The organism is Amycolatopsis melonis (assembly GCF_040064235.1).
Taxonomy (GTDB): Bacteria; Actinomycetota; Actinomycetes; order Mycobacteriales; family Pseudonocardiaceae; genus Amycolatopsis; species Amycolatopsis melonis.
This window is the reverse complement of the sequence record NZ_JBDZYD010000004.1, coordinates 223393-279319: the sequence shown is the minus strand read 5'-3', so window position 1 is coordinate 279319 and position 55927 is coordinate 223393. Positions and strand designations below refer to the sequence as shown.

The 55927-nt window shown below is 72.9% G+C and carries 48 protein-coding genes and 1 tRNA gene (2 of these 49 running past the window's edge); 26 read left to right on the top strand and 23 right to left on the bottom strand.

Annotated features, from left to right (window positions below; translation table 11 throughout):
* Positions 1–1472 carry the 5' portion of a peptide-N4-asparagine amidase gene (locus tag ABJI51_RS12245; protein WP_348950839.1) on the bottom strand. Its footprint begins 190 nt before the window's first position, so 1472 of the gene's 1662 nt are visible here — the first part of the coding sequence; the start codon lies at positions 1470–1472; its stop codon lies beyond the left edge, outside the window.
* Between the two features lie 133 nt (positions 1473–1605).
* On the opposite strand from ABJI51_RS12245, the gene ABJI51_RS12240 reads away from it, so the two are divergent.
* A complete protein-coding gene (locus ABJI51_RS12240) occupies positions 1606–2601 on the top strand; it encodes a LacI family DNA-binding transcriptional regulator (protein WP_348950223.1) in 996 nt (331 codons plus the stop codon).
* Between the two features lie 43 nt (positions 2602–2644).
* Here the strand turns inward: ABJI51_RS12240 and ABJI51_RS12235 are convergent, their stop codons facing one another.
* Positions 2645–2890: an ATP synthase subunit c family protein gene (locus ABJI51_RS12235; RefSeq protein WP_348950222.1), complete on the bottom strand. Its 246-nt coding sequence runs from the start codon at positions 2888–2890 to the stop codon at positions 2645–2647.
* Between the two features lie 266 nt (positions 2891–3156).
* On the opposite strand from ABJI51_RS12235, the gene ABJI51_RS12230 reads away from it, so the two are divergent.
* Positions 3157–4362: an MFS transporter gene (locus ABJI51_RS12230; RefSeq protein ID WP_348950220.1), complete on the top strand. Its 1206-nt coding sequence runs from the start codon at positions 3157–3159 to the stop codon at positions 4360–4362.
* Between the two features lie 40 nt (positions 4363–4402).
* Here ABJI51_RS12230 and ABJI51_RS12225 read toward each other — a convergent pair whose 3' ends face one another.
* Genes ABJI51_RS12225 through ABJI51_RS12215 form a run of 3 tightly spaced genes read right to left on the bottom strand, consistent with a single transcriptional unit; the run spans position 4403 to position 9515 of the window.
* Positions 4403–5293 carry an ROK family protein gene (locus ABJI51_RS12225; protein ID WP_348950218.1) on the bottom strand — a complete coding sequence of 297 codons (891 nt, stop codon included), beginning with the start codon at positions 5291–5293 and terminating at the stop codon, positions 4403–4405.
* A complete protein-coding gene (locus ABJI51_RS12220; RefSeq protein ID WP_348950216.1) occupies positions 5290–8091 on the bottom strand; it encodes a glycosyl hydrolase 2 galactose-binding domain-containing protein in 2802 nt (933 codons plus the stop codon). Before ABJI51_RS12220 ends, ABJI51_RS12225 begins: the two co-directional genes overlap by 4 nt.
* A complete protein-coding gene (locus ABJI51_RS12215) occupies positions 8088–9515 on the bottom strand; it encodes an APC family permease (RefSeq protein ID WP_348950214.1) in 1428 nt (475 codons plus the stop codon). The genes ABJI51_RS12220 and ABJI51_RS12215 overlap by 4 nt, the downstream gene beginning before the upstream one ends.
* Positions 9516–9652: 137 nt before the next feature.
* Between ABJI51_RS12215 and ABJI51_RS12210 the strand changes: the two genes are divergently transcribed.
* Complete coding sequence (locus ABJI51_RS12210) at positions 9653–10810, top strand: ROK family transcriptional regulator (protein ID WP_348950837.1); 1158 nt, start codon at positions 9653–9655, stop codon at positions 10808–10810.
* 19 nt (positions 10811–10829) lie between these two features.
* On the opposite strand, the gene ABJI51_RS12205 is transcribed toward ABJI51_RS12210, so the two are convergent.
* Positions 10830–11060 (bottom strand): hypothetical protein, encoded by a 231-nt coding sequence (locus ABJI51_RS12205; protein ID WP_348950212.1) that lies wholly within the window; start codon positions 11058–11060, stop codon positions 10830–10832.
* 406 nt (positions 11061–11466) lie between these two features.
* Positions 11467–13728 carry an ATP-binding protein gene (locus ABJI51_RS12200; protein WP_348950211.1) on the bottom strand — a complete coding sequence of 754 codons (2262 nt, stop codon included), beginning with the start codon at positions 13726–13728 and terminating at the stop codon, positions 11467–11469.
* Positions 13729–13792: 64 nt separating this feature from the next.
* Between ABJI51_RS12200 and ABJI51_RS12195 the strand changes: the two genes are divergently transcribed.
* The 4 genes from ABJI51_RS12195 (at position 13793) to ABJI51_RS12180 (ending at position 17749) form a co-directional block, all read left to right on the top strand.
* Positions 13793–15277 carry an MFS transporter gene (locus ABJI51_RS12195; protein WP_348950209.1) on the top strand — a complete coding sequence of 495 codons (1485 nt, stop codon included), beginning with the start codon at positions 13793–13795 and terminating at the stop codon, positions 15275–15277.
* Positions 15278–15279: 2 nt separating this feature from the next.
* Entirely contained in the window at positions 15280–15837 is a 558-nt protein-coding gene (locus tag ABJI51_RS12190; protein WP_348950207.1) for a TetR/AcrR family transcriptional regulator, read from the top strand.
* 147 nt (positions 15838–15984) lie between these two features.
* The gene (locus ABJI51_RS12185; RefSeq protein ID WP_348950206.1) at positions 15985–16542 is read left to right on the top strand and encodes a snapalysin family zinc-dependent metalloprotease; all 558 of its coding nucleotides are present in this window, start codon (positions 15985–15987) and stop codon (positions 16540–16542) included.
* A 100-nt stretch (positions 16543–16642) separates the two neighbouring features.
* On the top strand, positions 16643–17749 hold the full coding sequence (locus tag ABJI51_RS12180; protein ID WP_348950204.1) for an alpha/beta hydrolase: 1107 nt from the start codon (positions 16643–16645) through the stop codon (positions 17747–17749).
* A 3-nt stretch (positions 17750–17752) separates the two neighbouring features.
* Here ABJI51_RS12180 and ABJI51_RS12175 read toward each other — a convergent pair whose 3' ends face one another.
* Positions 17753–19663 (bottom strand): RICIN domain-containing protein, encoded by a 1911-nt coding sequence (locus ABJI51_RS12175; protein WP_348950203.1) that lies wholly within the window; start codon positions 19661–19663, stop codon positions 17753–17755.
* 131 nt (positions 19664–19794) lie between these two features.
* On the opposite strand from ABJI51_RS12175, the gene ABJI51_RS12170 reads away from it, so the two are divergent.
* Genes ABJI51_RS12170 through ABJI51_RS12160 form a run of 3 tightly spaced genes read left to right on the top strand, consistent with a single transcriptional unit; the run spans position 19795 to position 21153 of the window.
* A complete protein-coding gene (locus ABJI51_RS12170) occupies positions 19795–19959 on the top strand; it encodes a CopG family transcriptional regulator (RefSeq protein ID WP_348950201.1) in 165 nt (54 codons plus the stop codon).
* Positions 19960–19961: 2 nt separating this feature from the next.
* The gene (locus tag ABJI51_RS12165; RefSeq protein WP_348950836.1) at positions 19962–20306 is read left to right on the top strand and encodes a VOC family protein; all 345 of its coding nucleotides are present in this window, start codon (positions 19962–19964) and stop codon (positions 20304–20306) included.
* 1 nt (position 20307) lies between these two features.
* On the top strand, positions 20308–21153 hold the full coding sequence (locus tag ABJI51_RS12160) for a class I SAM-dependent methyltransferase (protein WP_348950199.1): 846 nt from the start codon (positions 20308–20310) through the stop codon (positions 21151–21153).
* A 22-nt stretch (positions 21154–21175) separates the two neighbouring features.
* Here the strand turns inward: ABJI51_RS12160 and ABJI51_RS12155 are convergent, their stop codons facing one another.
* Positions 21176–21937, bottom strand: a complete 762-nt coding sequence (locus ABJI51_RS12155; protein ID WP_348950198.1) for an SDR family NAD(P)-dependent oxidoreductase — start codon at positions 21935–21937, stop codon at positions 21176–21178.
* A gap of 82 nt (positions 21938–22019) precedes the next feature.
* On the opposite strand from ABJI51_RS12155, the gene ABJI51_RS12150 reads away from it, so the two are divergent.
* The gene (locus ABJI51_RS12150; protein WP_348950196.1) at positions 22020–22556 is read left to right on the top strand and encodes a CGNR zinc finger domain-containing protein; all 537 of its coding nucleotides are present in this window, start codon (positions 22020–22022) and stop codon (positions 22554–22556) included.
* Positions 22557–22560: 4 nt separating this feature from the next.
* On the opposite strand, the gene ABJI51_RS12145 is transcribed toward ABJI51_RS12150, so the two are convergent.
* Positions 22561–23154 carry a TetR/AcrR family transcriptional regulator gene (locus ABJI51_RS12145; protein WP_348950194.1) on the bottom strand — a complete coding sequence of 198 codons (594 nt, stop codon included), beginning with the start codon at positions 23152–23154 and terminating at the stop codon, positions 22561–22563.
* Positions 23155–23208: 54 nt separating this feature from the next.
* Here ABJI51_RS12145 and ABJI51_RS12140 point away from each other — a divergent pair, with 54 nt between their 5' ends.
* The 4 genes from ABJI51_RS12140 to ABJI51_RS12125 all read left to right on the top strand — a co-directional run bounded on the left by ABJI51_RS12140 (position 23209) and on the right by ABJI51_RS12125 (position 27186).
* Positions 23209–23883: a class II aldolase/adducin family protein gene (locus ABJI51_RS12140; protein WP_348950192.1), complete on the top strand. Its 675-nt coding sequence runs from the start codon at positions 23209–23211 to the stop codon at positions 23881–23883.
* Positions 23880–24821 carry a carbohydrate kinase family protein gene (locus ABJI51_RS12135; RefSeq protein ID WP_348950190.1) on the top strand — a complete coding sequence of 314 codons (942 nt, stop codon included), beginning with the start codon at positions 23880–23882 and terminating at the stop codon, positions 24819–24821. The genes ABJI51_RS12140 and ABJI51_RS12135 overlap by 4 nt, the downstream gene beginning before the upstream one ends.
* Before the next feature lie 50 nt (positions 24822–24871).
* Positions 24872–24943, top strand: a tRNA-OTHER gene (locus tag ABJI51_RS12130).
* A gap of 26 nt (positions 24944–24969) precedes the next feature.
* The gene (locus ABJI51_RS12125; protein WP_348950188.1) at positions 24970–27186 is read left to right on the top strand and encodes a hypothetical protein; all 2217 of its coding nucleotides are present in this window, start codon (positions 24970–24972) and stop codon (positions 27184–27186) included.
* Positions 27187–27259: 73 nt separating this feature from the next.
* Here the strand turns inward: ABJI51_RS12125 and ABJI51_RS12120 are convergent, their stop codons facing one another.
* A complete protein-coding gene (locus ABJI51_RS12120) occupies positions 27260–28717 on the bottom strand; it encodes an FAD-dependent oxidoreductase (RefSeq protein ID WP_348950186.1) in 1458 nt (485 codons plus the stop codon).
* 6 nt (positions 28718–28723) lie between these two features.
* Positions 28724–29626: an AurF N-oxygenase family protein gene (locus ABJI51_RS12115; protein WP_348950184.1), complete on the bottom strand. Its 903-nt coding sequence runs from the start codon at positions 29624–29626 to the stop codon at positions 28724–28726.
* A gap of 106 nt (positions 29627–29732) precedes the next feature.
* Here ABJI51_RS12115 and ABJI51_RS12110 point away from each other — a divergent pair, with 106 nt between their 5' ends.
* Positions 29733–31229, top strand: a complete 1497-nt coding sequence (locus ABJI51_RS12110; protein ID WP_348950182.1) for an adenylate/guanylate cyclase domain-containing protein — start codon at positions 29733–29735, stop codon at positions 31227–31229.
* Between the two features lie 70 nt (positions 31230–31299).
* Here the strand turns inward: ABJI51_RS12110 and ABJI51_RS12105 are convergent, their stop codons facing one another.
* Together ABJI51_RS12105 and ABJI51_RS12100 are read right to left on the bottom strand one after the other, a co-directional pair.
* Positions 31300–32310: a zinc-dependent alcohol dehydrogenase gene (locus tag ABJI51_RS12105; RefSeq protein ID WP_348950180.1), complete on the bottom strand. Its 1011-nt coding sequence runs from the start codon at positions 32308–32310 to the stop codon at positions 31300–31302.
* A 24-nt stretch (positions 32311–32334) separates the two neighbouring features.
* Positions 32335–32931: a TetR/AcrR family transcriptional regulator gene (locus ABJI51_RS12100; RefSeq protein WP_348950178.1), complete on the bottom strand. Its 597-nt coding sequence runs from the start codon at positions 32929–32931 to the stop codon at positions 32335–32337.
* A 69-nt stretch (positions 32932–33000) separates the two neighbouring features.
* Here ABJI51_RS12100 and ABJI51_RS12095 point away from each other — a divergent pair, with 69 nt between their 5' ends.
* The 4 genes from ABJI51_RS12095 (at position 33001) to ABJI51_RS12080 (ending at position 38133) form a co-directional block, all read left to right on the top strand.
* Complete coding sequence (locus ABJI51_RS12095) at positions 33001–33795, top strand: MBL fold metallo-hydrolase (RefSeq protein ID WP_348950177.1); 795 nt, start codon at positions 33001–33003, stop codon at positions 33793–33795.
* 43 nt (positions 33796–33838) lie between these two features.
* Positions 33839–34444: a TetR/AcrR family transcriptional regulator gene (locus tag ABJI51_RS12090; RefSeq protein ID WP_348950175.1), complete on the top strand. Its 606-nt coding sequence runs from the start codon at positions 33839–33841 to the stop codon at positions 34442–34444.
* Positions 34441–36051, top strand: coding sequence for a CocE/NonD family hydrolase (locus ABJI51_RS12085; protein WP_348950173.1), 1611 nt, complete (start codon positions 34441–34443; stop codon positions 36049–36051). Before ABJI51_RS12090 ends, ABJI51_RS12085 begins: the two co-directional genes overlap by 4 nt.
* Positions 36052–36204: 153 nt before the next feature.
* Positions 36205–38133: a DNA/RNA non-specific endonuclease gene (locus ABJI51_RS12080; protein WP_348950171.1), complete on the top strand. Its 1929-nt coding sequence runs from the start codon at positions 36205–36207 to the stop codon at positions 38131–38133.
* A gap of 10 nt (positions 38134–38143) precedes the next feature.
* On the opposite strand, the gene ABJI51_RS12075 is transcribed toward ABJI51_RS12080, so the two are convergent.
* Positions 38144–42829, bottom strand: coding sequence for a CHAT domain-containing protein (locus ABJI51_RS12075; protein WP_348950169.1), 4686 nt, complete (start codon positions 42827–42829; stop codon positions 38144–38146).
* Between the two features lie 174 nt (positions 42830–43003).
* Here ABJI51_RS12075 and ABJI51_RS12070 point away from each other — a divergent pair, with 174 nt between their 5' ends.
* Together ABJI51_RS12070 and ABJI51_RS12065 are read left to right on the top strand one after the other, a co-directional pair.
* Positions 43004–43366, top strand: a complete 363-nt coding sequence (locus tag ABJI51_RS12070) for a hypothetical protein (RefSeq protein WP_348950166.1) — start codon at positions 43004–43006, stop codon at positions 43364–43366.
* Positions 43363–44247: a hypothetical protein gene (locus ABJI51_RS12065; RefSeq protein WP_348950164.1), complete on the top strand. Its 885-nt coding sequence runs from the start codon at positions 43363–43365 to the stop codon at positions 44245–44247. The genes ABJI51_RS12070 and ABJI51_RS12065 overlap by 4 nt, the downstream gene beginning before the upstream one ends.
* A 39-nt stretch (positions 44248–44286) precedes the next feature.
* Here ABJI51_RS12065 and ABJI51_RS12060 read toward each other — a convergent pair whose 3' ends face one another.
* On the bottom strand, positions 44287–44928 hold the full coding sequence (locus ABJI51_RS12060) for a GntR family transcriptional regulator (protein WP_348950163.1): 642 nt from the start codon (positions 44926–44928) through the stop codon (positions 44287–44289).
* A gap of 22 nt (positions 44929–44950) precedes the next feature.
* Between ABJI51_RS12060 and ABJI51_RS12055 the strand changes: the two genes are divergently transcribed.
* Positions 44951–45367: a VOC family protein gene (locus ABJI51_RS12055; RefSeq protein WP_348950161.1), complete on the top strand. Its 417-nt coding sequence runs from the start codon at positions 44951–44953 to the stop codon at positions 45365–45367.
* On the opposite strand, the gene ABJI51_RS12050 is transcribed toward ABJI51_RS12055, so the two are convergent.
* From ABJI51_RS12050 to ABJI51_RS12025, 6 genes are read right to left on the bottom strand one after another with little or no spacing between them, the layout of a single operon-like run.
* Positions 45347–46339 carry a TerC/Alx family metal homeostasis membrane protein gene (locus ABJI51_RS12050; RefSeq protein WP_348950159.1) on the bottom strand — a complete coding sequence of 331 codons (993 nt, stop codon included), beginning with the start codon at positions 46337–46339 and terminating at the stop codon, positions 45347–45349. The two genes, ABJI51_RS12055 and ABJI51_RS12050, sit on opposite strands and share 21 nt — an antisense overlap.
* 57 nt (positions 46340–46396) lie before the next feature.
* Positions 46397–47434: an acyl-CoA dehydrogenase family protein gene (locus ABJI51_RS12045; RefSeq protein WP_348950157.1), complete on the bottom strand. Its 1038-nt coding sequence runs from the start codon at positions 47432–47434 to the stop codon at positions 46397–46399.
* Positions 47431–48339 carry an acyl-CoA dehydrogenase family protein gene (locus ABJI51_RS12040; protein WP_348950155.1) on the bottom strand — a complete coding sequence of 303 codons (909 nt, stop codon included), beginning with the start codon at positions 48337–48339 and terminating at the stop codon, positions 47431–47433. Before ABJI51_RS12040 ends, ABJI51_RS12045 begins: the two co-directional genes overlap by 4 nt.
* Positions 48336–49466 (bottom strand): acyl-CoA dehydrogenase family protein, encoded by a 1131-nt coding sequence (locus ABJI51_RS12035; RefSeq protein WP_348950153.1) that lies wholly within the window; start codon positions 49464–49466, stop codon positions 48336–48338. The genes ABJI51_RS12040 and ABJI51_RS12035 overlap by 4 nt, the downstream gene beginning before the upstream one ends.
* Positions 49466–50311: an enoyl-CoA hydratase gene (locus tag ABJI51_RS12030; RefSeq protein WP_348950151.1), complete on the bottom strand. Its 846-nt coding sequence runs from the start codon at positions 50309–50311 to the stop codon at positions 49466–49468. The genes ABJI51_RS12035 and ABJI51_RS12030 overlap by 1 nt, the downstream gene beginning before the upstream one ends.
* A complete protein-coding gene (locus ABJI51_RS12025) occupies positions 50308–51840 on the bottom strand; it encodes a FadD3 family acyl-CoA ligase (protein WP_348950149.1) in 1533 nt (510 codons plus the stop codon). The genes ABJI51_RS12030 and ABJI51_RS12025 overlap by 4 nt, the downstream gene beginning before the upstream one ends.
* 82 nt (positions 51841–51922) lie before the next feature.
* Here ABJI51_RS12025 and ABJI51_RS12020 point away from each other — a divergent pair, with 82 nt between their 5' ends.
* The 3 genes from ABJI51_RS12020 to ABJI51_RS12010 are packed head-to-tail and all read left to right on the top strand — an operon-like array spanning position 51923 to position 54987.
* On the top strand, positions 51923–53068 hold the full coding sequence (locus ABJI51_RS12020) for an acyl-CoA dehydrogenase family protein (protein WP_348950148.1): 1146 nt from the start codon (positions 51923–51925) through the stop codon (positions 53066–53068).
* A complete protein-coding gene (locus tag ABJI51_RS12015) occupies positions 53065–53826 on the top strand; it encodes an SDR family oxidoreductase (protein ID WP_348950147.1) in 762 nt (253 codons plus the stop codon). The genes ABJI51_RS12020 and ABJI51_RS12015 overlap by 4 nt, the downstream gene beginning before the upstream one ends.
* A gap of 9 nt (positions 53827–53835) precedes the next feature.
* Positions 53836–54987 carry an acetyl-CoA C-acetyltransferase gene (locus ABJI51_RS12010; RefSeq protein WP_348950145.1) on the top strand — a complete coding sequence of 384 codons (1152 nt, stop codon included), beginning with the start codon at positions 53836–53838 and terminating at the stop codon, positions 54985–54987.
* Between the two features lie 4 nt (positions 54988–54991).
* Here the strand turns inward: ABJI51_RS12010 and fgd are convergent, their stop codons facing one another.
* On the bottom strand, positions 54992–55927 hold the 3' portion of the coding sequence (gene fgd / locus ABJI51_RS12005; RefSeq protein WP_348950143.1) for a glucose-6-phosphate dehydrogenase (coenzyme-F420). The gene runs 69 nt beyond the window's last position; the window shows 936 of its 1005 coding nt (coding positions 70–1005); the start codon falls outside the window, past its right edge — the gene reads right to left on this strand; it ends in the stop codon at positions 54992–54994.

Sequence of the window (55927 nt, the reverse complement as noted above, 5' to 3'; positions counted from 1 at the left end):
ACCGGCCACCACGCGTGCCCGGTGCCGGTGAGGTCGCCGACGATCCTGGTCATCTCCACCGCGCCGGAAATCCGGAGGTTCTGGTCGTCGGTGATGTTCGCCGTCGCGTCCGTGGTCAGCGGGTAGGACCACGTGTGCCGGGCGGCCGAGCGCACCTTTCCCTCCACAGTGGACACCGAAGTCTGCTGCCCGGAGTCGGACTGGACGACGTGCTGGGTGAAGCCGCCGCCGGTGACGTCGTCGGTGTTGCGGTAGTCGCGGGTGCGCTCGACCGTCGTGTACACGCGGCCGGCGGAGGTGTCCACATAGCCCGCCGTGACGTCGTGGCGCTGTGCCGTCACCGTCACGGTCACCCCGTCCGCGATGTCCTTCACCGTCGTCCGGCGCTCGGGGGCGGCCGCGACGTCGTGGCGGGTCAGCGCCCCGGACGTCTGCGCGGCGTTTTTGTCGGTGTAGAGCAGTAGGGTCGGCACGACCGTGAACTCCCCGCCGATGTCCGGGAAGGAGAAGGAGATGTCGTGACTCCCGCCGTCCACGAGACGGCCCGCGAACGGCGTGACGTCGTAGGTTTCGGCGTGCAGGCTGAAGGTGCCGATCGCCACGATCGGCCGCCACAGCTGCGGCACGATCCCGCCCGAGTAGATGTGCGGGAACGTGAACGCGCTGCCGGCGGGCGTCCCGTCGATCGCGAAGTTCGCCTCGCGGTAGGGCCCCTTCCCGCACAGCCCCGCCGCCGGGTACTTCGCCGCGACCTCGTCGGGGACGTCGTCGAACCACTGCTCGTCGCACGCGTGGCCTTCGAGGGTGACCTCCAGGTAGGCGCGGGTGATGTTGCGCGGCAGGTCCCGCGCGGTGAAGTGCACCGTGGGTGCCGCCGGGGTCGCGTCGGCGTGCCCAAACCCGGCGACGTGTGCCGCGGTCTCGGGCGCCGGGTGCCCGCGGTCGGCCTGGTAGTAGGTGAGCGTCACCGTCTGCTCGTAGACCCCGGTGTAGACCGGCGAGGTGTAGTTCTCGATGCCGCCGTGGAACGGCTGCGGCGTGCGCAGCAGCGCGGTGTACGGGGTGAGGTCCTTGTCGAAGTGGTAGGTGATCGGGCGGGTGCCCTGCCCGCTCGGCTCCTCGGTGGTGCCCCACCAGACCTCGGTGCCGCCGATCCGCAGGTCGCCGATCCGGTCGTACTGGCGGCCGCCGACGGTCACCGTCTGGTCCATGACGACCTTCGCCCACGGGCCGGGGCACGCCGCGGGCGGTGTGAGCGTGCCTTCGTAGTAGCGGGGGCTGCCGTCGGCGGCGTTGGAGCGGAAGGCGTCGGCGAGGGTGACCGTGCAGTGCGGCGTGTCCGGCCGCGTCACCGCGGGCGACGGCGTCACCGGGTTGTCGGTGCTGCCTTCCAGGACGGGCCCGGCCGAGGCGACCGCCCCGGAGAGCATCCACGTCAGCACGACGGACAGGACGATCGTGAAGATCCGCACCCGGACTCCTCCCAGCGGCAGGCTCACCGCCTGGAGCCTAGCGGTGCGATCATGCGACGAACGGCGGAAATCCGCCTCTGAAACGTTTCATTCCGCGTGGTAGGCTGACGCCCTTCCCGGGCGAGGGGGTGTGGTGGTCGGCATCAAGGACGTCGCCAAGGCGGCGGGCGTCTCGATCGGCACGGTGTCCAATGTGGTCAACCGGCCGCACGTGGTCGCGGCGGCGACCCGGACGCGGGTGCTGTCGGTGATCGAGGAGCTGGGCTACGTCCGCGACGAGTCGGCCCGGCAGCTGCGCGCCGGCCGCAGCCGGGTGCTGGGCCTGCTCGTGCTCGACCTCGGCAACCCGTTCTTCGTCGACGTCGCCCGCGGCGCCGAGCAGGCCGCGCACGCCGAAGGCCTCAACATCATCACCTGCAACAGCGGCCAGCGCTCCGACGTCGAGGCGTCCTACCTGGCGATGTTCGCCGAGCAGCGGGTCCGCGGGGTGCTGCTGAGCCCGGTCGCGACGTCCGGCGAAGCGCTGCGCGCGTTCCGGCGCAGCGGCACGCCGTACGTCCTCGTCGACCGGAAGGCGCCGGAGTCGGAGGCCAGCTCGGTGTCGGTGGACGACGTCGCGGGCGGCGCGCTCGCCGCGCGGCACCTGCTGGAGACCGGCCACCACCGGATCGCGTTCGTCAACGGCCCCGCGATCCTCGCCCAGTGCCGCGACCGCGAGCGGGGCGTGCGCACCGCGCTGGCCGGCTCGGCGGCGGAGCTGACGGTGCTGGAGGCGGGCGGCCTCGACGTCGCCTCCGGCCGGGACGCGGGCGCGCGCCTGCTGGGCACGAGCCCGCGGCCGACGGCGGTGTTCTGCGCCAACGACCTGCTGGCGCTGGGCGTGCTGCAGGCCATGGTCGGCGCGGGCGTGCGGGTGCCCGGCGAGATGGCGATCGTCGGCTACGACGACATCGAGTTCGCCGGCGCCGCGGCGGTCCCGCTCACCTCGGTCCGCCAGCCCGCCCGCCGTCTCGGCCGCACGGCGGCGGAGCTGCTGCTGGCGGAGACGGCCGACCCGGAGACCGGGCACCGGGCCGTGGTGTTCACCCCGGAACTGGTCGTCCGCGAGTCGACGCGGGCAGGCCGCTGACCCCGCCGGGCGGCAGGGTCAGCGGATTATCCACAAAGGACACTCACTTGGTCGACGCGATGAAGTAGATCACGATGCCGATCAGCGCGAGCACCTCCGTCAGCACGAAGGTCGAGTACCCGATCGTCTGCAGCCGTCCCCGCGCCTCCGGCTGACGGGCCGTGCCGTTGATGACGGCGGCGAAGATCAGGCCGACGCCGATTCCCGGGCCGATGGCGCCGAGCCCGTAGCCGATCGCGGCGAGGCCGGGATTGATGTTGGCAGTCTGGGCCAGAATCAGTTCGCTCATGGGTGTTCCCCTTTCACGTCGGTCCACGCGCACGCTCGCGTGGAGCAGCGGTTTTCGTGGTGAAACCAGGGAAAACAGACGTCTGCGAAGGAGGGAGAAGGGGTCTCGGCGGCGTATTCGGAAGGCTGGTCGAGAATTCCCGGGAACCGATTTGTCCGGCCAAGACAAGGATATCACGAAACCGGGCGGATCGCCCGTTTCTCCACAGTGGACACCGGCGCCGAAAACCGGTTGACACGCCGTGGGAGTCCGGCAGGCTGTCGATCATGACGAGCAGATGGGTGCGGCTGCAGGCCGTGGCGGTGTCCGGTTCGTCCGCCGAGGGGCTGATGCTCGCCGCGCTGCCGCTGCTCGCGGTGTCGATCACCACCGATCCGCGCGAGGTGTCGCTGGTCAACATCGCCGGGCAGGCGCCGTGGCTGCTGCTGTCGCTCTTCGCCGGCGTGCTGATCGACCGCGTCCGGCGGACCACCGTGCTGGCCTGGGCCTACGCGGTGCAGGCCGGAGCCGCCGTAGTCCTCGCCGTCGCCGCGGGCACCGGGCTGCTGAGCCTGCCGGTGCTGCTGGTCATCGCGTTCGTCGTCACCTCGGCGCAGGTGCTCGGGGACGGCGCGAGCGGCGCGCTCGTGCCCGAGCTGGTCGGGCCGGACCGCCTGGCGCACGCCAACGCGCGGCTGACGGTGATCGACCGCGGGGTCGTGCAGTTCGTCGTGCCGCCGGTCACCGGCTTGCTCATCGCAGTCGGCGCCGGGGCGCCCGCCGGGCTCGCCGCCGGCTGCGCGCTGCTGGCACTGCTGCTGACCCGCCGCATCCCGTCGGCGTCGGTCGTCGCCGCCACGACCCACCCGCTGCGTGACCTCTCCGGCGGGCTGCGGCACCTGGTGAAGACGCCGCTGCTGCGGTCGATCACCCTCAACGTCGCGCTCGGGTCGTTCGCCGCGAGCGCCGGCAACTCCATGTTCGTGCTGTACGCGACGCAGATCCTGCACGTCGGCCCGGTCGGCTACGGCCTGCTGCTGGCCTGCCTGGCCGTCGGCTGGGTGGTCTCGTCGTTCGGGGTGCAGAAGATCGTCGACCGGCTCGGGTACTCGTGGTCGATGCGGCTGGCGCAGAGCCTCGGCGTGCTGGCGCCGCTGCTGCTGGCCGTGCTGCCGCCGTGGCCGCCGCTGATCGGCGTGGTGCTGGTCTTCCTGACCTCGACGGTGCTGGTCTGGAACGTCTGCTCCCAGTCCAGCCGCCAGCGTTTCACCCCGGCCCCGCTCCTGGGCCGCGTGCTGACCAGCCACCGCGCGCTGGCCTGGGGCCTGACCCCGCTCGGCGCGCTGACCGGCGGCCTGGTCGCAACGCACTGGACCCTGCGCGGAGTCTGGGTGGTGGTCGCCGCGGTCCAGGCACTGAGCGCGGTCCTCGTCTGGTTCCAGCTCTCCCCCGCCGCGTTCCGGCGAGCCGAAGAGCTGGTCGGGACGCACTGAAGCGCCCCTTCCGCCGCCGGTCCGCGCTGCAGGCTCGCGGCTAACCGCCCAGGGCCAGTGCCACCGCGCCCAGCAGGGCCGCGTCCTGGTCGAAGCGGGCCGCCACCAGCTCGGGCGGGAACGGGACCGCATGGGCCAGGCGGTCCGCCAGTGCCGGGAGCAGCACGTCCGCCGAGCGGACCAGGCCGCCGCCGACCGCGATGCGTTGCGGGTCCAGGGCGATCGCCAGGTTGGCCACGTGCATCGACAGCTCGTCCAGCGCCGCCGTGACCAGCTCCTTGGCCTCGACGTTCTCCTTGGCCAGTGCGAACAGCTCGCCGGCGGTGACCGGGCGGCCGAGCAGTTCGCTCGCCCGGCCGCCCAGCCCACGCCCACCGACGGCTTCCTCGAGCGGCGCCGCTCCGCTCGCGAAACCCTCGGTGTCCTGCGGCGAGCGCAGGTTGTACCCGATCTCGCCGGCAGCTCCGTTGGCGCCGGTCAGCACCCGGCCGCCGACCAGCACCGCCGCCGCGATGCCGGTGCCCAGGGAGAGGAACACCGCCGGGTCGGCCCCGGCCAGCGCGCCCCACCGCCATTCGGCCAGCGCCGCGGCCTTCGCGTCCGTGCCGACCGCGATCGGCACGCCCCCGAACTCCGCGGCCACCAGCTCCCGCAGCCGCAGCTGCTCCCAGCCCGGCACGTTCGGCGCGAGCAGGATCTTCTCCGGCAGCACGATTCCCGGGCTGACGACGCCGACGCAGGACGGCACCGCGCCCTCGTCGGCCAGGAGGGACCTGGCCGCGGCGAGCGCGCGCACCACCACCTGCTCGGCCCCGGCGTGCGCGTCGGTGTCCAGCCGGCGCGTGGCCAGCAGGGTGCCGTCGCGATCGGCGAGCCCCAGCGCCACCTTCGTGCCGCCGAAGTCGATCCCGAGAATCCGCTCGTCGCTCACTCGCCGCTCCCCCGTGTCACGATCCGTCCCGTGTTGAACCCGTCGACGCTGATCACCGGCACCGCGCCGCACAGGTCCGCTGCCCGGTACCTGACGGTCAGCGTCTGCGACTGACCGGGCCACAGCGTGATGTCGTTGTCGTCCCAGATCGCGTTCGCGAGCTGGTTGTCACCCGGGCGTTCCCGCCCGTCCGGCGTGCCGCGGCGGACGTCGGCCCGCAGGAAGAACGCCGCACCCGGGGTCTTCGCCGTGTTCGTGACGGTCACCGTGGTGACCAGGTCACCGCCGCTCGCCCGCGTCGACGCCACCGCGGCGACCTGCGACCGCGGCAGGTGCCGCAGGGCCTGCAGGTCGGCGTACTGCGCCAGCGTCGCCTGCGGGTTGCCCAGGGTCCTGGCCCAGTCGACGACGTCCTTCTGCGTCGAAAGCCAGTAGACGTTCCGGTCGAGGACCTTCCCGCCCTGGGAGACCTGCAGTTCGACGAAGTAGACCTGCGCGGGCGCCGGCGCCTTCGTCTCGGCGGGCACCCGGGGCCGCAGCACGCCGGTCCGGACCTCCTGGCTGCGCAGGCTCAGCCCGGACACCGTCCGGTCGTCCAGGACCTTGCCCGCGGTGTCGAGGACGCGGGCCCGCACCGAGAGCCCGGCCTGCGCCGTGGCGCCGAGGTTGTCCAGTGTCACCGAACCGTCGTCGTAGCCGTAGATCGCGTGCAGCGGCTTGTTCGCCTTCTGCGCGCCGAAGTACGCGCCCGGCTGGTCGCCGTCGTCGTTGTAGAGCGACCACAGCAGCGTCGGCCAGCCCTTGTTCAGCTGCCAGTAGACGACGCCCGTTGCGGGACTGGCCTTGTCGGTCGAGTGGTGCAGGAACGCTTCGAACTGCGAGCGGGTGTTCTCGTAGTTCGCCAGCTGCGCGAGGTCCACATAGGACTCCAGCGACGTCCACTTCCCGTACCGGCGCGCGATCGACTGGTCGAGGGTGTAGAGCGTGCCGAACGCGTAGCCGCCGTGTCCCGGCTCGAAGTTGGCGTGGTACTGGTTGTACGCCGGGTCCTGCCACAGCTTCGCCTGCTCGGCGGGCGAGAGGAACCGCCTGATCGAGTCCAGCGTCGGCACGGTGTGCCCGGCGCTCTGCTCGCTGGCGAAGCCCCACGCGCCACCGGCGTTGGTCCGGCTGTCGTCGGAGGCGTCGAAGTGCGAGCTGTCGTACCAGTACGACGGCGGAACCCAGTCGTACGGGCCTTCCTTCTCCCCTGACGGCCCCAGTGCCGGCGTGCTTTTGTACTCGGCCGAGGCGATCACCGGGACCTGGAAGTCGGCTTCGGCGAAGGCCTTCAGGGTTTCGGACTCCTGGCGCGGCACCGGCTCGTTGTCGCTCCAGCCGTAGTTGAAGACGCTCGGGTGGTTGCGCTCCCGCTGCGCGATCGTGTACGCCGAGTCGTGCATGATCCGGTAGTCGCGTTCGGACAGCTTAGCGGCGTCCTCGGGCTGCCAGGCGTCACAGCACAGGAAGCCGCCGATCACCAGCAGCCCGGCGCGGTCGGCCTGGTCGTAGAAGTCCGGCGGCATGTCGTGGCCTTCGAGCCGGACGCCGGTCAGGCCCAGGTTCCTGATGAGCGCGAGCTGGTGTGCGGTGTCGGCCTTGTCGTAGCGCAGGAACAGGTCCGGTGCGAAGCCGCCGCCGCGGAAGACGAAGTCCCGGCCGTTGATCGTGAACTGCCGCGCGCCCTCCGGCAGCGCGGGCGACTTGCCGATCAGGCGGGAGGTGACCGTGCGGATGCCGAAGGTGCTCTTCGACGACGTCGACGCGACGCCGTCCTGCGAGACCGTGGTGGCCAGCGTGTACAGCGGCTGGCCGCCCATCGAGTACGGCCACCAGACCTGCGGTTTCGCGATCCGCACCGGCGCGAGGGCCACGGTCTGCCTGGTGTTCGCCGCGATCGTGACGCGCTGCCGCACGACGATCGGCGCGCCCGAAGGCGGGGTGATCGTGGCGGTGACGTCCCCCGTCTGCGGGGTGGCCGCGTTGTTGGTGACGTCGAGCTTCACCGTCAGCTTCGAGCTGGACAGGTCGGGCGCGTTGTCCTGGACGACGTGGGCGTTGTCGCCGGTGAGCGTGCCGGAGACCTGCAGTGTCGGCGGGAACTGGATGCCGGTGTTGTTGTCCGGCGGGATCTGGCCCCAGTCGACCTGGTCGAGGGTGTACATCTTCGTGGGGTCGTTGGGATAGACCTTGATCGCCAGGGTGTTGCGGCCCGGCTTCACCAGGTTCGACACGTCGAAGGTGTGCCCGGCGAACGCGCCGCTGACGACGTCCCGCGTGGCGACGAGCGTGCCGTTCACCCAGACGTCGCCCTCGCCGACGATGCCCGGGACGGTCAGCTTCGCGTGCTGCCCCGGCCGGATGTCCGGGGTGAAGTCGGTGCGGTACCACCACGGGTCGGCGAACGGCTGGGTGACGACCGGGCCGAGCTTGTCGACGTAGCCGAAGCACTTGCGCATGGTGTCGGAATAGAAGACGTCCGGGCACTGGCCGTTCTGGAGCAGCGCGGTGATCTCCGTGCCGGGCGCGCCCGCGTCGTCCGGCTTCACCCGCAGCCAGCCGCGGGTGGGATAGCCCGGCGTGGAGACCTTCTCGCCGCCGTCGGGGACGCGCGCGGTGGTGAGGACCTGCCAGCCCTGCAGGCCGATCGTGGCCGGACCGTGCGACGCGGCGGTGTCCTGCGCGGCGGCGGGCCCGGCGACGGTCAGCACGCCGGGAACGAGGAGAAGCGCGGCGAGGACCGCGACCCTGCGGGTCACGCCTGCGCCCCTTCCGGCTCGGCCGCGAAGGCTTCCTTGATCTCCTTGGGCCCGAACGGCCAGGTGCGCTCGGCCTTGGCGTAGCCGAGGTAGGCCAGGCCGCCGACGACGATCCAGCCGAGCGACAGCCCGATGGACAGCAGGTCGGCCGACACGTAGATGTAGATCCAGCCGACGAGGGCGAGGACGGTCGGCAGCGGGAAGAGCCACTGCCGGTACGGCCGCTTGAGGTTCGGCTGGCGGAAGCGGAGCACGAAGATCGCCGCGACCTGGGCCAGCGACTGGATGATGACCAGGGTCGCGACCGCCGCGTTGATCACCGTGGTCAGGGTGAACAGCGAGCCGATGATCGTGATGGCGCCCATGGTGAGCACGCCCGCGGTGGGCAGGTGCAGCTTCGGGTGCAGCTTGCCGAACACCGGCAGGAACACCTTGTCGCGCGCCGCTTCGAACGGCACGCGCGAGCCGCCGAGCAGCCCGGCGAAGACGGACCCGATCGCGGCGATGACGATCAGCACGGTGACGGCCTTGGCCGTGCCGGTGCCCCACACCTGCTCCAGCACCGACGACGCGACCGACTTCGCCTCCTTCAGCTGCTCCAGCGGGATCGAGCCGAGGACGCCGACCTGGAGCAGGAAGTACAGGCCCATGATGCCGAGGATGGAGAAGATGATCGACCGCGGCAGCGTGCGGCCCGGGGTCCGCACCTCGCCGCCGAGGTAGGCGCTGGTGTTGTAGCCGAGGTAGTCGTAGATGGCGATGATCAGGCCGGCGCCGAGGCCGCCCCAGAACGTGCCCTCGCCGGCGGAGCTGAACGCGCCCGGGGTGAAGGCGAACGCCTGCGCGGCGCTGAAGTGCGAGAACGCCGCGACGATGGTGGTGAGCACCGCGGCCAGCATGATCACGAACAGCACGGTCGTGAGCTTGGAGATCTGGCCGATCTTCCGGAACAGCGCCAGGATGATCACGAGCGTGATGGCGACGCCGATGAGCTTGCCCAGCGGGGTGGTGCCGTCGTCGCCGGTGACGCCGGGGATCAGGTAGCCGAGGTACTGCACGAGCCCGATGATGCCGGTGGACATGATCAGCGGGATGAACAGCACCGCGCTCCACACGAACAGGAACGGCATCAGCCGCCCGGTGCGGTACTGGAACGCTTCGCGCAGGTAGAGGTAGGTGCCGCCGGCGCCCGGCATCGCGGCGCCGAGCTCGGCCCAGATGAGCCCGTCGGCCAGCGCGACGATCGCCCCGATGATCCAGCCGAGCATCGCCTGCGGCCCGCCCATGGTGGCGACCATGGCCGGGATCGTGACGAACGGGCCGATGCCGCACATCTGGGTCATGTTGATCGCGGTGGCCTGCAGCGGGCCGATCTTGCGCTCAAGGGCGGGCTGCGGTTCCCCGGACCGAGTGGGTGAACTCACGACGTGCCTCCGACTAGTAGTTAGTAAAGTTTCTTAACATAGAACGGGCGGGGTCGAAAGGGTTCCGCCGGTAAAGTTGCGGCAACGCAGGAGGATTCGTGGGGCAAATCGGGCCGCAGGTCGGGACCCCGGCGCACATGCGGGCACTGAACCAGCGCGTCGTCCTCGACCGCCTGCGGACCCACGGCGAGGCGACCCGGCCGCAGCTGGCCGTCGACACGGGGTTGTCGAAACCCACGGTGGGACAGGCACTCCTGGATCTCGAGCAGCACGGATTGGTCCGGACCACCGGGCGGAGCCTGCCCGGCCCCGGCCGCGCCGCCGTCGTCTACCGGGCCGCGCCGGACGCCGGGCACGTGGCAGGCGTCGACATCGGACGGCGCGCGATCCGCATTGCCGTGGCCGATCTCGAAGGCAGCATCGTCGCCCGGCTCGACGAACCGAACCGGTGCCGGTCGGCGAGCGCGCTCGTGCGGACGGTGAGCGAATCCGTCGAACGCGCGGTGGCCGCCGCCGGGTTGCAGCCGCACGACGTCGTGGCGACGGTCGTCGGCACGCCGGGTGTCCCCGATCCGGCAAGCGGCACGGTGTTCCGCGCGCCCAACCTGCCCGGCTGGGAACGACGCGGGCTGCTGCACGAACTCGTCGCCGCGCTGGCCGCCGGCGGCTCGGACGTGGTGGTGGAGAACGACGCGAACCTGTGCGCGGTCGGCGAGCACGCCCTCGGCGCGGCGCTCGGCGTCGACGTGCTGGTGTGCCTGACGGTCGGCACCGGCATCGGGATGGGCCTGCTGGTGGACGGCAAGCTGTTCCGCGGCGCGCACGGCGCGGCGGGCGAGATCGCCGACCTGCCGTACGGTCCCGAACCCGCGGGCGCGGGTGCCCGCCGTCCCGGCCCGGTGGAGACGGCGGCGGCGGGCCAGGCGGTCCTCGCCGCGGCCCGGGCACGGGGGCTGACGAAAGCGCGTTCGGCGAAGGAGGTGTTCCGCCTGGCCCGCGCGGGCGACGAGCGCGCCCGGGAGGTGGTCGAGCAGGAGGCGGAGAAGCTGGCGTACGTGGTGTCGGCGGTGACCGCGGTCCTGGACCCGCGCCTGATCGTGCTGGGCGGCGGCATCGGCGGCAACACCGACCTGCTGGCCGCCCCGATGCAGCGCGCGCTGGCCGCGACGATCCCGGTGGTGCCGCGGATCGTGGCCGGTCAGCTGGGCGAGGACGCGGTACTGGCGGGAGCCATCGCGACGGCCCTGGACACGGCGCGCGAGCTGGTCTTCGACCGCCGCGGCCACCGGCCCTGACCCCGGGCTGCAGGCGCGGTCAGTCGGAGGGCCCGCGCAGGGTCAGCACCACCCGCAGCACGTACTCGACGGCCATCGGGAAGGGCGCACCACGCAGCTCGTCGCGGTCGGCGAGGTTGCGGGAGGCGAACTCCAGCTCCCGCTCGGGACCACCCCGGCGGACGAGGAGGGCGGCGATCTCCTCGAAGTCGAGGTCCGGATGGTCGAGCCGCGTCAGGGCGAACTCGACGATCAGTTCCTCGGCCGTCACGTCGTCTCCTTCCGCTGCCTCCAGCCTACCCGCGGGCAGGCGGACGCAGCGGTCAGCGACGGGCACGCGCCGCCGCGCTGTCATGAACGACTCGTTCATGTCCCCAGACGACATGAACGACTCTTTCATGTCGTTTCGGAGGCGACCCGCGGGCAGGCGGGCGCAGCGGTCAGCGACGGGCACGCACCGCCCACGAAGGCGCACCGCACTGCGGACGCCAGGTGCCGACATGCACCCACTGACGGCCCCACGCGTGGGACATCAGGACCGTCGGGCGGTGGCACCGGGGACAGACCTGCGGCGCCGAATCGATGGACACGGTCTTCTCCTTCCCCACTCCGGACGGACGTGGGGAAAGGATCGCCCGGACGCCGTCCGGGGAGCACCGGGGAAACTACCCGACCGGCTACGCGGACCGCCCCGGCTGCCCGGCCAGCCACGACGCCACCTGGAGCCGGGAGGTGAGGCCGAGCTTCACCAGGATGTTCTCGACGTGCCCCTCCACCGTCCGGCCGCTGAGGACCAGCGCGGCGGCGATCTCCTTGTTGCTCTTGCCCTGGGCCACCAGCTCGGCGATCTCCCGCTGCCGCCGCGTCAGCCCGCCGGGCTCGGCCGCCGGTGCGGGCCTGCTACCCGCCGGCTTCTCCCGCAGTGCGTACCGGACGACGTCGTCGAGGCCGCTGCCGGCCGCCTCGCCGAAAGCCGCGTCGAACGCCTCGGATCCGAGTGCCTCGCGCGCGGCCGTGGCGCACTGCTCGTCGAAAGCCTGGTAGGGGCTCGTCTCGCCGACGCGCGCGCCACTGAGGCGCCAGACCGCGGCGGCGCCGCCGAGCAGCCGGGCCGCCCGCTCGTGCGCGCCGCCGGAGGACTCGCACCACGCCAGCGCTTCGAGGAGGAACGCGAGCAGCGTGCGGTCGGTCAGCCGCAGGGCGATCGCCTCCTGCAGCAGGTCCGCCGCCGCCTGGTGGCGGCCCGCCCGCCAGCGGTGGATCGCGACCGCCCACAACGCGTACCCCCGCGACCAGCGTGCCTCGTGCCGTTCGGTCAGGGCCAGCGCCTCCTCCGCGGCTTCGGCACCGGCGGGATCGCCGAGGAAGAAGCGCACGGCGGCCAGCAGGATCAGCGTGTCGAACACCAGCAGCGCGTCCCCGGCCGTGCGGTAGCCGGCCAGCGCCCGCTCCAGCAGCCCGGCGCCGCCTGCCAGGTCGCCGGCGAAGAACGTCGCCATGCCCGCGCATTCGGCGTGGCCTGCCCGGAGCCGGTCGTCGCCGAGTTCGTCGGCCAGCTCGGCCAGTTCGGCCAGCAGCGCCGCGTGGGGTGCGCCGGTCTGGATCGCGAGGAACGCCATCGCGTACACCGCGCGGGCGCGGACCAGCGAGCGCTCGCCGCACAGGTCGAGCCCGCGCCGCAGGTACCGGCACCCCTCCGGCACGAGACCGCCGCCGTACCAGAAGTTCCACAGCGAAGCCGCGATGTCCAGCGCCTCGCTCGCCCGTTCCGGCGCGGACAGGCAGTACTCCAGCACGGCCCGCAGGTTCGAGTGCTCCCGCCGGAGCCTGCCGACCCACTCCACCTGCCGCGGGCCGAACCCCTCGGCCCGGTACCGCCGGGCGAGGTCCCGGTAGTAGGCGACCTGCCGGGCCCGCACGCCGTCCTCCGCGGCCAGCTTGGCGGCACCGTACTCGCGGACGACCTCCAGCATGCGGTACCACGCGTGCCGCCCGAAGGTGCCGTTCTGCCTGCTGAGCACCGACTTGTCCACCAGGCCCGCGACGACGTCGAGCGCGCTGTCCCCGGCGGTCTCGCACACGTGCTCGGCGGCGTCGAGGTCGAACCCGCCGGGGAACACCGACGCCTGCGCCCACAGCCGTTGTTCCGCGGGCGAGCACAGCTCGAAGCTCCAGCCGACGGCGGCTTCGAGGGTCCGCCGCCCCGGCCGCGACGTGAGCAGGCCGAGCCGGTCGTCGAGCCGCTCGAGCAGCTGGTCGGGCGAGAGCACGCGGAGGCGGACGGCGGCCAGCTCGATGGCGAGCGGGATGCCCTCCAGCCGTCGGCAGATCCGGGTCACCGCGGTCCGGTTGCCCGGGGTGAGCGCGAACCCGGGCGAGACGGCGGCCGCGCGTTCGGTGAACAGCGTGACCGCCTCGGCCGGGCCCGCGCCGGTGTCCTCCGCCGGCACGGCCAGCGGCTCGACGGGCAGGAGGTGCTCGCCCTCGACGTGCAGCGTGTGCCGGCTGGTGGCGAGGATCCGCAGCCCGGCGGAGGCGGCGAGCAGTTTCGCGGCGAGCGTCGCGCACTCCTCCGCCACGTGCTCGCAGTTGTCCAGCACCAGCAGCAGCTGCCTGTCCTCGAGGTATTCGGCGAGCCCGGCCGCCTGGTCCCCGGTGCCGCGCAGGCCGAGCGCCGCCGCCACGGTGTGCGGCACCAGCTGCGGGTCGCCGACGTCGGCCAGCTCGGCCAGCCAGACGCCGTCCGGGAACGCCCGGCGCACGTCGGCGGCCACCCGCAGCGCCAGCCGGGTCTTGCCGACCCCGGCGGCGCCGGTCAGCGTCACCAGCCTGGCCGCGGACAGCAGGCGTTTCGCCTCCGCCAGCTCGTGCCGCCTGCCGACGAAGCTGGTCAGCTCGGCCGGCAGGTTGCCGGCACTCCGGCGCGGACGGGCAGCCATACGGAGCAGTGTAGATCGAGAAGCCGTTCGCTTACTGTACCGTCCAGACGGTATAGTAACGGGCATGACCACCTTGCCGATCTCTCCGCCCCTGACCCGGCGGCGCCGCTGGGCGGCGCTGAGCGTGCTGGTCGGCGCCGTGCTCCTGCTCGCCGTCGACGGCACCGTGCTGTACCTCGCCGTGCCGTCGCTCACCCGCGAGCTGGCGCCGTCGGCCACCGAGATCCTCTGGATCGGCGACATCTACTCCCTTGCACTGGCCGGGCTGCTCGTCACGGCCGGGAACCTGGCCGACCGCTTCGGCCGCAAGAAGGTGCTGCTCCTCGGCACGGCCGCGTTCGGGCTCGCCTCCGCACTCGCCGCCTTCTCCCCCACCGCGGGCGTGCTCGTCGTCGCCCGGCTGCTGCTCGGCGTCGCGGGCGCGACGATCATGCCGTCGACGCTGTCGCTGATCCGCACGCTGTTCCCCGACCCGCGCGAGCGCACCCGCGCCGTCGCGATCTGGTCGGCCGGGTCCGGCGGCGGCATCGCGCTCGGGCCGCTGGTCGGCGGGACGCTGCTGGAGCACTACTGGTGGGGCTCGGTGTTCCTGATCAACGTGCCGATCGTCGTCGTGTTCCTCGCCGCGGGCGCGTGGCTGCTGCCGGAGTCGCGCGATCCGCGTCCCGGCCGGTTCGACCTGCTCTCGGCCGGGCTGTCGTTCGCCGCGATCGTCCCGCTGGTCTACGCGGTCAAGCACGCCGTCGGCGCGGGCCTCGACGCGCAGGTGGCCGTCGCCGCCGTCGTCGGCGTGACCGCCGGTGTCCTCTTCGTGCGCCGCCAGCGGCGGGCGGCGAGCCCGCTGATCGACGTGACGCTGTTCCGCAACAAGGCCTTCAGCGGAGCCGTGCTGGCGAGCTTCGTCGCCGTGTTCGCGCTGATGGGCCTGCTGTTCTTCTTTTCCCAGTACCTGCAGCTGGTCCGCGGGTTCTCGCCGTTGCAGGCCGGGCTGGCCGAGATGCCCGCGACACTGGCGTCGATCGCCGTCGTGGCCGCGGTCGGCATGGTCGTGCGCACACTCGGCCAGGGCCGGGCCGTCGCGGCGGGCCTCGCCGTCGCCGCAGCGGGCCTGGCACTGGTCGCGCTCGCCGAAGAGGCACCGCAGTACGGGTGGCTGGGCCTGACGCTCGTGCCGGTCGGGCTCGGGGTCGGGCTGGCGCTCACGCTGACCGTCGACTCGGTGCTGTCGGCCGTCCCGCGGGACAAGGCGGGCTCGGCGTCGGCGATTTCCGAGACCGCCTACGAACTCGGGGCGGCGCTGGGGATCGCGCTCCTCGGCTCGGTGGTGACCGTGCTCTACCGCGCTTTCCTGCCCGGCGGCCCGGTTCCGGCCGAGGTCCGCGACTCGCTGGCCGCCGCCGACGGCGTGCTCGACCCGGAATCCGCGCTCGCCCAGGCGGCGCGCGAGGCGTTCACCGGCGCCATGCAGGCGACCTCGCTCGTCGCGGCCGCCGTGACCGCCGTCGCCGCGGTGCTCGCCTGGCGTACCATTCCGTCCGGAAAGGACTGAGCATGCCTCGCAAAGCCGGGCGCGGCCCGGAGGAAACGCGCCGGGCGCTGCTCGACGCGGCCGCGACCGCCATCCGCACCCGCGGCATCTCGGCGTCCCTCGACGACATCGCCCGCGAAGCCGGCGTGTCGAAAGGCGGCCTGCTGTACCACTTCCCGGCCAAGGACGCGCTGGTGCGCGCGCTGGCCCAGGACCTCCTCGACGGCTTCCGCGCGGAGGTGCAGGCGGCGCTGGACCCCGCCGACACCGCGCCGGGCAGGCTGACGCGCGCGTACGTCCGCGCGTCCCTGGACACCTCCCAGGACGAGGTCGCGATCCGGGAGAACATCGCGCTGATCGCCCAGCTGATCTCGATCCCGGAGATCGCGGCGCTGGCCCGCGCGGACGCCGAGCGGTGGGACCGGGAACTGCACGCGGACGGCCTGCCCGCCGCGGTGGTGACCCTGGTGGTCGCCGCGGCCGACGGCGCGAGCACCGCGCCGCTGTGGGGTGCCGGCATCGACGTCGCGGCGGCGCGGAAACTCGAAAAGCAGCTGCTGGACCTGACGCGGACCGCCTGACCTTCTTGTCAATCCGCCGGAAGTACTGGGAAATCACCACTTCCCGGCCCCTACGTTAGTCGGCTCCCGGCTCGGTGGACTGCGGGTAAATTTTCGACAGCGCGCGCAAACCCGGCAAATCCCCGTCCCCTGCGAGGAGTCTTTCCGATGTCGAGGAAGTTCGCCCTGGCCGGCGCCGTCGCGCTCGCCCTGGCCGTCACCCCGGTCGCCGCCGGCACCGCGGCCGCCGCCACCCAGCAGGAAGCCGCGGTCACCACGGTCTACTACAGCACCGCGAGCGCGCCGACGTTCCGGTCGGTGATCAACGCCGGTGCTGCCAACTGGAACCGCAGCGTGACCAACGTCCAGCTGGTCGAGCGCAACTCCGGCGGCGCCAGCCTGCGCTACACCGAGGGCAACGACCCCCGCGGCTCGTACGCCTCGACCAACGGCCACGGCAGCGGCACCATCTTCATCGACTACACCCAGGCCCGCCAGTACAACCCGACCCGCATCGCGGCGCACGAGACCGGCCACGCCCTCGGGCTGCCCGACCACTACTCGGGCCCGTGCTCGGAGCTGATGTCGGGCGGCGGCCCCGGCCCGTCCTGCACCAACGCGGTCCCGAACGCCACCGAGCGCGCCCGCGTCAACCAGCTGTGGGCCAACGGCCTGGTCGCGAACACAGCCGAGCAGCGCGTTTACGAGACGGTGTACGGCTTCTGATCGAACGGGTGGCCCGGGCTCCGGTCCGGGCCACCCTAACCGGGACGGTATCGGTGATCATCCCGATGTCCCGCTGCCGATCCGGCAATACGGTCGAACCATGCGAAAACTCCTCGCCGCCGGTCTCACCGGCGTCCTGCTCACGTCCTCCGCCGCGGTCGCCGTGGCCGCTCCCGCGCGGTTCACGCTGCCCGCGCCCACCGGGCCGCACGCCGTCGGCAGCGTCGATCTGCACCTCGTCGACCACGCCCGCGCGGATCCGTGGGTCGCCGGAACGCCGCGGGAACTCATGGTCACCGTGCGGTATCCGGCCCGGCCCGGCGACGAGCCGAAGGCGCCCTACCTCTCCCCCGGTGCCGCGCGGCTCGTGGCCGAAGACGACGCCCGGCAGCTCGGCATCGCCGCCGACCGGCTGGACTACACCTTTCCCACCCATGCCAAGGCCGGTGTGCCCGCGGTCGGCGGGCCGCGGCCGGTCCTGCTCTATTCACCCAGCGCGAAATACCCGCGGTCGGTCGGCACCGCGCAGCTGGAACAGCTGGCCAGCGAGGGGTACGTGACCGTCGCGATCGACCACACCCACGAACCGGCCGCGGTCGAGTTCCCCGGCGGCCGCGTCGAACCACGTGTCCTGCCACCGGGAACCGACGGGAAGCTGCTGATCGCCACCCGAGTGGCCGACACGCGGTTCGTGCTCGACGCGCTGGAAGTCCTGGCACGTGGCGGAAATCCCGACGCGGAACAGCGCCCGCTCCCGGCCGGGCTCGCCGTGGACGTCGCGAAGGCCGGGATGTTCGGCCACTCCGGCGGCGGGTTCACCACCGGCGAGACCATGGTGTCCGACCGCCGCCTCGACGCGGGAGCCGACCTCGACGGCAGCATGGCGTACTCGCTGTCGGCCCGTGACTTCGGCCGGGTCGCCACCGAAGGGCTCGACCGGCCGTTCCTGCTCATGAGCGCGGGCGACCACAGCGCGGCGTCCGACGTTTCCTGGCAGGAGTTCCTTGCCCACCAGCGCGGTCCGGTCCGCCAGGTCCACCTCCCGGACGGCGAGCACTTCAGCTACACCGACTACCAGGTCCTCCTCCCCCAGCTCGGCCTGCCCCCGGCGACGCTCGCACCGTTCATCGGCACGGTCGACGCCCACCGGAGCCTCGCCCGGCAACGCGCGCAGCTGAGCGATTTCTTCCGCTGCGCACTGTCGTAGGGTTCACCGCCGCGTCCACTGCTGGTTGGCGCCCCCTCCGCAGGCCCAGAGGATGATCTTCGTGCCGTTGGCGGTGGCCGCGCCACTGGCGTCCAGGCAGAGGCCGGACACGGCGTTCGTGATGGTGCCGTCGGCGTTCAGCGTCCACTGCTGGTTGCGCTGGCCGTTGCAGTCCCAGATGACCACGGCCGTGCCGTTGGTGGTTCCGCTGTTGTAGGCGTCGAGGCACTTGGTGCCGTTGACGACGAGCTGGCCGCGGACCGGCACCCACGTCTGGTTCGGCCCGGCCGCGCAGTCCCACAGCTGGGCCTGGATGCCGTTGGCGATGCCGTTGTCGTTCACGTCGACGCACCGTCCTGATTGGACACCCGCTACCTGGACACCGTTGCTGCCGGGCAGCGGCAGGATCGTGACGCCGGACAGCTGCGGCGGGGTGCCGGAGAAGGTCAGGGTGTTGGCGTTGCCCTTGCCCAGCGACACCACCGCCGACACGGTTTTCGGCGTCCCGCCGGTCGCCGGGAAGGCCAGGACGGTCGGCTGCTGGCCGTTCACGGCGAGGGTGGCCGTCTGCGGGGCGGTGGCGCTGTAGGTGAACGTCGCGACGGCCAGACCCGTTGCCGCGGCGGTGATCCCGGTGAACCGCGAGCCGCTCGCCGGGTAACTCGCCGCCGCGGCGTCGGTGCCCTGGACGGTCAGCAGGACCGAGTCGTTCACCGGGACGCTGACGCTGTAGCCGGTGCCGAAGCTGCCCACGTCCTGGGCGGCCCAGAGGTTGCGCACCTTCGCCGCCGCCGTCGTCAGGCCGAGGTCGGCCCACCGCACGGTCATCGTCGCCGCCGACGAGGTCCGGTTGAGCAGCAGGACCGCACGCCTGCCGGAGCCGCTCAGGACCTTGCCGTACACCTGGCGCCCGGCGGTGTCCTCGGCGACCTTCACCCCCTGCAGGCCCCGCGGATCCTGGTCGACGGCGATGACTTCGCGGTTCTTGAAGATCGCCGCCGTTTCGGCGCTCATCGTCGCGAGGTTGTTGCCCGCCAGCAGCGGCGCACCCGAGACGGCCCACATGGCCAGCTCGGTCCGGCCTTGCGCGGCGGTCAGGCCGGGCATCCCGACGGTCAGCATGTCCGGGTCGTTGACATAGCCGGCGTGCTGCGAGACGGGGTGCTGCGCCTGGTCGAAGTTGGTCAGCACCTGCGGGAGGGTCGCGCTCTGGCCGTAGAAGATGATGTCGTTGCTGGTACGCCACATCGGCGCCATCCCGGCGCCCCAGTTCCAGGGATTCTTCTTGCCCCAGTTGCAGATCGACAGCGTGAGGGTGCGGCCGGTCTGCGCGGTCGCGGCCCGGTTGGCGTCGCTGATCGCCTGGTAGGTGCTCTGCGGATCGAGTCCTTCGGCGTCGCCGCCGCACCAGTCGACCTTGACGAAGTCGAAGCCCCAGCGCTGGAACTGCAGCATGTCCTGCAGGTAGTGGCCCTCGCTGCCGGAGCCGGGGGCCGCGGGCCGCCCGGTCGGGTAGTAGTAGCCGCAGCCGTCGCGGCCGGCGTCGGTGTAGATCCCGGCTTTCAGACCCTTGCTGTGCAGGTAGTCCGCGATCGCCTGCATCCCGCCGGGCCATTCCGCGGTGTCGACGGTGATGTTGCCCGCGCTGTCGCGGGTCCCCTGCCACCAGCCTTCGTCGATGTTGACGTGGTCGTACCCGGCGTCCTTGAGCCCGGACGAAACCAGTGCGTCGGCCTGAGCCTTGATGGTGGCGTAGTCGATCTTGGCGGCGAAGGTGTTCCACGACGCCCAGCCCATCACCGGCGCCGGGACCGCCGCTTCGGCAGCCGTCGTGCTCGCGGCCGCGGGCACGCCCACCGCCGGGACGATTCCGGCGATCAGCAGGAGGGCGGACAGCGCGTGGCGCAGCTTCATGGCATCGCTCCGACTCCGTCGTCGTGTTAGCGCTAACAACCCCGCGCTGGTCAAGATTCTGAACGGAGCCGCCCGGTCACGTCAAGCAGCGATCTTGACGGACTAGCTTGCTAGCATGCTAGTCTCGATGCGTGGGCGCCGAGGACGTCAAGCAGTTCAACGTGTACCTGCCGGTGGGGCTGATCCGGCAGGTCAAGCACCGCGCCGTGGAGGCGGAGCTGTCGCTGTCGGCGCTGGTCGCCGAAGCGCTGCGCGCCTACCTCGAAACTGCGCCGGATCCGGAAAAGGAGAAATGACCATGGCCACCGACGGCATCGAAGCGATCTACCTGGAGACCCACAACTGGGGCAAGGCGGCCAAGTTCTTCCAGGCACTGGGGTACGAACTCGAATTCGCGACCGACCACAATTCGGGACAGCTGCGCAACGGCGACGGGCCGTCGGTGTTCATCGCCGAAGTGCCGGAAAGCCAGGAAATCGGCACGCAGATCGTGTTCAAGGTTCCCGATGCCGACGCTTTCGAGGCGGACGGCATCGTCGAGGTCGTCACGCCGTTCGAGGAAACCCATTACGGCAGGCGGGAAATGACGGTCCGCGACCCGGACGGGCGCACCTGGACGCTGTCGGCCCCAGTGACGGCCTGACGTGACGGCCCCGGACAGCACGGCGGTGCGGACGGCGTTGTGGCGGGCACTGCACGTCGAGATCGACCCGCCGCCGCACGTGTTCGCCGACGACCTCGCCCTGCGCCTGGCCGGCCCGGGCGAGCACTGGCAGGACCGCGACGACATGGACCCGGCCACGGCCGGCCGTTACCGGGCGGGCATGGTGGCGCGGGCCCGGTTCGTCGAGGACCTGGTCGCGGCGCAGGCGGAAAGTGGTGTCGGGCAGTACGTGATCCTCGGCGCGGGCCTGGACACGTTCGCCCAGCGGAGGCCGGATCTGGCGGCCCGGCTGCGGGTGTTCGAGATCGACCGACCTGGCCCGCAGGAATGGAAGCGGCAGCGCCTGGCGGAGCTGGGCCTCGGCATCCCGCCGTGGCTGCGCCTGGTCGCCGTCGACTTCGAGACGGGCCAGTCCTGGCCGGACCGCCTGGCGGCCGAGGGCTTCACGCCGGACGAACCGGCGGTCGTGGCGTCCACGGGCGTCAGCATGTACCTGACGAAGGAGGCGAACGCGCAGACCCTGCGCCGGATCGCGGCGTTCGCCCCCGGCTCGACGCTGGCGATGACTTTCCTGCTGCCACCGGACCTTCTGGACGTTTCGCAGCGGGCGGGTCTCCAGGCGACGGCGGCCAAGGCACGGGCGGCGGGCACGCCGTTCGTCAGCACGTTCTCGCCGGAGGAAGCGGTGGCGATGGCCCGCGACGCGGGTTTCCGTGACGTCACGCATGTTTCGTCGGAAGAGCTGAACGAGCGGTACTTCGCGGACCGGCCCGACGGGCTCCGCATTGAGCCCGGCGAGGAGTTCCTCGTCGCCACCACCGGTTGACGCCGCGCCGGGCCACCCGGGGTCAGACCGTCTTCACCATCCCGCCGTCGATCACCAGGTCGGATCCGCTGATGTTCGGCGCCTTCCCCGACGCCAGGAACACCACCAGCGCACCGATCTCCGACGGTTCGGTGAACACACCCGTGGACGACCCCATGGCCGCGGGCATCGACTCGACGAAATCGGCCAGCGGCACGCCCGCCCGGCGGGCGAGGTGCTCCCCCACCGAGCCCGGGGCCGTCCAGACCTCGGTGCGCACCGGGCCGGGCGAGATCGTGTTGATCCGCACGCCCTGCGGCCCGAACTCCTCGGCCAGCGCCTTGCCCAGGTTGGCCAGCGCCGCCTTGGCCGCCGAGTAGTCGACGACCTGGGGCGCGGGCAGCCTCGAGTTGACCGAGCCGATGTTCACCACCTGCCCGCGGCGGGCCACCAGGCCCGGCAACGCCGCGCGGGTCGCCCGGATGGTGCTGAACAGCGTCAGGTCGAGGGTGCGGCGCCAGTCCTCGTCGGACACCGACAGGAAGCCCTCCGGGCGCGTCCCGCCGCCACCGGCGTTGTTGACCAGCAGGTCGATCCCGCCCAGCTCCGCCTCCGCGTGCGCGATCAGCCGGGCGGGACCGTCCCCGGTGGTCAGGTCCACCGCCATGGTCAGTGGAGTAAGCGCTTTCAGCTCCTCGCTGACCGTCCGGGCCGCCGCGACCACCCGGTAGCCGTCCTCGACGAGGGCCCGGACCACCGCCAGGCCGATTCCCCGGCTCGCCGCCGTGACCACCGCGTTCCGCACGTTGTCCACCATCGCTCTCCCAACACTAGCTAACCGCTTAACTGGTGTCGACGCTACACTAACCCCGTTAGGTGGTGTTGCGATGGCCTGGGACCAGCCGGTGCCCGCCGCCGAGTTCCACCGGGTGCCGGAGCGGCTCACGGAGGTCTTCGGCTTCTTGAACACGCTGGACGAACGCACTTTCGGCGGCAGGCAGCCGGACGACGAGCTGGCGCAGTGGCTGCGGCGGCACGGCACGCCGTCGCCCGCCGACGTGACGCTCGCCCGCGAGCTGCGTGCCGTCCTGCGGGAGGTGACGACCGCGAACCGGACCGGCTCGCTGCCCGATCCGGTGGCGGCCCGCCTCGCCGCGCTCGGCGAGCACCTGCCGTTGCACGCCGACGGCCGGTTGAGCCTGCGCGGTGCCGGCGAAGGCGTCCGCGGTGCGCTCGCGGACGTCCTGGCTACGGTCGTCCTCACCGCGGCGGACGGCACGTGGCAGCGGCTGAAGTCCTGCGGCGCCCCGGACTGCGGCTGGGTGTTCTACGACCACAGCAAGCCGCACAACGCGCGGTGGTGCTCCACGGCCGGCTGCGGGAACCGGATGAAGACGCGCGCCTACCGCCACCGCAGGAGCTGACGGGTCACGGCCGGGGCAGCTGTCCGAGGTACGCGCGCAGCATGGCCTTCAGCTGGTCCAGCAGCCCGGGATCGCCGTCGCCGCGGAAGGCTTCCTGGATCACGGCGTCCGCGGCGAGGAACGCCGTCCGGCAGGCCGTTGCCGCGTCGTCGCGGACCAGGCCCTGGGCGACGAGCACCCGGTGTACCCCGGCCGCCATCACCTGTTTGTGCGCCCGGTCGGCTTCGCGGGTTGCCTCGGTGAGTCCCCGGCCGAGCCACAGCGCGCGGAAACCGGGCTCCGCGCGGTACAGCCCGGCGAAGGCGTCGACGAGCAGGCCGACCGGGTCGGGCCACTTCTCGGCCGCCGCCCGCTGCACGAACGCCGTCATCAGGTCTTCCAGGCGGGCGAGGTAGACCTCGCCCAGTGCCTCGGTGATCGCGTCGCGGTCGGGCAGGTACTGGTAGAGCGCCCCGACCGAGACGCCCGCCTCCGCCGCGACCCGGGTCGTGGTCAGCGCCTCGACACCCTCTTCGGCGAGCAGCCGGTCGGCCGCTTCGAGGACGCGGGCCAGCTTCCGGCGCGAGCGCTCCTGCCGCGGCACCCGGCGCTCGGTCATCCACTCCCCAAACCTGAACGTGACTTTGATTCGCGTTTATTCTAGCCTCGGGCCATGGCAGCTGCGAGTTCGGTTCTCGACGAGGCACGCCGGTCCGTGGCCCGTGCGTGTCACGGCCTCGCGGGCGAAGGCCTGCTGATCGGCACCGCGGGCAACGTGAGCGTCCGGGCGGGCGACCACGTGGCGGTGACCGCGACCGGCGTCACGCTCGGCCGCGCCACGCCCGAGGACGTCACGGTCGTCGACCTGGACGGCTCGGTCGTCGCGGGCACGCTGGCGCCGACCTCGGAACTGGAGCTGCACCTCGGCATCTACCGGCGCTACGGCGCGGGCGCGGTGGTGCACACGCACTCGCCGCAGGCCACCGCCGTGTCGCTGGTCCTCGACGAGCTGCCCTGCGTGCACTACCAGCAGCTCGCGCTGGGCGGCGCGATCCGCGTCGCGCCGTTCGCCGTCTTCGGGTCCGCGGAGCTGGCGGCGGAAATCCTCACCGCGCTCGAGGGCAAGGCCGCGGCACTGCTGGCCAACCACGGCGCGGTCGCGCACGGCCCGACCCTCGAAGCCGCCGTCGACAACGCGCTGCTGCTGGAGTGGGCCTGCGGCCTGTACGTCCGCGCCGCGACGCTCGGCGCGCCCCGGGTACTGGAACCGCGGCAGCAGGAAGCCGTCGTGGCCGCGGCCGTCCAGCGCGGCTACGGCCGTCCCCGGCAGGTCGGGGAGCACCGATGACGCAGACGGTCGTCACTCTCGGCGCGCACGTGTTCGACGTGCAGGTCCGGCCGGTCGAAGGCATTCCCGAGGGCCAGGGCGCCGCTCTGGTCGAGCAGATCCGCTTCGGGCCCGCGGGCACGGCGGCCGCGACCGCGGTGACGCTGGCCAAGCTCGGCGCGGCCGTCCGCACCGCGGGCGCGATCGGCGACGACCCGATCGGCGACCTGCTGCTGGCGATGCTCGCCCGGCACGGCGTCGACACGTCGCTGGTGCTGCGGCGGGAAGGCGTGCAGACGTCGGCGTCGGTGCTGCCGATCCGCCCCGACGGCAGCCGTCCCGCCTTCCACGTCCCGGGCGCGAACCTCGCCTACGCGCCCGAAGACGCCCCGCACGAGCACATTTCCCGCGCCACCCACCTGCACCTGGGCGGGCCGGAGCTGATGGGCGGTGAGCAGGCGGCGCGGATCCTCGCGCCGGCGCGCGCGGCCGGCGTGGTCACCTCCGCCGATCTCCTCGCGCCCGGCGATCCGGGCGTGCTGGCCTGGCTCGCACCCGCTCTGTCCTTTGTGGACTACCTGCTGCCCAACGAAGAACAGCTGCTCGGGCTCACGGGTGCCGCCACGCCCCAGGACGGCGCCCGCGCGCTGCTCGGCCGGGGTATCGGCTGCGTCGCGGTCACCCTCGGGGCTCGCGGTGCCCTGGTGGTGACGGCGGAGGAGACGATCGCCGTGCCCGCGTTCGACGTCCCGGTGGTCGACACCACCGGGTGCGGCGACGCGTTCTCCGCCGGGTTCCTCCGCGGGCTCGGCCTGGGCCGCCCGCCGCGGGAGGCCGCGGTGCTGGGCTGCGCGGCCGCCGCGCTGGTGGCCCAGGGCCTCGGCAGCGACCACGGCGAGTTCGACCTCGCCGCGGCGGACGCCTTCGCCGCGCGCACCGCGGTTCTCGACGTGGCCTAGGAAAAGTCGCTCGCCCCGCTCCCCCGCGGCGGGTTATCGTCGGCCCGCACCCTGGAGTAGTTCAGCAGGCAGAACACCCGGCTGTTCCCGGGAGGGCGCAGGTTCGAATCCTGCCTCCAGGTCTCGTCTTCACCAGGGGGAGCTCCACATGACGGCGTCGCGTGGGTACGCCTACGGGCAGCTGGAACGCGCGCTGCGCACCGCGGAGTCCACATCGGACCCCGCGGTCCGCCGCCGGGCGCGCGCCAAGGCCGGGCGGTGGCGGGACGTCCTCGCCGGCATGGCCGACGGGACGCTGCGGATCGGCTCGCGGACGCCGGTCGCGGACACCCCGGCGTGGGTGACCCTGGAGGTCGCGCACGGCGGGTTCGCCACCGGCCGGTACCTCGCCGAAGTCCCGCTGCAGCAGGCGGAACGCGCCCTGCTGCCCGCCGGCGCGCCGGGGACGACCGACCGCGAGCGCCTCAACCTCTGGTACCTCACCGACGCCGGGCTCGCCGCGCTGCGCGGCGCGCTGGCCGGCGAGGCCTACCGCGTCGAGGTGCCGGAGGACGCCGCGCTGCCGGTGGTCGCCTGGCTGCTGGATCACGGGCACGCCGAGGCCGCGCTCGACCTGGTGGCCGAGCTGCGCCCGCTGCTGCACCGGCTGCGCCTGGCCCCGCTGCCCGGCGCGGCCGCGAAGCCCGCCGGGACGCTGGTGCGGCTGAGCACGGTCGGCGAGGTCCGCGAGAACCTGCGGGCGAAGAAGGCCCGGCCCGCGATCACGGCGATGCGGGAAACCCTGCGCGTGTGGCACCCGCTGTACGACCGCCTCGTCGCCCTGTGGGCCGAAACGGTCGAGGGCGGCCTGCCGCGGCTGACCGCGGACGGCGTCTCCGGCGGGTGGCCGTGCCGGACCTGGCCCGAGGGCTGGGAATCGCGCCGTGCGCAGTGGCTCGCGGACTACGCGACGGCGAGCGCGCGGCACCGGGCGTCGACCGCCCACCTGCACCCGAAGAGCAACTTCGCGCGGCTGCACCGGGCACTGCTCGTTTCGGCCGACCTCACCGGCCGCGACGTCGGCTGGATCCGCCGCGCCCTGGCCAACACGGTCACCAAGCACGGCGAGCCGGGCTCGCCGCGGCGGGCCGCGCTGCGGGCGGTCCAGGCGGAGGTGGCCGCGCGCCCGGCCCACGCCGAGCTGGCCGCCGTACTGGCCGGACGGCTGGACGCCTACCCCGCCGACGGCGGGCTCCCGGCACTCGACCCGCTGGTCGAGGACGTTCCGGCGCACTTGGCCGCGAAGGCGGCGCGGGCCCTGGAGGCGCCGGTGGAGGAGCTGGTCGCGCGCGGCGTGATCCCTTCGGGCGACGTCCTGGCGGCGGTCCTGCCGCAGATCACCGCCCAGCTGCTGGCGGCGAACATCGAAGACGAGCAGCTGGCGGCGCTGTACGCGCAGACGTACGCGGCGTTCCGGCGCCGCCGCGGGCTGCTGCTGCTCGACCTGGAACACCAGGTCCGGCTCGAAGAGCTGCCGTGGATCCGCGCGCTGGAGCCGTTCCGGCGCACGCGTCCCGACGCGGCCCGCGCGGCGCGGCAGACGCTGACGCAGACGGTGCTGCTGGCGCTCGGCTCGTTCCCGCACGCGATCCTGCCGAACACGCTGGTGCGCGAGCTGGGCGCGCTCGGGCCGCCGATGCCGTTGCTGGAGGAGCTGGCCGCCGACATCTTCACGGGCACGTTCACCGGAAAGTGGCGCACGGCCGCGGAAATCGCCGGCCGCGTCCTGACGGGCACGCTGTACGCCCGGTACTACGACCTGCCGCAGACGTGGCCGCAGCCGGCGTCCCCGCGCTGGACGCGCAGGCTGTACCGCCGGACCGCGGGCGGCTTCGCCGAGCTGTGCCGGGCCCGCGCGGCCGAAGCCCGTACGGGCGGCCTTCTCGACTACGTCGCGGCGAACGGCACGGTGATCGAGCAGAGCCAGATCCTCACCACGCACAACCTCGCGGTGCTGGTGGAGACGCTGGGCCTGCACGGCCATCTCCGCGCGGCGGGCCCGGAACTGGCCGGGCAGGCACTGGCCTGGGCCGTCCGCCGCCTGGCGAGCGACCCCCACGCGATCCGGAACGTCGCCGTCGCCTGGCGGCAGGCGGTGTTCTTCCTGAGCTTCTGCACCGGAGAGCAGCAGCGGGCAGCGGTGGCCACGCTCGCGGACCAGGTGTCCCGGGCGGGCCTGGACGCCCGTTTCGGCCCGGCGGTGACGGGCCTGGCCCACGTGGTGGCGGGCGGCCGCTTCACGGCCGACGGCCGCGTCCCGGGCAGCCCCGGACGGCGCCTGCTCGGCTGGTCCCGCGGCCCGCACTGGTGCCTGCCCGGGAACTGAAAGCCGTGAATGGCACATTGACGGACTCCATGTCCGTGAACGTGCCATTCACGGCTTTACTCCGGGACACCGCTCAGCGGCGCAGCAAGCGGGCCTTGCGGCGTAAGGGAAGGCGGCCCGCGACCGCGTCCTCCAGCAACGCCCCCACCGTCTCGCGCGCGCACGCCTTGTTGGCCCCGATGCCGCCCGACGGGCCGCGCTTGATCCAGCCCGCCACGTACGTCCCCGGCATCCCGTCGACGCGGCCCGCCGCGTTCGGGACCGTTCCCGTTGCCGCGTCGAACGGCAGGCCCGGGACCGGTGTGCCGCGGAATCCGGCGGCCCGGACCACCCGGCCCGTCGCGATCTCCACCTCTCCGGCCGGGCCCGGCACGCGGACGCCGCGGACCTCCGCGTCGCCGGTGAACGCCACCGGGGCCGAATGGAACCGCAGCACCACCCGCCGTCCCGCCGGGGGCGGGGCCGACCAGTCGACCTCCTCGCGCGGCAATCCCCGCAGCAGCGCCGCTTTGCTGCCCGGCGCCGCCGCGTCGACGGCCGCCGCGATGCGGGGGTCGTGGGCGTCGACCACCACCGTGTCCGCCAGCGCCAGCAGTTCCGGGCGCGTGTAGGCCGCCGTCTCCGGGCCGCGGCGGGCCAGCAGGACCACCTCGCGGACCTTGCTCGACCGCAGCCGCTCCAGTGCCGCCGGGGCGATCGGCGTCTCCGCCAGCGCGTCCGGGTCCGCCGTGAGGATGCGGGCGATGTCCAGTGCCACGTTGCCCGCGCCGACCACGACGACGCGTTCCGCCGACAGGTCGACCGCGTCCACGGCGATGTCCGGGTGGCCGTTGTACCAGCCCACCACCGACGCCGCCGGGAGGCTGCCCGGCAGGTCCTCGCCCGGGACGCCGAGCGGGCGGGCCTGCGTCGCGCCGACCGCGTAGATCACCGCGTCGTGCCGCCCGGCCAGGCCGGGACCGGCTTCGGTGCCCAGCTTCAGGCGCAGCCGCGGGTGGTCGTGGAACCGCGCGAACGTCTCGCCGATCTTCTTCGTCGACGGGTGGTCGGGCGCGACGCCGTAGCGGATCAGGCCGCCCGCGACCGGCAGGCGGTCGATCAGCGTCACCGACGCGTTGGTGTGCAGCAGCAGGTCTTCGACCGCGTACATGCCCGCCGGCCCGGTGCCGACCACGGCGACGTCCAGCGGCGCGAAGTCGCTCGGGAGGACCCGGGTGAACGACGGCGGCGCCCAGCGGTGGAAGTTCGGCGTGGCCGGAACGTCCGCCAGGACGTCCCGGCCCGCGTAGTACTCCGCGTTGATCTCTTCGTAGACCCGCAGCGGCCCGGTCAGGTCGCCTGCCGGGAAGATCGCGTCCACCGGGCACGCGTCGGCGCAGGCACCGCAGTCGATGCAGGCGGCCGGGTCGATGTAGAGCAGGTCCGTGTGCCCGAAGTCCGGCTCGTCCGGCGTCGGGTGGATGCAGTTGACCGGGCAGGCCGACACACACGACGCGTCGGCGCAGCAGGTCTGGGTGATCGCGAAGGCCATGGCGCGTCAGATCAGGTTCGCGCGCTGGTAGAACCACAGCGACGGCTTGGTCAGCAGCCCGGCGGAGTGCAGGAACTCCATCAGCCCGGCACAGCTGGAGCGCAGCATCGCCTTGTGGTGCTCGTTCGCCCTGGCCTCGCGCCGCGCCCGCTTGCCGTCCAGCCCGGCGTTCTCGTAGACCTTCGCGTTCACCATGCTGGTGACGATGAAGTACGACGCGATCGCGACGACCAGTCCGTTGATCTGCCGCCGCAGCCACCCGGCACCGGCCAGCCGCTCGCGGGTCTCCTCGCGGGCGAACTTCATGTGCCGCGACTCCTCGACCACGTGGATGTTGTTGATGGTGCGCACGAACGGGACCACCCGCTCGTCCCGCATCCAGTCGCGCTGCATGACGTCGAGGACCTCTTCGGCGACGAGGATCGCCGCGTAGGCCGCCTCGCCGGACGCGGTCGCCTTGAACACCCGGCCCAGCTCGACGACGAACCGGCGCGGCCGGTAGGCGGGCGCGCGCAGCTTCGCCGCGCCGCGGGCGAACATGATCGAGTGGCGGCACTCGTCGGCGATCTCGGTCAGCGCCCACTGGAACGCCGGGTCGGTGGGGTCCTTGGCGTAGAAGTCGCGCAGCACCATCTGCTGCAGGATCATCTCGAACCAGATCCCGGTGCTGGCCACCGACGCCGCCTCCTGGCGGGTCAGCTCGCGCTGCTGTTCCGGGGTCATCTCGTCCCAGTAGGAGGTGCCGTACAGCGTGCTCCACTCCGGGCTCGCGCCGTGGTAGGCGGTGTCCAGCGGCGTCTCCCAGTCGACCTCCTTGAGCGGGTCGTAGGAGAGCTGCTCCGACGAGTCGAGCAGGCGCCGCGCCGTCGTCTCGCGGTCCGACACGCCCGGTTCGCTGATGCTCGTCATGACCGACCTCCTCGTCAGGTGTTACCGCGGTTCACTGTTACCAACCGTAACACATACTCCCCGGCCCGTCTTGGAGCAATTCAGTGAACAACCGTACACTCAACGCATGAACCCGGTGCACCCCGAGATCGCGGCGCTGCGCCGCCGCGTCCAGGGCCTGCTCACGGCCGCCCTGATCGCCACCAACGTCATCGGCGCGCTGGTCGTCGTCGGCCTCGCGGCACTGCTCATGCCAGCCCCCGGCATGTCCGGCGACCTGGTGCGGGTCACCGCGATCGCCGTGCCGGTGTACGTCGTCGCCGCGGTCGCCGCCGGCACGCTGTGGGGCACCCGCGGCGCGCTGCGCACCCTGCGCTGGGCCGCCGACGGCCGCCGCCCGACCGACGCCGAACGCACCGCCAGCCTGCGTGTCCCGCTGCGGCTCACGTGGGTGCAGGCGGCGCTGTGGGGCATCGCGACGCTGCTCTTCGGCGGGCTGGCCGCGCTCGTGCAGCCGGCGGTGATGCTGACCGAGCTGCTGGTCGTGGCCTTCGCCGCGGTCGTCGTCTGCGCGATCGCCTACCTGTTCGGCGAACTCGCGCTGCGGCCGTACGCGGCACTGGCGCTGGCCGGGACCGCGCCGCCGCGGCCGGTCACCGGCGGGGTCAACCTGCGGATGCTGCTGTTCTGGTGCCTGGGCACCGGGGTGCCGGTGGCCGGGCTGGTGGTCACCGCGGCGCTGGCCTGGGTGCGCGGCGACGTGTCCACGACGAAGCTCGCCGTGTCGGTCATCGCGCTCGGGCTGGTCGTGCTGTGTTTCGGGCTGCTGGTCACCGTGTTCACCGCCCGCGCGGTCGTCACCCCGATCGCCTCGGTGCGCGAGGCGCTGGACCGCGTCCGCGCCGGCGACTTCGCGACCCGCATCCCGGTCTACGACGGCACCGAGCTGGGCCTGCTGCAGGCCGGGTTCAACGGGATGGCGGCCGGGCTGGCCGAGCGCGAACGCCTGCGCGACCTGTTCGGCAGGCACGTCGGCCACGAGGTCGCGGACGAAGCCATGCGCACGGCCACGGAACTGGGTGGCACGGTCCGCACGGTGTCGGTGCTGTTCGTCGACCTGGTCGGCTCGACGGCACTGGCCGCGAGCCGCCCGCCCGAGGAGGTCGTCGGCCTGCTCAACCGGTTCTTCACGGTGGTGGTCGACGAGGTCGCCCGCCACCACGGGCTGGTGAACAAGTTCGTCGGCGACGCGGCGCTGGCGATCTTCGGCGCCCCGGCCCCGCGTCCCGGCCACGCCACCTGCGCACTGGCCGCGGGCCGCGCGATCGCCCGCCGCCTGGCCGAGGAGGTCCCGGACGGCCCGGCGGGCATCGGCGTCGCGACCGGCGACGCGGTGGCGGGCAACGTCGGCGACCCGCGCCGCTTCGAGTACACGGTGATCGGCGACCCGGTCAACGAAGCCGCCCGGCTGACGGAGCTGGCCAAGCACACCCCGGGCCGCCTCCTCGCCGCCTGGACGGCAATCGAAGCCGCGGCCGCGGAAGAGGCAGCCCGCTGGAGCGCGACCGAGGACGTCCTGCTCCGCGGCCGGACCCGGCCGACCACCCTGGCAGTGCCCCGCTAGAGCCGGTACCGACGGCGGTCTGCCGCGGCTGGTCGTGAGTGGCAATTCGGGTTAGAACGCGAATTACCACTCACGACCGCGGGTCGACGTGGATCTTCGGGCCCGGGCCTTCCGCGCGGTACTCCCCGGCGAGCACGGCACCCACCTCGGTCAAGCCGACCGTCGCCGCCACGAGGGGGCGGGGGTCGACCGCCCCGCTCGCGTACGCCGTGATCGTCTCCGCCAGGCCCGGCGAGCCCGACAGGACCCCGACCGCCGTGACGTCCTTGAGCACCAGCAGGCGCGTGTCGAGCGGGCTCGGCTCGCCGGACAGTCCGATGTAGACGACCCGGCCCGCGGGCTCGACCAGATCCACTGCCAGCGCGGGAGAATCCGACGCCCCGGTCGCGTCGACGACCGCGTCGAACGGCAGGTCCGGGAGCGTCGCGCGGGTCCAGACGTTCCCGAACCCGAGGCTGCGGGCGAACCGGCCGTCGTCGACGCCCATCAGGTGCACCTCGGCGCCCGCGGCGCGCAGGAACATCGCCGTCAGCAGCCCGATCGTGCCCGGGCCCAGCACGAGCACCCGGTCGGCGTAACCGGTGGCCTGTGCCGCGCGCAGCGCGTTGCCGCCCGGTTCGACCAGCGCGCCTAGCACGGGGTCCACCGCGGCGGGCAGTGCGTGCAGCGACCACGCGGGCACCGCGATCCGCTCGGCCAGCGCACCCGGCCTGCCCCCGCGGATGCCGACCTCCTGGCGGTTTTCGCAGGTGTGCTGGTGCCCCCTGCGGCAGCGGCGGCACGCCCGGTCGCCCAGCATGGTGTCCCCCATGACCCGGCGGCCGAGCCACGCCGGGTCGACGCCCTCCCCCACGGCCGAGACCGTGCCCGCCCACTCGTGCCCCAGCCGCATCGGGTACGCCGAGTGCCCCTGGTGCAGGTAGGTCATGGCACCGGTGAAGAACTCGACGTCGGTGCCGCAGACCCCGGCCCGTTCGACGTCGACGACGACTTCACCGGCCACCGGCTCGGGCGCCGGGACTTCCTGGACCGAGTACTCGCGCGGCCCGGTGAGCACGAACGCCCGCATGGTCGAAGACATGGCTGCATGCTGCCATCCCGGCGATCATCTCCCGCCGACGGCGGTGCGCATCAGCCGCCGGGCGCGGACTGCCGCCGTCGCGTCGCCCAGCAGCTGGATCTCCTGGTTCGCCGCCATCGCGATACCGGTCAGGAGCGACACGACATCGTCGGCATCGAGACCCGCCCCCAGCTCGCCCGCCTCACGCGCCACCACCACCTGCTCGCGCAGGAAACCACGCCAGCGGGTCACCTGCTCCCGCAGGAACGTGCGCAGCTCCCCCGGCTGGGCGTCCAGCTCACAGGACGCCGCCGTGACGAAACAGCCGTTGGGGAACGGGCTGTCGGCGAGGTAGGCGCACCACGCGTCGATTGCCGCGTGCAGGCGGGCCAGGCCCGGCTCGGCCGCCAGTGCCGGGGTGACGATCGCGTCGGTGAACAGGGCGACCGCGCGGGTCAGGACCGCGAGCTGCAGCTCGGCGCGGGAGCCGAACGGGCCGACCACGCCCGCCTTGCTCATCCCGAGGGAGCCGGCCAGCGAGCCGATGGTCAGGCCGGCCAGTCCCGCGCCGGAGGCCTGCTGCACGCCGGTGTCGACGATGCGGTCGCGGGTGCGGCGGGCCTCGTCGGCGGAGTTCCTCATGCGGCCATCTTAGCGAACGGGCGTGTGCTAATTTGGCGAACGACCGTCCGCTAATCGAAGGGGAACACCATGCGCGTCCGATGGCTCGGCTGGGCCGGGGTGGAACTCGAATCGGCAGGCGAAAGCCTGGTCGTCGACCTGCTCGGCACGCCGGAGGAGGTCCTGGACGGCAGCGCCGCCGGCGCGCCCGTGCCCGAGGTCGTCGCGCCCGCGGCCGACGGCGAGGTGCTGGCCGGGCTCTGCACGCACCTGCACCGCGATCACACCGACGCGGCCGCGCTCGCCCGCGCGCTGCGTCCCGGCGCGCCGGTCCTGCACCCCGAGCCGCTCGACGGCGACGACCACGAGAACCTGTGGACCCTGCGGGCCGACGCCGAGCTGACCCGGCAGCAGCTGCCGCGGCGGGCGATGGGGCTCTGGGAAACGACCACGATCGGGCCGTTCACGATCTCGGCCGTCCCCGCGGTCGACGGGATCGGCGACCCGCAGGTGTCGTGGGCGGTCGAAGCGGGCGGCAAGCGCGTCCTGCACCTGGGCGACAGCATGTTCCACGGCTACTGGTGGCGCGCCGCCCACCGGTTCGGGCCCTTCGACGCGGTGCTGCCGCCGATCAACGGGCCCGCCGTCTGCTTCCCGCACTGCCGTCCGGCCAGCCCGTTCCCCGCCGCGCTCGACGCCGGGCACGCCGCCGTGGCCGCCCGCCTGCTCGGCGCGAAGGCCGTGCTGCCGATCCACTACGACGGCTTCCACGTCGACGGCGTCTACGCCACGCAGCCCGGCGAGCTGGCCCGGTTCCTCGACGCCGCCGCCGGGGAGCCCTACGACGTCCTCACGCCCGCACTGGGCGAGGCCGTCCAGCTCTGAATGACACTTGCCTTTTAATTGACACCTGTCCATTATCGGAGGCGTGAACGCGGACTGGACGACCGAAGCACCCGCGAAGGACCGCCGGGTGCGCCGGACGCGCGCCGCCCTGATGCGGGCCGCCGTGGACCTGGTCGCGGACCGGGGCACCGCCGCCGTACCCGTTTCGGACATCGCCGACGCGGCCGACGTCAGCAGGCAGGTGCTCTACCAGCAGTTCGGCGATCGCGACGCCCTGCTGCTGGAAGCCGCGCTCGACCTCGTCCGGCGGGAGCTGCTCGGTGAGCTGTCCGGGGCGGGGCCCGGCGACGACCGGGCGTCGATGCTCGCGCTGGCGCGCCACTTCGCCACGCACCGGCGGTTCTACCGCGCACTGCTGACCAGTTCGTCCGCGTACGCGCTCACCCAGGCGCTGACCAGCGTGTTCCTGCCGATCAACCGGGAGCACACCGGCAGGCTGGCCGGACGGCGGCTCGGGCCGCGCGGGGTCGAGGACCTCGCCACCTTCCTCACCGGCGGGGCCGGCGCCCTCGTCAACACCTGGGTCGTCGACGGGCCGGACCCGCTCGACCCGGAGGAGTTCACCGGACGGCTCATGCGGATCCGCTCGGTCGTCACCGACCTGATCACGAAGGAGCCGAGCCGATGATCAGCCGCCTTCTCGAACGCCTGCTGCGCCTGCCCGCGCCCGCGACGCGGGACGTCGTCGTCCAGCGCGACCTGCGGGTCCCGATGCCCGACGGCGTCGAGCTGCTCGCCGACCGGTGGGCACCCCGCCACGGCGGGGACGGCCTGCCGGCCGCGCTGCTGCGCAGTCCCTACGGCCGTCGGCTGCCCTTCGGCACGCTCATGGCGCGGCCGCTGGCCGAGCGCGGCTTCCAGGTGCTGGTCCAGAGCACCCGCGGCGGCTTCGGCTCCGGCGGCGTCTTCGATCCGCTGCGGCAGGAACGCGAGGACGGTCTCGCGACGCTGGACTGGCTCGTGCGGCAGCCGTGGGCCGGCGACGCGATCGTGCTCGTCGGCGCCAGCTACCTCGGATACGTGCAGTGGGCCGTCGCCGACCGCCTGCCGCCGCAGGTCAAGGCGATGATCCCGCACGTCACCGAGTCCGGGCTGACGCTGGAATTCCTGCGGGAGGACGGCCTTTCGCTGGAGACGCCGTTCGGCTGGGGCGTCCAGGTCGCGACCCAGGAGCGGCGCTTCGCGCTGCTGCGGCGGCGCGGCCAGGCGAAGAAACTGCAGCAAGCCCTGAGCACGCTGCCGCTGGCCCAGGCCGACGTCGTCGCCATCGGCCACCGCTCGGACTACATCCAGGACGTCCTCGCCTTCCCGGACACCCACCCGAGGTGGGCCGGGCTCGACCACCGGGCCCGGGTCGCGGACGTCACCGTGCCGGCCAGCTCGTTCGCGGGCTGGTACGACATCTTCCTGCCCGGCCAGCTGCGCGACTTCCGGACCCTGCAGGACGCGGGACGGCGGCCGCGGCTCACGGTCGGGCCGTGGACCCACGCCGGCGACCTGGTCGCCGGGGCGAGCCTGACCCTGCGGGAGACCGTGGAGTTCGGGCTGGCACACGCCCGCGGCGAGCAGCCGCCGGAACGCGCGCCGGTCCGGTTGTTCGTCATGGGCGAGGAAGCCTGGCGCGACTTCGCCTCCTGGCCGCCGGAAGGCTATGCGCCGCAACGGTTCCACCTGCAGCCCGGCGGGGCGCTGGCCAGGCAGGAGCCCGGAGAGTCCGCGCCGGACCGCTACCGCTACGACCCGGCGGACCCGACGCCCGCGGTGGGCGGCGTCCGCATGGCACCCGACGCGGGCCGCGTCGACAACACGGCACTCGAAGCCCGCGCGGACGTCCTGACCTATACGACCGGCGTGCTCGGCGAGGACGTGGAAATCGTCGGCGAAGTGAGCGCGGAGATCTTCTTCCGGTCGAGCCTGCGGTTCGCCGACGTTTTCGTCCGGCTCTGCGACGTCGGCCCGGACGGCCGCTCGGTCAATGTCTGCGACGGGCTCACCAGCCTGAAGAACGCGGACGAACTCGCCGCCGTCACGGTGACGCTGTGGCCGACGGCGCACCGGTTCCGGCGCGGGCACCACATCCGCGTCCAGGTGTCCAGCGGCGCTTTCCCGCGCTACGCCCGCAATCCCGGCACCGGCGAGCCGCACGCCACCGCGGTGACGCTGCTGGCCGCCGACCAGGAAGTCCACCATGGACCCGGGCGGGCGTCGGCGGTGATCCTGCCCGTCCGCACCTGACGGACGGTGATTTTCCCCGATTCCGGAAACGGCGGGAAAAGCGACCATCACAGCCTGGTGCGCATTTCGCCGAAAGTGCGCGAAAACGTGTAACACACCCCCGGAGAAGGCGACTAACGCGGTGTTTTCCGCATCGTACCCGGGGAGGCACCGGTGGAAGAGCACGCCGCACAACAGAAGGCCGTCGCCGCCCGTGCCCTCAAGCGCGCCGGGGAACGGCTGGCCCGGATCGCGCTGCTGCGCACGCCCGGCGGGATCGCCCAGGCCGATGACCCGCGGCGCGTGGCCACCCGGATCGACCGGCTCGGCCGCTACTACCCCGACGTCCGCCCGGTCAGCCCGGCGGCGATCGCGGCGGGCGAACCTGACGCCATGACTGCGGCAGGCGCGATCCTCGAGCGGATCATCCTCACCGACGACCTGCTCGGCGTGGGCTACCTCGAAGGCGGGGTGCGCGCCGCGGCCGCCGTCGGGCGGGTGAACATCCGCGACGACCGAGGCAGGCTCACCGGGTACGGCACGGGCTCCCTGGTGTCACCGGAACTGCTGCTGACCAACCACCACGTGCTGCCGGACGCCGCGACCGCCGGGTTCAGCGTCGTCGAGTTCGACTACCAGGACGGCCCCGACGGCCTGCCCCGGCCGGTGCGGGCGTTCGGGCTCGACCCGGACCGCTTCTTCGCCACCGACGCGGACCTCGACTTCGCGCTCGTCGCCGTCAAGGCGGCCGACGGGGAACTGGCCGAGTTCGGGTTCAACCGGCTGATCGGCACCGAGGGCAAGGCGATCGTCGGCGACTTCGTCACCATCGTCCAGCACCCGCGGGGCGGCAAGAAGCAGATCGCGCTGCGGGAAAACCGGATCGTCGACGTCCTGGACCGGTTCCTGCACTACGAAACCGACACCGAACCCGGGTCGTCGGGCTCGCCGGTGTTCAACGACCAGTGGGAGGTCGTGGCCCTGCACCACGCGAGCGTCCCGGCCCCGGACCACGCCGAACTCGGCAGCTGCCTCAACGAGGGCATCCGCGTCAGCAGGCTGCTGGAGTTCCTGCGCGGCAAGCAGTTCCCCGCGGCACAGCAGGCACTCCTCGACCGGCTGTCCACCGCCCGGCCGGAGCGCACCGCGCCGGCCCCGCAGGAGCCGGGCCCGCAGGCGCTCACCCTGACGCTGCCGCTCGACATCCGCCTGCGCGCCGAACCGGCCGCGGCGCCCGCCACCGGCCGGATCGACCCGGACTACTCCAACCGCGAGGGCTACGACCCGGGCTTCCTGCCCGGGCACACCGTGCCGCTGCCCACGCTGCCCGACGCGCTCGTCCCGCTGGCCGCGCTCAACCGGCAGGCGACCGGCGAGCCGAAGTACGTCCTGCCGTACCACCACTTCAGCGTCGTCATGCACCGCGTGCGGCGGCTGGCGATGTTCACGGCGGTCAACATCGACGGGCACACCAGCCGGGCACTGCGCCGCGAAGCCGACCACTGGTCGCTGGACCCGCGGATCGACGCCGGCGAGCAGATCGGCGAAGAGATCTACCGCGCCAACCCGCTCGACCGCGGGCACCTGGTCCGCCGCCTCGACCCGGCGTGGGGCCCGACGGAGGCGATCGCCCAGGAGGCCAACGACGACACGTTCCACTTCACGAACTGCTCGCCGCAGCACAAGGACTTCAACCAGAACAAGACGACATGGGCCGGGCTCGAGGACTACATCCTGACCAACGCGGACACCTTCGACCTCAAGGTCTCGGTACTGACCGGCCCGGTACTGGCCGAGGACGACGACCGCTACCGCGGCGTCCAGCTGCCGCGCCAGTTCTGGAAGGTGGTGGCCATGGTGAAGCAGAACGGAAAGCTGTCGGCAACGGCGTACCTGCTCAGCCAGGAGGAGCTGATCCACGGCCTGGAGACGGCAACGGAGTTCGACTACGGCGCCTACCGGACCTACCAGGTGCCGGTGCGCCGGATCGCCGAGCTGACCGGCCTGTCGCTCGGCGAACTGCCGGACGCCGATCCCCTGGCAGGCCTGGAATCCACAAGCGTGGCCACGGAGATCCGGACCCCGGCCGACCTCGTGCTCTGACCCGCCCCGGTCAGGCACCCGAATGGATCGGCGCGACCCAGTTCACCACGTCACCCGGATCGTCCTCCCGCAACGCCCGAACCGCCTCGTGCAACGCCACCGCAGGCCCCGCCGCCAGACCCTCATAGACCCGCCCGGCGATCTCCGCCGCGGTGGCGTCGGAAATCGGCCAGAGCGCGGCGATCACGTGCCGGAAGCCCGCGAGCTGGAACGCCGAGGACAGGTGGATGGCCTCGTCCGCGAGGTCGGCGCTGGTCCGGAACGTGTCGCAGGCCGACAGGTAGGCGAAGTAGGCCGACGATGAGTGCCGTGCGGCGATGTCGGTGATCGACAGGGTGCCCTCGTGCAGGACGAGGTGGCTGCTCGACGGGTCGTCCAGGTCGGCGGTGGCGTGACAGGCGAAGTGGACGTGGGTGGCGGTGCCGAGCGCCGCCGAGACCGCGGCCGGGGTCGCCTCCGGCACGACGCGGGCGCCGCGCAGGTGGGCCGCCGCCACCGCCGCTTCCGCCTCGCCCGCGGTGAGCCGGGGGTGCCCGGGGACGGCGGTCGCGGTGACGACGAGCGCGTTCTCCTCGCCGGGCGGGACGCCGGGTCCCTCGCCGCGCACGAGGCTGCGCAGGGTCAGGGCGTAGGAAGACACGGCGCGGTCGAGGACGGACTGGCCGGGTTCGTCGTGCCGGCCCGCCGCGTGCAGGGGCAGCTGGACGAACGGGCCGGTCGGCACCCACCACAGCCGCAGCGGGGGCGCGCCGGGACCGGCCTCGCGCAGGACCGGCTCGGCGACGGTGTCCCACAGCCAGCCGAGGAACTCGACCACGCTGTCCACAATGGACACGCGCGCGCCGTAGCCGGTGGTGGGGTCGTGGAACGACCGGATCGCGGCGCCGAGTTCGGCGGCCCGACCGGCCAGGATGCCGTCGTCCACATCGGACAGCGGCACGAGCGCGAGCCTGCCGCCCCGCACGATCAGCGCGTCGAAGCCGAACCGGCTGGCGTTCAGCACGACCGCCGCCGCGCCGTCCGGCACCGCGCGCAGGACGTCGCCGGTGCCCGGCGGCCGCAGGAACCGCTCGTGGCCGGGCAGCGCGCGGATCTCGGCGACGACGGCGTTGCACTCCTCGGCCAGCCGGTGCAGCCGGTCGCTGCCCAGCCCGCCCGGCTGCGCGTCGAGCTGGGTCCGCAGGTCCACGAACCGGCGGGCGAGCTCGGGCTCGCGCCGCTGCAGGTCGCCGATCTCGTCGCGGGTTTCGAACGCCTGGGCCAGGAGCACGCCACGGCCCTGTTCGAGCAGTTCCAGCGCCCGTCCCGGGTCGCCCGCGCGGATGGCGCACGCGGCGGCGTCGGGGCCGAGCCCGGCGAAGCGGCGGAGCTTGAACTCCTGGTCACTGCGGTGCAGGCCCCGCGCGACGGCGAGCGGCAGCAGCTCGATGGCCGTGGCGTACGCGGCGACGGCCGTCGCCCAGTCGGCGCGCCGCCCGGCCAGCCGTCCCCACCACCGTGCCGCGTCGCAGCGCAGGTCGGCCGGCGTCGTCTCGGACGTGGCGACCTCTCGATAGGCGGCCGACGCCGCCGTGTAGCTCTCTTCGTCCTCGTCCGCGGTCTCCGCCAGGCAGTGGCCGAGGTTGACCAGCCAGTGACTGCGGTCGGCCCCGATCTCGGCGCCGTCGAGCAGGGTGCGGAGGATGCCGATCGCCCGCGCGCCGTCCTGCGGGTCGCCGGTGAGCTGGTACCGGGTGGCCAGCGCGGCCGCGAGCCGCCCCTGCCAGTCCTGGTACTGGTAGTGCGCGGGGCTGCCGGTCCGGACCGCGGTTTCGGCCAGCTCGATCGCCTCGCCGAGCAGGGCCAGGTCGGGCGGTGCGGATTCGCGTGCCCGCACCAGGAACGCGGCGGCGAGCCCGGACAGCACCTTGGGCCGCAGGACGTGACCCTCGGGCAGGGCGCCGAGACCGTCCCGGAGCGCGGCTTCCGCCTCGTCGAGGTCGGCGCCCGAACCCGTGCGCTGCGCCCGCACCCACAGGCTGATCCCGAGGTCGGCCAGCACCTCCGGCCGCTCCCCCGCCGGGTAGGACTCGTCGGCGGCCACCACGCGCTCGGCGGCGATGGCTTCGTCGAGGTCGGCCAGCCTGCCGAACCGCTCGTAGCGCAGCCGCAACGGGCCGGCGAGGTTGACCAGCCGCCGGCTCAGGTCCGGATGGCCGGTCCCCGCGGCGGCTACCGCCCTGCGCTGCAACGCGATCGCCTCGTCCAGCTCGGCCTGGTCGTCGGTGACGCCGAAGCGGCGCATCAGGACGACCCCGAGGTCCGAGAGGGTGCCCTCGTCCGGGTGCGCGGCCACGGCCTGCCGCAGCAGGCCGAGCGCGTCGTCGACGTCCTGGCGGACGTGGGTCACCTCGAACCGCGAGCACAGCGTCAGCCCCAGCGCGGCCAGCCGGCCCGGGCGGTCCGGCGACGCCGCCTCGGTGGCTTCCAGCGCCGCGCGGTGCGCCTCGACCGCCGCGTCGGCGTCCGCCGCCAGCCCGGTGCGCTCGCACCGCACGCGCAACGCGACGCCGAGTTCGTCGAGAACCTCCGGGTCTCCTGGCGTGGCCGCCGCGCGCAGGGCGTCGACGGCGGCGTCGAGGTCCGCCGGATCGCCGAGCCGCCGGTACCGGCGGGACAGCGCGGAGCCGAGCACCGACCACCGCTTCCGCTGCGTCTCCTCGTCGGCCGGGTCGGCGATCCGCTCCCGGAGCCGGTCGACCAGCTCGGTCAGCAGCTCCGGATCGCCGGTCCGGTCCTGCGCGACGGCGAGCGCGTCGATCAGGCTGTCGAACGCCTCGGCACGCAGGGCGGGTGCGCCGTCGTCGGCGATCCGGCGCAGCAGGGTGACCGCCTCCGCGGTCGCCGCTTCGTCGTCGCGGTCGTGGCCTCGCCGCTTGAGGGCGAGCGCGAGGCCGTGCTCCCGGATCCCGTGGGACGGCGTGTTGGCGGGCGTGGCCGCGACGGCCTTCCGGTACAGCTCGATCGCCTCGTCCAGGCGCGCGCCGTCGCCGGACACCTCGTAGTCCGCTTCCAGCGCGGTGGCGAGGTTGGTCAGCCGGGCGAGCCGGTTCCGGTCGTCCTCGGGGGTCTCGGCAACGACGCGGCGCAGGAGCGCCAGCGCCTCCCGGGCGTCGTCGGGTTCCTTGTCCAGCTGCCACCGCTGGAGCAGCACGCCCGCCAGCGCGGAGCGGACGACCCCGGTGTCCGGGGCGGCGGCCAGCAGGCTCGCCGCCTCGTCCAGGTCGGCCCGGCCGGTGTGCTTCGCCCGCAGCGAAAGCAGCACCGCCAGCTGGGACACGCCCGCCGCCTCGGGATCGGAGTCCCGCGACCAGTGGCGCGAGGCCTCGATCGCTTCGTCGAGATCCTCGCGCCTGCCGTACGCCTGGTAGACCTTGCGCAGGTCGTCGGCGAGCGAGACGTTCGCCAGTTCCCGGTAGGACCAGTCCGCCGGCATCACGGCGCAGAGGAACCGGGCGATCCGCGCTGACCATTCGTACGTGGCCAGGTCGGTCCCGGGCTGCGAGGTGCGCACCAGTGCCTCGCGCAGCAGCGGCTGCGCCCAGTCCTCGGACAGCGCGGCCGGGGCGTCGTCCCGCAGCAGCCGCCGCGCCCGCTCCAGCTGCGCGGGATGGCCGGTGTCGGCGTAGCGCTGCAGCAGCACCGCACCCAGCAGCTCGGCGAGGCTCTCGTCGTGCCCGGGCGCCGCCCGCAGCGCGGCGCGGAGGAAGATCGCCACGCGGTCCGGACCGGACGTCGACGGGGGTGCCGCCGGGAGCCGGTCGAGGATGCCGATGGCGACGAACCGCAGGACGTCGTGCGGCGGCGGGTCCACGGCCTCGTCGTAGCGCGAGCCGTGGTGGATCAGCCGCATCGTCTCGGCGAGGTCGGCCGGGTCGCCGGTCTCGGCGAACCGCGCGGCGTAGGCGGCGGTGCGCCAGCGGAGCACCTCGTCGCGCCGGCCGTCGTCCAGCTCGGCCGAGTCCTGCACCTCGGTGAGCAGCGCGACCGCGGTGTCCACATCGGACAGTTCGCCGCCTGCTTCGAACCACTGGACCAAAGCCTGGCCGAACTCGGCGCGGTCGGCCGCGGTGGCCGCCCCGGCCGCGTGGACGAGCGAGAACGTCTCGACGGCGTGGGCCAGGTCGTCGAGGTTCCCCGTGGCCGTGTACAGCTCGAGGTGGATCGCGGCGCGGTAGGCCGTCGCGGACAGCCGCTCGTCCTCGTCCCGGCTCGCGGACTCGGCGCGCCGGAACACCTCGGCCGCCACCTGCGCGTCACTCGTGTCGTCGCCGCGGGCGAAGTACCGGCGCATCAGGGCGGCCCCGAGGTCGAACCACAGCCGCGGCAGCTCCAGGTCGTCCTCGATCACGTAGCCGAGCGCGGAAAGTCCCGCGTCGATGGCTTCGTCGAGGGCCTGGCGGTCGCCGGATTCGTACCGCCGTTTCAGCTCGGCCGCCCGCCCGGCCAGCCACGCGAACTCCCCGGCGGGCGAGGCCAGGAAGCCGGCGACCTCGGCGGGCAGCGCGCCCGGGTCGGCGTCGAACACCGGCTGCAGCAACGAAAGCGCCGCGCGGCGGGAGCCGGTCGCCTCCCCGGGATGGGACGTCGCGCGGTGGCGGTACCAGAACATCAGGCCCGCGGTGCGCAGCACGGCGAGGTTCTCGGTCCCGGCCATGGTGTCGAGCAGTGCGTAGGTCTCGGTGACGGCTTCGGCCGCGAGCAGCGGAGCCGGGTCGCCGTCCTGCAGGTAGGCCGCGATGCGTGCCTCGACGGCGGCGGCCGGATCGTGGCTCAGCGAACACCCCCCGGTTCGGACGGCCTTACACTACCGCACCGGAGGTGGGGAACGGTGGACAATCGCGAGGCGCTCGCCTGGCTCTGCGAGGCGCTGCCGGTGGCCCGGGAACGGGCGGCGGGCACCGACGCCGAAGACGCACTGGCGGCGCTGCTCGCCGAGGCCAGGGCCGGCCAGGACGTCGCGGGGCAGGCCGACGCCCTGCGCCGCCGTCTCCGGCTGCCCCGGACCGGGACGAGCCGGGCAGGCGACGGCGGGATCGTGGGCATCCCGGGCCTGGCAGGCGGCCACCCGGTCGTGGAGATCCACGGCTGCCCGCACGGGAAGTGCGCGCGCACGTGGGTCCGCCAGCCGGGGGTGCGCTCCCCGGAGTGCGGTCTGCACGGCGGCCGTCTCCAGCGTGCCGGGCAATCGTGAACGCGTTCCTGGACGAGGTCGGCCGCAAGCTCGCCGACCGCTGGCTGACCGTGCTCCTGCTGCCGGGCCTGCTGTTCTGCGCCGCGGTGCTCGCGGCCGTCGTCCTCGGCCACGCGCACGCCCTCGACGCTGGCCGGTTCGTCACCGCCACGGTGAGCCGGGTCGCGACGGTCCGCCGCGGCGACAGCGCGGGCCCGTGGGTCCTCGTCCCCCTGCTGGCACTCGCGGCGTGCGCCGCCGCGCTGGGGGCACGGTTCGCCGGCGGGCTGGTGCGCCGCACCTGGCTCGGCCAGTGGCCCGCCTGGATCCGGTGGCTGACGGCTCCCCTGGTGCGACGCCGGGCCCGCCGCTGGCAGAGCGCCGCCGACGCGTACGCGGACGCGGTGCGCAAGGAGGCGGGCGAGGAGACGATCCAGCGCCTGGCGGCCCGGCGCAACGCCATCGCCCTGGCCCCACCGACCCGCCCGAGCTGGACCGGCGACCGCATCGCGGCGATCGACGCCCGCGTCTTCGAGACCTACGAACTCGACCTGGGGACGGCCTGGCCCCGCCTGTGGCCGCTGCTCCCCGACAACCTCCGCGCGGACCTCCGCAGCGCGGGATCATCGTTCGACAACGCGGCAACCCTCGCCGGCTGGGCCCTGCTGTACGCGGGGGTGGGCATCGCCTGGTGGCCGGGATTCGCGATCGGGCTGGCCTGCTTGCTGACGGCCGTCCACCGCGCCCGCGACGCGGCGGCGGTCTTCGCCGACTTGATCGAGGCGAGCGTCGACCTGCACGGACCCGACCTCGGGCGGGCGCTGAAGCTGGCGGAGGCGGACCAGCCGCTCACCCCGGACCTGGGCCGCCGGATCACCACCACCCTCCGCAAGGGCGCTTGAGGTTTCTGCCTCCGCGACGCGACTTCGGGCTGGGTGGGTTCAGCCGGTCAGGATGTCGAACGCGTGGCGGCGGTGGGCGGCGAACAGCTCGAGTGCCGCCTCGCTGTCGCGGGACCGCAGGGCAGCGGCCAGCTCCCGGTGCTCGGCCGGGATTCCCTCCAGGTAGCCGTCGGTCTCGACGGTGATCCGCGTCAGCAGGAACAGGTGGACCTGGGACCGGATCGCGTGCCAGGCCTCGGCCAGGCGCCGGTGATGCGCGGCCGCGTACACCGCGTCGTGGAAGTCCAGATCGCAGCGGACCATCTCGTGTGCATCGGCCGCGCGCTCCATGCGGGTCACCGCCGCGTCGATCGCGTCGAGGGCTTCGTCCGTCGCGTGGGCGGCGACCCGGGTGACGGCCAGCTGTTCGAGCGCCGCCCGCAGGCTGTCCAGCTCCGCGATGTCCACATCGGACAGTTCGGTCACCGTCGTGCCCCGGTGCCACTCGCTGCGGACCAGGCCTTCGCGTTCCAGTTTGAGCAGGGCCTCCCGCACCGGCCCGCGGCTGACGCCCAGCGCGCCCGCCAGCTCCACCTCCCGCAGCTGGGCGCCGGGGGCGTACGCCCCGTCGAAGATCGCGTCACGGATGCGGTCGGCGACCTCGTCGGCCAGACCCCGGCGGCGAGCCGGCAGCACACTCATGTTTTGATGTTAACATTCGAACATGACGCTGCCCCGCTTCCACCTCGCCATGCCGGTCGACGACCTGGCCGCCGCCCGCCGCTTCTACGGCGAAGTCCTCGGCCTCGGCCAGGGCCGCAGCTCGGACACCTGGGTCGACTGGGACCTGCACGGCCACCAGTTCGTCACGCACCTGGCGCCGAAGGGCCCCGAGCGGGTCCACAACCCGGTCGACGGTCACGACGTGCCGGTCCCGCACTTCGGCCTGCTGCTCACCGTGCCGCAGTTCCACGCCCTCGCCGAGCGGCTGCGTGCCGCGGGCACGGAGTTCGTGATCGAGCCCTACGTCCGCTTCGCCGGACAGCCCGGCGAGCAGTGGACCATGTTCCTGCTCGACCCGGCAGGCAACGCCCTGGAGTTCAAGGCCTTCGCCGACGACTCACAGGTCTTCGCGGTCTGAGGCCCGCAGCGCACCCGGGTGCGCCTTCGCGGCCGGGTCGCGGCGCGTCTTGACCAGGCTCGCGACGGTCACCACGGCGAGCACGCCGATGATCACCGCGAGGCTGACCGGCGTGGCGATCTCCGGCACGCGCGGGTCGAGGTCGACGTGGGCCCAGTGCAGGATCAGCTTCACGCCGATGAACGCGAGGATCACCGCGAGCCCGGCCGAGAGGTAGACCAGCCGGTCCAGCAGCCCCTTCACGAGGAAGTACAGCGCGCGCAGGCCGAGCAGGGCGAACGCGTTGGCGGCGAAGACGACGAACGGCTCCTCGGTCACCCCGAACACCGCGGGGATGGAGTCGAGCGCGAACAGCAGGTCGACGCCGCCGATCGCGACGAGGACCACGACCAGCGGCGTGACCATCCGGCGGCCGGAGACCGTGGTGGTCAGCCGCCCGCCGTCGTAGGTGTCCGACACCGGCAGCACCCGCCGCGCGGTCCGCACGACGAGGTTGTGCTCGATGTCGGGGTCGGCGTTGCGGTGCCGGAACAGCTGCACGCCGGTGTAGATCAGCAGCAGGCCGAACAGCAGGAACATGAACGAGAACAGGGCGAGCAGCGTCGCGCCGAGCGCGATGAACACCGCGCGCATCACCAGGGCGAGCACGATCCCGAAGGTGAGCACCTTGTGCTGGTGCTCCTCCGGGACGGCGAACGTCGTCATGATGATCACGAAGACGAACAGGTTGTCGACCGACAGGCTCTTCTCGACGAGATAGCCGGCGAAGTACTCGGTACCGGCCTCCCCGCCGTGCGCGAGCGCGAACCAGACCCCGAACGCGACGGCGACCAGGATGTAGCCCACCGACCAGGCGACGGCCTCGCCGAACCCGACCCGGTGCGGCCGGACGGCGGCGAGCACCAGGTCGACGGCGAGCAGCGCCAGCACGACGCCGATCGTGACGAGCCAGGTCCCGGCACCGATCCCCATCCACTCCCCCGCTCTCGATCTTTGCCGCGATCGTAGGGGCGGACGGGGCGGCGCGCATCAGGAGCCGGGATCGCCGAAGAGCAGGGCGGTTCCGTGGGCGCGCTTGAAGTACAGGTGCGCGTCGTGCTCCCAGGTGATCGCGATCCCGCCGTGGAGCTGGATCATCTCCGCCGCCGCATGCGAGAACGCCTCGCTGCACACCACCTTCGCCGTCATCACGGCTTCCGCGTCCCCCTCGGTCAGCGCCGCGTACAACGCCGAGCGGGCCGCTTCGACGTGGACGTGCACGTCGGCCATCCGGTGCTTCAACGCCTGGAACGAGCCGATCGGGCGGCCGAACTGACGGCGCTGCTTCGTGTACTCCACGGTCAGCTCCAGGGCGCGGGCCGCCGCGCCCACCTGCTCGGCCGCGACCGCCACCACCGCCGTGTCCCGCAGTTTCCGCAGCGGGCCGGTGAAGCCGCCGAAGTCCAGGCGCCGGGCCGGGGTGGCGGCGAACTCGACCGTCGCGAGCCGCCGCGTCGGGTCGACCGCGGTGACGCGTTCGCGGCGGACACCCGCCACCGGGACCTCGAACAGGCCGGTTCCGTCGTCGGTGCGGGCCACGGCCAGGAGGACGTCCGCGGTGTCGCCGTCCAGGACGTAGCAGGCGCGGCCGTCCAGCCCGGCGGCCGACGCCGTCACCGCCGGGGTCCACCGGCCGTCCACATCGGACCACGCGAGCGCCGCGACCGTCGTGCCCGCCGCGATGCCCGGCAGCAGCCGCTCGCAGGCTTCGTCGTTCCCCGCCAGCAGCAGCGCCTCGCCGCACAGCACCGCCGAGCCGAGCATCGGCGACGGCGTGAGCGTGCGGCCCAGTTCCGCCTGGACCACGCAGACCTCCGCGAGCCCGGCGCCTGCCCCGCCGTGGCATTCCGGGATGGCGAGCGCGGCGACGCCGATCTGCTCGCACAACGTCGACCACAGCTTGTCGTCGTAGCCCGGCGGCGAGCCGATCGCCGCCCGCACCGCTTCGGGACCCGACCGCCGCGCCAGCAGGGACCGGACCGCGTCGCGCAGGGCCAGGGCTTCCTCGGTTTCCATCGGGTCGGTCATCGCAGCACCCGCGTCCGGTGGAACGACCCGGTCCCCCACGCCCCGGCCAGGGCCCGCACCTTCGTCAGCCGCAGCCCGAGGTCGTGCTCGGCGGTGTAGCCGATCGCGCCGTGCACCTGCAGTGCCGTCCGCGCGGCCAGGTATGCCGCGTCGGCGGCCATGACCTTCGCCGCCGAGACGTCGCGGGCGAGCGTGTCCCCGGCGACGGCCGCGCCGTAGAGCAGCGGCCGGGCCAGTTCGAGCCGGGTGGCGACGTCGGCGAGCAGGTGCTTGACCGCCTGGTATTCGCCGATCGGCCTGCCGTACTGGCTGCGCTGCTTCGCATACGCCACCGCCGCGTCGAGCAGCCACTGCCCCGCGCCGAGCAGCTGCGCGGCCACGGCCAGGACGCCGAGGTCGAACGCGGCCGTCTCGGCCGCCGGTGCGGCCGGGACGCGGAACAGCCGCCGGGCCGGGTCGATCGAGCGGACGACCTCGGGGTCCCCGGCCGCAACGTCGGCGCCGGTGAGGTCCAGCACCACCCCGGCGACGTCGGCGTCCAGGGCCAGCGGCACGTGCGGCGGCGCGACGACGGTCGCCACGAGATCTCCCGCGGCGAGCGCGGCGAGCCGGTCGCCGGTCAGCAGTGCCGGGGCAACCGCCGCCGACTCGGCGAGCGGGCCCGGGACGGCGTGGTAGCCGAGTGCTTCGAAGGCGACCACCAGGTCGACCGGACCGGCGCCGAGTTCCTCGTCCACGAGCAGCGCGAAAACCCCGAGGTCGGCGAGGGCGCGCCAGAGCTTCAGGCCGCGGTCGTGTTCCCCCGCCGCCCAGGCCCGTGCGGTCGACGCGGTGTCCGCCCCGGCCAGGAAGTCGTGCAGAGAAGCCGAAAACTGCCGTTGCTCCGGCGAGAGCTGGAACCTCATCGGCGGGCCTCCCTCGGCAGTTTCAGCAGCCGTTCGGCGATGGTGTTGCGCTGGATCTGGTCGGTGCCGCCGTAGATCGGACCGGCGAGAGAGAACAGGTAGCCGTTCACCCACGCCGGGTCGGTCTCCGCGGCCGGGCCGAGGACGTCCAGCGCGGTTTCGTGCAGTTCGACGTCCAGATGCGACCAGAACAGCTTGTTGACGCTCGACTCCGGCCCCAGCTCGCCACCGTCGGCCAGGCGGCTCACCGTGCCGAAGGTGTAGAGCTGGTACGCCCGCGCCCCGATCCACGCGTCGGCCACCCTGTCCTTTGTGGACTCCGGTTCTCCATTAGAGCGCCATAGGTCCACCAACCGGGAAGCCGCGGCAAGGAACCGGCCAGGGCTGCGCAACGACAGGCCGCGCTCGTTGTTCGCCGTGGTCATCGCGACCCGCCACCCCTGCCCGACCTCGCCGATGACGTCCTCGTCGGGCACGAACACGTCGTCGAAGAAGATCTCCGCGAACCCGGGTTCGCCGTCCAGCTGCGGGATCGGCCGGACCGTCACCCCCTCGGCTTTCAAATCGGCCATGAAGTACGTCAGACCGTGGTGACGTTGAGCGGAAGGATCAGTGCGGAACAGGCCGAACGCGCGATCGGCGAATGCCGCCCGCGAACTCCACGTCTTCTGCCCCGACAGCAGCCAGCCACCGTCGGTACGCACCGCCGTGCTGCGCAATGCGGCGATGTCGCTGCCCGCCTCGGGTTCCGACCACGCCTGCGCCCAGACCTGCTCGCCGCGGGCCATCGGCGGCAGGATGCGGTCCCGCTGTTCCTGCGTGCCGTGGGCGAACAACGTCGGCGCCAGCATGAAGATGCCGTTCTGCGACACCCGGCCCGGCGCACCCGAGGCGTAGTACTCCTCCTCGAACAGCAGCCACTGCAGCAGCGAGGCGTCCCGGCCGTGGTACTCCCGCGGCCACGACACCACCGACCACCGCGCTTCGGCGAGCTCGGCCTCCCACTCGCGGTGCGCCGCGAAGCCTCCGGCGGTGTCCATCGACGGCAACGAACGCACATGGGCAGCAAGCCACTCCCGCGCTTCGGCACGGAACGCCTCGGACGCCTCGTCGATGTCGAGGTCCATCAGGCCCCCTTGTTCGCGTCACGCATCGACCGCGCCGACTGCCCGCCCAGTGAATCCTCCGAGGTCTCGGCGTTGTGCGCGTGCGCCAGATGGTGCAGCCCGAACACCGAGTCCATTCCGGACCGCAGGCCCATCAGGTCCTCGGCCTGGTTGACGGCTTTCTTCGCCAGCGCCAGCCCGAACTGCGGCATCCCGGCGATCTTCTCCGCCAGCTCCAGGGTCCGCTCCTCCAGCTCGGCCCGCGGCACGATCCGCGTCACCATCCCCCACTCCTTGGCCTGCTGCACGGTGAACCGCTCCCCGGTGAACAGCACCTCCTTCGCCGCCCGCGGCCCGAGCACCCACGGATGCGCGAAGTACTCGACGCCGGGAATCCCCATGCGCACCACCGGATCGGCGAAGAACGCGTCGTCGGCGGCCACGATCAGGTCGCACACCCACGCCAGCATCAGCCCACCCGCGATGCACGCGCCCTGCACACTCGCGATCATCGGCTTCGGGATCTCCCGCCACCGGCGGCACATGCCGAGGTACACCTCGGACTCGCGGGCGAAGCGCTGGTCGCCCCCGACGCGGTCGACGTGGTCCCACCACATGACCGCCCGCCGGTCGAACGACCGGTCCGCGTCCCGGCCCGGGCTGCCGATGTCGTGCCCGGCCGAGAAGTGCTTGCCCGCCCCCGCCAGCACGATCACCTTCACCTCGGCGTCGTTCACCGCGTCGGCGAAGGCGTCGTCGAGGGCGTAGGTCATCGCCGAGTTCTGCGCGTTGCGGTAGTCCGGGCGGTTCATCGTCACCACCGCGACCGGGCCGCGCCGCTCGTAGCGGACCACCGGTTCACTCATGCCTTCTCCTCGGTCAGCAGCCGCTTCAGCACCTTGCCGGAAGCGTTGCGGGGCAGCGCGTCGACGAACTCGACGAACCGCGGGGTCTTGTAGTTGGCCAGCCGCTCGCGGCAGAACGCGACGACCGCGTCTCCGGTCAGCCCGCTGCCGACGACGAACGCCTTGCCGACCTCGCCGAGCCGCTCGTCCGGGACGCCGACCACGGCGACGTCGCGGACGCCGGCCAGCTCGGTCAGTGCGCTCTCGACCTCGGCCGGGTAGACGTTGAAGCCGCCGCAGATGTACATGTCCTTGAGCCGGCCGGTGATCGTCAGGTTGCCCGCGCCGTCCAGCTCGCCGACGTCCCCGGTGTGCAGCCAGCCGTCCGCGTCGATCGCCTTCGCCGTCGCTTCGGGATCGTCGAGGTAGCCCAGCATCACGTTCGGCCCGCGCACGACGATCTCGCCGGGCGAGCCGTGGATGTCCACCTCGAACCCGGCGGTCGCGCGGCCCGAGGTCCGGGACACGACCTCGGCGTCGTCGCCCGGGCGGCACATCGTCACCACGACGGCTTCGGTGAGACCGTAGGCGGTGAGGACGATCTCGAAGCCGAGCTCCGCCCGCATCCGGCGGACCAGCGACGCCGCGACCGGTGCCGCCCCGGTGACCGCCAGCCGCAGCGACGACAGGTCGGCGCGGTGCTGCTCGTGCAGCAGCGACTGGAAGATCGTGGGCGCGCCGGGCAGCACGGAGATCCGCTCCCGCTCGATCAGCTCCAGCGTCTTCGGCAGGTCGAACACGGCCTGCGGGACGATCGTCGCGCCGGTCAGCAGCCCGACGACGATCCCGGCCTTGTAGCCGAAGCTGTGGAAGAACGGGTTGATCACCAGGTACCGGTCGCCGGCGGCGACCCGGCCGCACTCGGCCCACGCCGTCGCGACGCCGACCACCTGGCGGTGGGCCGACAGCACGCCCTTGGGCCTGCCGGACGTGCCGGAGGTGAACAGGATGTCGCTGACGTCGTCCGGTTTCACGGCGTCCGCGCGTGCTTCGGCCTCGGCGAGGGGAACCTTCCCGGCCAGCTCCAGGAACTCCTCCCAGCCGAGCGTGCCCGGGACCGGCCGATGTGGCTGTTCCAGGGCCACCCGGACGACGGTGGCGAGGTCCGGCAGCGCCGTGCCGGTCGCGCGGATCGCGGCGTGGCGGTCGGTGCCGAGGAAGTCCGCGGCCACGACGAGCGCGGTGGCGCGGCTGCGGACGAGCAGGTCCACGGTCTCCGCGGCGGTGAACCGGGTGTTGACCGGCACCAGCGTCGCGCCCGCGTACAACGCGCCCAGGGCGGCGAGGACCCAGTGATGGGTGTTGGGCAGGGTGATCGCCACCCGGTCGCCGGGCTGCACGCCGCACGCGGCGAAGGCGCGGGCGACGCCTTGAACACGTTCCAGAAGCTGGTCGTAGCCGAGCCGCAGCCCGCCGTCGACCAGGGCCTCGGCCGAGCCGAACCTGGCCGCGGCGTCCCGGACGACGGCCGGGATCGTGGTCTGTCCCACCGCACCCTCCTCTGGACCAGCAAACTAGAACGTGTTCTCATTACCCTAGGTGCCGGACCGGCCCGGCAGCAAGGAGGCGTGCGTGGAACCGACGCGACTGCGCCGCGAGGTCGCGGACTGGCTCGCCGTCAACCTGACCGGCGAGTTCGCCGCCCTGCGCGGGCTGGGCGGGCCGGGTCGCGAGCACGAGGCGTTCGACCTGCGCCTGGCCTGGGAGCGCCACCTCGCCGCGGCGGGCTGGACGTGCGTCGGCTGGCCCCGCGAGTTCGGCGGCCGCGGCCTCTCCCTGGACGAGCAGGTCGCCTTCCACGAGGAATACGCCGCCTCCGGCGCGCCCGCCCGGGTCAACCACATCGGCGAGCAGCTGCTCGGCCCGACGCTCATCGCGTTCGGCACCCCCGAACAGCAGCAACGGTTCCTGCCGAAGATCGTCAACGTCGAGGAACTGTGGTGCCAGGGCTACTCCGAACCCGGCGCGGGTTCCGACCTGGCCGCGGTCTCGACGTCGGCGGTCCTGCGCGACGGCGAATGGGTGATCAACGGCCAGAAGATCTGGACCTCGCTGGCGCACGTGGCCGGCTGGTGCTTCGTCCTCGCCCGCACCGAACCCGGGTCACAGCGTCACCACGGCCTGTCCTACCTGCTGGTGCCGCTGCGCCAGGACGGTGTCACGGTCCGGCCGATCCGGCAGCTCACCGGCACCTCGGAGTTCAACGAGGTCTTCTTCGACGACGCCCGCACCCCCGCCGACCACGTCGTCGGCGAGCCCGGCGAGGGCTGGAAGATCGCCATGGCGACACTCGGCTTCGAACGCGGCGTCTCGACGCTGGGCCAGCAGATCGGCTTCCGCCGCGAACTCGACGCGATCGTCGCCGAAGCGAAGCGCCTGGGCACCTGGGACGACCCGCTGCTGCGGGCCGACCTCACCCGTGCCCGCATCGGCCTGCGTGTCCTGCGCGCCCACGCCCTGCGCACCCTCGGACAGGCCGCCGGGCCGGAGGTCGCCGTCGGGAAACTGCTGTGGGCACAGTGGCATCGCGGGCTCGGCGAACTCGCCATGCGTGCCCGCGGCGCCCGGTCCCTCACCTCCGACGGCGCCGAACTCGACGAATGGCAGCGGCTGTTCCTGTTCACCCGCGCCGACACGATCTACGGCGGCTCGGACGAGATCGAGCGCACCATCATCGCCGAGCGCGTGCTCGGCCTGCCCCGGGAGGCCCGCCCGTGAACCCCAGCTACCCACCCGGCCACGACCTCCTCACCGGGAAGGTCGTGGTGGTCACCGCCGCCGCGGGCACCGGGATCGGGTCCGCCGTCGCGAAACGCTGCCTCGAAGAGGGCGCCCGCGTCGTCATCAGCGACTGGCACGAGCGGCGGCTCAAGGAGAAGGCCGCCGAACTCGGCGACGTCCACGCGATCCCCTGTGACGTCACGCAGGAAGACCAGGTCCAAGCGTTGATCGACGGCGCGGTGGAGCACTTCGGCCGGATCGACGTGATGGTCAACAACGCGGGCCTTGGCGGCACGAAGTCGGTGCTGGAGATGACCGACGAGGAGTGGTCCCGCGTCCTCGACATCACGCTGACCGGCACGTTCCGCTGCACCCGCGCGGCCTTGAAGCAGTTCGTGGCCCAGGGTGGCGGCGGGGCGATCGTCAACAACGCGTCGGTGATCGGCTGGCGCGCCCAGGCGGGCCAGGCGCACTACGCGGCGGCCAAGGCGGGCGTGATGGCGCTGACCCGCTGTTCGGCCCTCGATGCTGCCGAGCACGGTGTCCGGATCAACGCCGTGGCCCCCAGCCTGGCGATGCACCCGTTCCTGGCCAAGGTGACCAGCGACGAACTCCTCGACGAACTCACCCAGCGCGAAGCCTTCGGCCGCGCCGCCGAGCCGTGGGAGGTCGCCAACGTCATGGTCTTCCTCGCCAGCGACTACGCGAGCTATCTCACCGGCGAAGTCGTCTCCGTCAGCAGCCAGCACCCCTAGGAGCGTGTCGTGCCCGAAGCCTTCCTCCTCGACGCCGTCCGCACGCCCGTCGGGCGCCGCGGCGGCGCGCTGTCCGGGTGGCACTCCGCCGACCTCGGCGCGCACGTGATCAAGGCGGTCGTCGAGCGCACCGGGGTCGACCCGGACCTCGTCGACGACGTCGTCTTCGGTTGCACGGACACCCTGGGCCCGCAGGCGGGCAACATCGCGCGCACGGCGTGGCTGGCGGCGGGGTTCGGCGACCACGTGCCGGGCGTGACGGTCGACCGGCAGTGCGGGTCGAGCCAGCAGGCCGTGCACTTCGCCGCGCAGGCGGTCATGTCGGGCACGCAGGACCTGGTGCTGGCCGGCGGCGTGCAGAACATGAGCCGCATCCCGATCAGCGCGGCGATGCTGGCCGGGCGCGAGTACGGCTTCGACGACCCGTTCTCCGGCTCGAAGGGCTGGCAGGAACGCTACGGCGGCGCCGAGATCTCGCAGTTCCGCAGTGCCGACATGATCGCCGGGCACTGGGACATCAGCCGCGAGGCGATGGAGGAGTACGCGCTGCGCAGCCACCAGCGGGCACTGGCCGCCATCGACGCGGGCCGCTTCGACGCGGAAACCGTGCCGGTGGACGGCTTCCGGCACGACGAAGGCCCCCGCCGCGACACGTCCCTGGAGCGCATGCGGAACCTGAAGCCGTTGAGCGAGGGGTCCCGCCTGACGGCGGCGGTGGCCAGCCAGATCTCCGACGGCGCGAGCGCGGCTCTGCTGGCCTCGGCGGCGTTCGTGCGCGAGCACGACCTGACCCCGCGGGCCCGCATCCACCACCTGTCGGTCCGCGCGGCCGACCCGGTGTGGATGCTGACCGGCCCGATCCCGGCCACCGCGCACGCCCTGCGCAAGGCCGGGCTCACGGTGGCGGACATCGACCTGTTCGAGGTCAACGAGGCGTTCGCGAGCGTGGTACTGGCCTGGCTGGACGAGACGGGCGCGGACCCGGCCCGGGTGAACGTCAACGGCGGCGGAATCGCCCTCGGTCACCCGATCGGGGCGACGGGCACGAAGCTCCTCGCGACGCTCCTGCACGAGCTGGAGCGCCGCGAGGGGCGTTACGGCCTGCAGACGATGTGCGAAGGCGGCGGGACCGCCAACGTGACCATCATCGAACGGCTCTGAAGGCTCAGCCGAGGGCGCGCAGCTTCGGCAGGACGTCCTCGGAGAACTGGGTCAGGAAGCGCTCCTGGTCGTGGCCGGGACCGTGGAAGACCAGGTGGTTGAGGCCCGCGTCGAGGTACGGCTTGATCTGCGCGACCGCCTCGTCCGGGTCCGACGCCACGATCCAGCGCTTGGCCACCTGCTCGATCGGCAGCTCGTCGGCCAGCCGTTCCATCTCCTCGGCCGAGGACACGCTGTGCTTCTGCTCCGGCGTCAGCGACAGCGGCGCCCAGAACCGCGTGTTCTCCAGCGCCTTCTCCGGGTCGCGGTCATACGACATCTTGATCTCGATCATCCGGTCGATGCCCTCGGCGTCCCGCTCCGCGGCGGCAGCGCCTTCCTTCATCGCGGGCATCAGCTTCTCGGTGTAGAGGTCCATGCCCTTGCCCGAGGTGCAGATGAACCCGTCCCCCGAACGGCCCGCGTACTTCGCGACCACCGGGCCACCTGCGGCGACGTACACCGGCACCGGCTGCTCCGGCCGGTCGTAGATCTTCGCGTTGACCAGCTGGTAGTACTCGCCGTCGAACTCGACGTTGTCCTTGGTCCACAGCTCGCGCATGAGCTTGATCGACTCGCGCAGCCGGGCGAAGCGCTCCTTGAACTCCGGCCACTCCCGCCCCGACACCGCGATCTCGTTCAGCGCCTCACCGGTGCCGACACCGAGGATCACCCGGCCGTTCGACAGCAGCGACATCGTCGCGAACGCCTGCGCGATCACCGCCGGGTTGTACCGGAACGTCGGGGTCAGCACGCTCGTGCCGATCTGCACCCGCTTCGTGCGCTCGGCCACCGCCGGCATCCACGCCAGCGCGAACGGCGCGTGCCCGCCCTCGTGCCGCCACGGCAGGAAGTGGTCGGACACCATCACCGAGTCGAGGCCGACTTCTTCGGCGCGCAC

Excerpts from the sequence above, each read along its gene's own strand:
- ABJI51_RS12235 (WP_348950222.1), bottom strand. The coding sequence starts at position 2,890 with ATGAGCGAACTGATTCTGGCCCAGACTGCCAACATCAATCCCGGCCTC.
- ABJI51_RS12230 (WP_348950220.1), top strand. The coding sequence starts at position 3,157 with ATGACGAGCAGATGGGTGCGGCTGCAGGCCGTGGCGGTGTCCGGTTCG.
- ABJI51_RS12210 (WP_348950837.1), top strand. The coding sequence starts at position 9,653 with ATGCGGGCACTGAACCAGCGCGTCGTCCTCGACCGCCTGCGGACCCAC.
- ABJI51_RS12200 (WP_348950211.1), bottom strand. The coding sequence starts at position 13,728 with ATGGCTGCCCGTCCGCGCCGGAGTGCCGGCAACCTGCCGGCCGAGCTG.
- ABJI51_RS12195 (WP_348950209.1), top strand. The coding sequence starts at position 13,793 with ATGACCACCTTGCCGATCTCTCCGCCCCTGACCCGGCGGCGCCGCTGG.
- ABJI51_RS12190 (WP_348950207.1), top strand. The coding sequence starts at position 15,280 with ATGCCTCGCAAAGCCGGGCGCGGCCCGGAGGAAACGCGCCGGGCGCTG.
- ABJI51_RS12185 (WP_348950206.1), top strand. The coding sequence starts at position 15,985 with ATGTCGAGGAAGTTCGCCCTGGCCGGCGCCGTCGCGCTCGCCCTGGCC.
- ABJI51_RS12180 (WP_348950204.1), top strand. The coding sequence starts at position 16,643 with ATGCGAAAACTCCTCGCCGCCGGTCTCACCGGCGTCCTGCTCACGTCC.
- ABJI51_RS12175 (WP_348950203.1), bottom strand. The coding sequence starts at position 19,663 with ATGAAGCTGCGCCACGCGCTGTCCGCCCTCCTGCTGATCGCCGGAATC.
- ABJI51_RS12165 (WP_348950836.1), top strand. The coding sequence starts at position 19,962 with ATGGCCACCGACGGCATCGAAGCGATCTACCTGGAGACCCACAACTGG.
- ABJI51_RS12150 (WP_348950196.1), top strand. The coding sequence starts at position 22,020 with ATGGCCTGGGACCAGCCGGTGCCCGCCGCCGAGTTCCACCGGGTGCCG.
- ABJI51_RS12145 (WP_348950194.1), bottom strand. The coding sequence starts at position 23,154 with ATGACCGAGCGCCGGGTGCCGCGGCAGGAGCGCTCGCGCCGGAAGCTG.
- ABJI51_RS12140 (WP_348950192.1), top strand. The coding sequence starts at position 23,209 with ATGGCAGCTGCGAGTTCGGTTCTCGACGAGGCACGCCGGTCCGTGGCC.
- ABJI51_RS12135 (WP_348950190.1), top strand. The coding sequence starts at position 23,880 with ATGACGCAGACGGTCGTCACTCTCGGCGCGCACGTGTTCGACGTGCAG.
- ABJI51_RS12125 (WP_348950188.1), top strand. The coding sequence starts at position 24,970 with ATGACGGCGTCGCGTGGGTACGCCTACGGGCAGCTGGAACGCGCGCTG.
- ABJI51_RS12120 (WP_348950186.1), bottom strand. The coding sequence starts at position 28,717 with ATGGCCTTCGCGATCACCCAGACCTGCTGCGCCGACGCGTCGTGTGTG.
- ABJI51_RS12115 (WP_348950184.1), bottom strand. The coding sequence starts at position 29,626 with ATGACGAGCATCAGCGAACCGGGCGTGTCGGACCGCGAGACGACGGCG.
- ABJI51_RS12110 (WP_348950182.1), top strand. The coding sequence starts at position 29,733 with ATGAACCCGGTGCACCCCGAGATCGCGGCGCTGCGCCGCCGCGTCCAG.
- ABJI51_RS12105 (WP_348950180.1), bottom strand. The coding sequence starts at position 32,310 with ATGTCTTCGACCATGCGGGCGTTCGTGCTCACCGGGCCGCGCGAGTAC.
- ABJI51_RS12100 (WP_348950178.1), bottom strand. The coding sequence starts at position 32,931 with ATGAGGAACTCCGCCGACGAGGCCCGCCGCACCCGCGACCGCATCGTC.
- ABJI51_RS12095 (WP_348950177.1), top strand. The coding sequence starts at position 33,001 with ATGCGCGTCCGATGGCTCGGCTGGGCCGGGGTGGAACTCGAATCGGCA.
- ABJI51_RS12085 (WP_348950173.1), top strand. The coding sequence starts at position 34,441 with ATGATCAGCCGCCTTCTCGAACGCCTGCTGCGCCTGCCCGCGCCCGCG.
- ABJI51_RS12075 (WP_348950169.1), bottom strand. The coding sequence starts at position 42,829 with ATGGCCGGGACCGAGAACCTCGCCGTGCTGCGCACCGCGGGCCTGATG.
- ABJI51_RS12060 (WP_348950163.1), bottom strand. The coding sequence starts at position 44,928 with ATGAGTGTGCTGCCGGCTCGCCGCCGGGGTCTGGCCGACGAGGTCGCC.
- ABJI51_RS12055 (WP_348950161.1), top strand. The coding sequence starts at position 44,951 with ATGACGCTGCCCCGCTTCCACCTCGCCATGCCGGTCGACGACCTGGCC.
- ABJI51_RS12050 (WP_348950159.1), bottom strand. The coding sequence starts at position 46,339 with ATGGGGATCGGTGCCGGGACCTGGCTCGTCACGATCGGCGTCGTGCTG.
- ABJI51_RS12045 (WP_348950157.1), bottom strand. The coding sequence starts at position 47,434 with ATGACCGACCCGATGGAAACCGAGGAAGCCCTGGCCCTGCGCGACGCG.
- ABJI51_RS12040 (WP_348950155.1), bottom strand. The coding sequence starts at position 48,339 with ATGAGGTTCCAGCTCTCGCCGGAGCAACGGCAGTTTTCGGCTTCTCTG.
- ABJI51_RS12035 (WP_348950153.1), bottom strand. The coding sequence starts at position 49,466 with ATGGACCTCGACATCGACGAGGCGTCCGAGGCGTTCCGTGCCGAAGCG.
- ABJI51_RS12030 (WP_348950151.1), bottom strand. The coding sequence starts at position 50,311 with ATGAGTGAACCGGTGGTCCGCTACGAGCGGCGCGGCCCGGTCGCGGTG.